General features: G+C 70.7%; 49 protein-coding genes, 1 tRNA gene and 1 pseudogene (2 of these 51 cut by a window edge). 23 read left to right on the forward strand and 28 right to left on the reverse strand.

Translation table 11 applies throughout. The annotated features are described in order from the left end of the window. Positions 1 to 5,901, forward strand: the 3' portion of a protein-coding gene (locus Actob_RS32820) for a HEAT repeat domain-containing protein (RefSeq protein WP_284915754.1). Its footprint begins 621 nt before the window's first position; 5,901 of the gene's 6,522 nt are visible here — the last part of the coding sequence; the start codon falls outside the window, past its left edge; its stop codon occupies positions 5,899 to 5,901. A gap of 45 nt (positions 5,902 to 5,946) precedes the next feature. Here Actob_RS32820 and Actob_RS32825 read toward each other — a convergent pair whose 3' ends face one another. The 3 genes and pseudogenes from Actob_RS32825 to Actob_RS44140 all read right to left on the reverse strand — a co-directional run. After that, the gene (locus tag Actob_RS32825) at positions 5,947 to 6,345 is read right to left on the reverse strand and encodes a transposase (protein ID WP_284915755.1); all 399 of its coding nucleotides are present in this window, start codon (positions 6,343 to 6,345) and stop codon (positions 5,947 to 5,949) included. 199 nt (positions 6,346 to 6,544) lie between these two features. After that, positions 6,545 to 6,742: a helix-turn-helix domain-containing protein gene (locus Actob_RS32830; protein WP_284915756.1), complete on the reverse strand. Its 198-nt coding sequence runs from the start codon at positions 6,740 to 6,742 to the stop codon at positions 6,545 to 6,547. Positions 6,743 to 6,845: 103 nt separating this feature from the next. Continuing rightward, a pseudogene (locus Actob_RS44140) lies at positions 6,846 to 7,022 on the reverse strand (helix-turn-helix domain-containing protein); the annotation flags it as partial. Positions 7,023 to 7,050: 28 nt separating this feature from the next. On the opposite strand from Actob_RS44140, the gene Actob_RS32835 reads away from it, so the two are divergent. Beyond that, a complete protein-coding gene (locus Actob_RS32835; protein ID WP_284922553.1) occupies positions 7,051 to 7,206 on the forward strand; it encodes a hypothetical protein in 156 nt (51 codons plus the stop codon). 23 nt (positions 7,207 to 7,229) lie between these two features. Here the strand turns inward: Actob_RS32835 and Actob_RS32840 are convergent, their stop codons facing one another. After that, entirely contained in the window at positions 7,230 to 7,607 is a 378-nt protein-coding gene (locus Actob_RS32840) for a hypothetical protein (protein ID WP_284915757.1), read from the reverse strand. Between the two features lie 745 nt (positions 7,608 to 8,352). Between Actob_RS32840 and Actob_RS32845 the strand changes: the two genes are divergently transcribed. Continuing rightward, positions 8,353 to 9,158, forward strand: a protein-coding gene (locus tag Actob_RS32845) for an IS5 family transposase (RefSeq protein ID WP_284915758.1) whose coding sequence is annotated in 2 segments (ribosomal slippage) — positions 8,353 to 8,683 and positions 8,683 to 9,158 — 807 coding nt in all. Because the reading frame shifts where the segments join, the coding sequence is not laid out codon by codon here. 416 nt (positions 9,159 to 9,574) lie between these two features. On the opposite strand, the gene Actob_RS32850 is transcribed toward Actob_RS32845, so the two are convergent. From Actob_RS32850 to Actob_RS32865, 4 genes are all read right to left on the reverse strand, one after another. After that, positions 9,575 to 9,648: transfer RNA gene (locus tag Actob_RS32850), tRNA-Pro, on the reverse strand. A gap of 51 nt (positions 9,649 to 9,699) precedes the next feature. Then, entirely contained in the window at positions 9,700 to 11,139 is a 1,440-nt protein-coding gene (der, locus tag Actob_RS32855; RefSeq protein WP_407653463.1) for a ribosome biogenesis GTPase Der, read from the reverse strand. Further along, positions 11,136 to 11,816 carry a (d)CMP kinase gene (gene cmk / locus Actob_RS32860; RefSeq protein ID WP_284915759.1) on the reverse strand — a complete coding sequence of 227 codons (681 nt, stop codon included), beginning with the start codon at positions 11,814 to 11,816 and terminating at the stop codon, positions 11,136 to 11,138. The genes der and cmk overlap by 4 nt, the downstream gene beginning before the upstream one ends. 255 nt (positions 11,817 to 12,071) lie before the next feature. Beyond that, a complete protein-coding gene (locus tag Actob_RS32865) occupies positions 12,072 to 14,273 on the reverse strand; it encodes a ricin-type beta-trefoil lectin domain protein (RefSeq protein WP_284915760.1) in 2,202 nt (733 codons plus the stop codon). Between the two features lie 152 nt (positions 14,274 to 14,425). Between Actob_RS32865 and Actob_RS32870 the strand changes: the two genes are divergently transcribed. The 3 genes from Actob_RS32870 (at position 14,426) to Actob_RS32880 (ending at position 19,788) form a co-directional block, all read left to right on the forward strand. Beyond that, positions 14,426 to 15,604 (forward strand): CinY protein, encoded by a 1,179-nt coding sequence (locus Actob_RS32870; RefSeq protein ID WP_284915761.1) that lies wholly within the window; start codon positions 14,426 to 14,428, stop codon positions 15,602 to 15,604. 93 nt (positions 15,605 to 15,697) lie between these two features. Beyond that, positions 15,698 to 18,031 carry a glycoside hydrolase family 9 protein gene (locus Actob_RS32875; RefSeq protein ID WP_284915762.1) on the forward strand — a complete coding sequence of 778 codons (2,334 nt, stop codon included), beginning with the start codon at positions 15,698 to 15,700 and terminating at the stop codon, positions 18,029 to 18,031. Between the two features lie 146 nt (positions 18,032 to 18,177). Continuing rightward, the gene (locus Actob_RS32880) at positions 18,178 to 19,788 is read left to right on the forward strand and encodes a glycosyltransferase family 39 protein (RefSeq protein WP_284915763.1); all 1,611 of its coding nucleotides are present in this window, start codon (positions 18,178 to 18,180) and stop codon (positions 19,786 to 19,788) included. On the opposite strand, the gene Actob_RS32885 is transcribed toward Actob_RS32880, so the two are convergent. After that, on the reverse strand, positions 19,785 to 20,777 hold the full coding sequence (locus Actob_RS32885) for a LacI family DNA-binding transcriptional regulator (protein WP_284915764.1): 993 nt from the start codon (positions 20,775 to 20,777) through the stop codon (positions 19,785 to 19,787). The genes Actob_RS32880 and Actob_RS32885 overlap by 4 nt on opposite strands. 99 nt (positions 20,778 to 20,876) lie before the next feature. Continuing rightward, positions 20,877 to 21,533, reverse strand: a complete 657-nt coding sequence (locus tag Actob_RS32890; protein WP_284915765.1) for a nucleotidyltransferase domain-containing protein — start codon at positions 21,531 to 21,533, stop codon at positions 20,877 to 20,879. A gap of 246 nt (positions 21,534 to 21,779) precedes the next feature. Between Actob_RS32890 and Actob_RS32895 the strand changes: the two genes are divergently transcribed. From Actob_RS32895 to Actob_RS32905, 3 genes are all read left to right on the forward strand, one after another. Beyond that, positions 21,780 to 22,655 (forward strand): hypothetical protein, encoded by an 876-nt coding sequence (locus tag Actob_RS32895; RefSeq protein ID WP_284915766.1) that lies wholly within the window; start codon positions 21,780 to 21,782, stop codon positions 22,653 to 22,655. 92 nt (positions 22,656 to 22,747) lie between these two features. Continuing rightward, complete coding sequence (locus Actob_RS32900) at positions 22,748 to 23,188, forward strand: RICIN domain-containing protein (protein ID WP_284915767.1); 441 nt, start codon at positions 22,748 to 22,750, stop codon at positions 23,186 to 23,188. Between the two features lie 158 nt (positions 23,189 to 23,346). Continuing rightward, positions 23,347 to 23,676, forward strand: coding sequence for a hypothetical protein (locus Actob_RS32905; protein WP_284915768.1), 330 nt, complete (start codon positions 23,347 to 23,349; stop codon positions 23,674 to 23,676). Between the two features lie 700 nt (positions 23,677 to 24,376). Here Actob_RS32905 and Actob_RS32910 read toward each other — a convergent pair. Further along, positions 24,377 to 25,609, reverse strand: coding sequence for an alpha/beta hydrolase family protein (locus tag Actob_RS32910; protein ID WP_284915769.1), 1,233 nt, complete (start codon positions 25,607 to 25,609; stop codon positions 24,377 to 24,379). An 82-nt stretch (positions 25,610 to 25,691) separates the two neighbouring features. Beyond that, positions 25,692 to 25,886: a type 2 periplasmic-binding domain-containing protein gene (locus Actob_RS32915; protein WP_284915770.1), complete on the reverse strand. Its 195-nt coding sequence runs from the start codon at positions 25,884 to 25,886 to the stop codon at positions 25,692 to 25,694. 75 nt (positions 25,887 to 25,961) lie between these two features. Between Actob_RS32915 and Actob_RS32920 the strand changes: the two genes are divergently transcribed. Both Actob_RS32920 and Actob_RS32925 read left to right on the forward strand, forming a co-directional pair. Continuing rightward, complete coding sequence (locus Actob_RS32920) at positions 25,962 to 26,705, forward strand: 3-oxoacyl-ACP reductase family protein (RefSeq protein WP_284915771.1); 744 nt, start codon at positions 25,962 to 25,964, stop codon at positions 26,703 to 26,705. Between the two features lie 25 nt (positions 26,706 to 26,730). Next, complete coding sequence (locus Actob_RS32925; RefSeq protein ID WP_284915772.1) at positions 26,731 to 26,979, forward strand: hypothetical protein; 249 nt, start codon at positions 26,731 to 26,733, stop codon at positions 26,977 to 26,979. A gap of 26 nt (positions 26,980 to 27,005) precedes the next feature. Here the strand turns inward: Actob_RS32925 and Actob_RS32930 are convergent, their stop codons facing one another. Both Actob_RS32930 and Actob_RS32935 read right to left on the reverse strand, forming a co-directional pair. Continuing rightward, the gene (locus Actob_RS32930) at positions 27,006 to 27,902 is read right to left on the reverse strand and encodes a hypothetical protein (RefSeq protein ID WP_284915773.1); all 897 of its coding nucleotides are present in this window, start codon (positions 27,900 to 27,902) and stop codon (positions 27,006 to 27,008) included. A 209-nt stretch (positions 27,903 to 28,111) separates the two neighbouring features. Continuing rightward, complete coding sequence (locus Actob_RS32935; protein WP_284915774.1) at positions 28,112 to 29,206, reverse strand: RNA ligase RtcB family protein; 1,095 nt, start codon at positions 29,204 to 29,206, stop codon at positions 28,112 to 28,114. 120 nt (positions 29,207 to 29,326) lie between these two features. On the opposite strand from Actob_RS32935, the gene Actob_RS32940 reads away from it, so the two are divergent. From Actob_RS32940 to Actob_RS32955, 4 genes are all read left to right on the forward strand, one after another. Then, entirely contained in the window at positions 29,327 to 30,673 is a 1,347-nt protein-coding gene (locus Actob_RS32940) for an AMP-binding protein (RefSeq protein WP_284915775.1), read from the forward strand. Positions 30,674 to 30,683: 10 nt separating this feature from the next. After that, complete coding sequence (locus tag Actob_RS32945) at positions 30,684 to 32,579, forward strand: purple acid phosphatase family protein (protein WP_284915776.1); 1,896 nt, start codon at positions 30,684 to 30,686, stop codon at positions 32,577 to 32,579. 71 nt (positions 32,580 to 32,650) lie between these two features. Then, positions 32,651 to 33,445, forward strand: coding sequence for an alpha/beta fold hydrolase (locus tag Actob_RS32950; RefSeq protein ID WP_284915777.1), 795 nt, complete (start codon positions 32,651 to 32,653; stop codon positions 33,443 to 33,445). A gap of 82 nt (positions 33,446 to 33,527) precedes the next feature. Further along, positions 33,528 to 34,079, forward strand: coding sequence for a permease-like cell division protein FtsX (locus tag Actob_RS32955; protein WP_284915778.1), 552 nt, complete (start codon positions 33,528 to 33,530; stop codon positions 34,077 to 34,079). A 172-nt stretch (positions 34,080 to 34,251) separates the two neighbouring features. Here Actob_RS32955 and Actob_RS32960 read toward each other — a convergent pair whose 3' ends face one another. From Actob_RS32960 to Actob_RS32970, 3 genes are read right to left on the reverse strand one after another with little or no spacing between them, the layout of a single operon-like run. After that, complete coding sequence (locus tag Actob_RS32960; RefSeq protein ID WP_284915779.1) at positions 34,252 to 35,013, reverse strand: pseudouridine synthase; 762 nt, start codon at positions 35,011 to 35,013, stop codon at positions 34,252 to 34,254. After that, positions 34,982 to 36,016: an SMC-Scp complex subunit ScpB gene (gene scpB, locus Actob_RS32965; RefSeq protein WP_284915781.1), complete on the reverse strand. Its 1,035-nt coding sequence runs from the start codon at positions 36,014 to 36,016 to the stop codon at positions 34,982 to 34,984. Before scpB ends, Actob_RS32960 begins: the two co-directional genes overlap by 32 nt. Beyond that, positions 36,013 to 36,969, reverse strand: coding sequence for a segregation and condensation protein A (locus tag Actob_RS32970; RefSeq protein WP_284922418.1), 957 nt, complete (start codon positions 36,967 to 36,969; stop codon positions 36,013 to 36,015). The genes scpB and Actob_RS32970 overlap by 4 nt, the downstream gene beginning before the upstream one ends. Before the next feature lie 580 nt (positions 36,970 to 37,549). Here Actob_RS32970 and Actob_RS32975 point away from each other — a divergent pair. After that, positions 37,550 to 37,816, forward strand: coding sequence for an acylphosphatase (locus Actob_RS32975; RefSeq protein ID WP_284915782.1), 267 nt, complete (start codon positions 37,550 to 37,552; stop codon positions 37,814 to 37,816). Positions 37,817 to 37,898: 82 nt separating this feature from the next. Here Actob_RS32975 and Actob_RS32980 read toward each other — a convergent pair whose 3' ends face one another. Further along, on the reverse strand, positions 37,899 to 39,119 hold the full coding sequence (locus Actob_RS32980; protein WP_284915783.1) for an adhesin: 1,221 nt from the start codon (positions 39,117 to 39,119) through the stop codon (positions 37,899 to 37,901). Between the two features lie 21 nt (positions 39,120 to 39,140). Next, a complete protein-coding gene (locus tag Actob_RS32985) occupies positions 39,141 to 40,301 on the reverse strand; it encodes a hypothetical protein (RefSeq protein ID WP_284915784.1) in 1,161 nt (386 codons plus the stop codon). Between the two features lie 112 nt (positions 40,302 to 40,413). Here Actob_RS32985 and Actob_RS32990 point away from each other — a divergent pair, with 112 nt between their 5' ends. Both Actob_RS32990 and Actob_RS32995 read left to right on the forward strand, forming a co-directional pair. Continuing rightward, positions 40,414 to 41,406 (forward strand): GlxA family transcriptional regulator, encoded by a 993-nt coding sequence (locus tag Actob_RS32990; protein ID WP_284915786.1) that lies wholly within the window; start codon positions 40,414 to 40,416, stop codon positions 41,404 to 41,406. 39 nt (positions 41,407 to 41,445) lie between these two features. Further along, positions 41,446 to 42,150 carry a DJ-1/PfpI family protein gene (locus Actob_RS32995; RefSeq protein ID WP_284915787.1) on the forward strand — a complete coding sequence of 235 codons (705 nt, stop codon included), beginning with the start codon at positions 41,446 to 41,448 and terminating at the stop codon, positions 42,148 to 42,150. Positions 42,151 to 42,415: 265 nt separating this feature from the next. On the opposite strand, the gene Actob_RS33000 is transcribed toward Actob_RS32995, so the two are convergent. The 4 genes from Actob_RS33000 to ald form a co-directional block, all read right to left on the reverse strand. Further along, on the reverse strand, positions 42,416 to 43,021 hold the full coding sequence (locus tag Actob_RS33000) for a zinc metalloprotease (protein ID WP_284915788.1): 606 nt from the start codon (positions 43,019 to 43,021) through the stop codon (positions 42,416 to 42,418). Positions 43,022 to 43,099: 78 nt separating this feature from the next. Beyond that, positions 43,100 to 44,032 carry a ParA family protein gene (locus Actob_RS33005; RefSeq protein ID WP_284915790.1) on the reverse strand — a complete coding sequence of 311 codons (933 nt, stop codon included), beginning with the start codon at positions 44,030 to 44,032 and terminating at the stop codon, positions 43,100 to 43,102. 100 nt (positions 44,033 to 44,132) lie between these two features. After that, positions 44,133 to 45,047 (reverse strand): site-specific tyrosine recombinase XerD, encoded by a 915-nt coding sequence (xerD, locus tag Actob_RS33010; RefSeq protein WP_284922419.1) that lies wholly within the window; start codon positions 45,045 to 45,047, stop codon positions 44,133 to 44,135. Then, positions 45,044 to 46,159 carry an alanine dehydrogenase gene (gene ald, locus Actob_RS33015; RefSeq protein WP_284915791.1) on the reverse strand — a complete coding sequence of 372 codons (1,116 nt, stop codon included), beginning with the start codon at positions 46,157 to 46,159 and terminating at the stop codon, positions 45,044 to 45,046. The genes xerD and ald overlap by 4 nt, the downstream gene beginning before the upstream one ends. 75 nt (positions 46,160 to 46,234) lie before the next feature. On the opposite strand from ald, the gene Actob_RS33020 reads away from it, so the two are divergent. Continuing rightward, a complete protein-coding gene (locus tag Actob_RS33020; protein WP_284915792.1) occupies positions 46,235 to 47,443 on the forward strand; it encodes a barstar family protein in 1,209 nt (402 codons plus the stop codon). Positions 47,444 to 47,574: 131 nt separating this feature from the next. Here the strand turns inward: Actob_RS33020 and Actob_RS33025 are convergent, their stop codons facing one another. Both Actob_RS33025 and Actob_RS33030 read right to left on the reverse strand, forming a co-directional pair. Further along, the gene (locus tag Actob_RS33025; RefSeq protein ID WP_284915793.1) at positions 47,575 to 49,098 is read right to left on the reverse strand and encodes a cellulose binding domain-containing protein; all 1,524 of its coding nucleotides are present in this window, start codon (positions 49,096 to 49,098) and stop codon (positions 47,575 to 47,577) included. Positions 49,099 to 49,172: 74 nt separating this feature from the next. Next, complete coding sequence (locus Actob_RS33030; RefSeq protein WP_284915794.1) at positions 49,173 to 49,985, reverse strand: NmrA family NAD(P)-binding protein; 813 nt, start codon at positions 49,983 to 49,985, stop codon at positions 49,173 to 49,175. 90 nt (positions 49,986 to 50,075) lie between these two features. Between Actob_RS33030 and Actob_RS33035 the strand changes: the two genes are divergently transcribed. Next, the gene (locus tag Actob_RS33035) at positions 50,076 to 50,456 is read left to right on the forward strand and encodes a winged helix-turn-helix transcriptional regulator (protein WP_284915795.1); all 381 of its coding nucleotides are present in this window, start codon (positions 50,076 to 50,078) and stop codon (positions 50,454 to 50,456) included. On the opposite strand, the gene Actob_RS33040 is transcribed toward Actob_RS33035, so the two are convergent. Next, on the reverse strand, positions 50,426 to 50,842 hold the full coding sequence (locus Actob_RS33040) for a VOC family protein (protein WP_284915797.1): 417 nt from the start codon (positions 50,840 to 50,842) through the stop codon (positions 50,426 to 50,428). The genes Actob_RS33035 and Actob_RS33040 overlap by 31 nt on opposite strands. 64 nt (positions 50,843 to 50,906) lie before the next feature. On the opposite strand from Actob_RS33040, the gene Actob_RS33045 reads away from it, so the two are divergent. Next, on the forward strand, positions 50,907 to 51,884 hold the full coding sequence (locus Actob_RS33045) for an NAD(P)-dependent alcohol dehydrogenase (protein WP_284915798.1): 978 nt from the start codon (positions 50,907 to 50,909) through the stop codon (positions 51,882 to 51,884). A gap of 873 nt (positions 51,885 to 52,757) precedes the next feature. Here Actob_RS33045 and Actob_RS33050 read toward each other — a convergent pair. Continuing rightward, positions 52,758 to 54,011, reverse strand: a complete 1,254-nt coding sequence (locus Actob_RS33050) for an MFS transporter (RefSeq protein WP_284915799.1) — start codon at positions 54,009 to 54,011, stop codon at positions 52,758 to 52,760. A 141-nt stretch (positions 54,012 to 54,152) separates the two neighbouring features. Between Actob_RS33050 and Actob_RS33055 the strand changes: the two genes are divergently transcribed. After that, positions 54,153 to 55,112: a HEAT repeat domain-containing protein gene (locus tag Actob_RS33055; protein WP_284915800.1), complete on the forward strand. Its 960-nt coding sequence runs from the start codon at positions 54,153 to 54,155 to the stop codon at positions 55,110 to 55,112. Positions 55,113 to 55,202: 90 nt separating this feature from the next. Further along, the gene (locus Actob_RS33060) at positions 55,203 to 56,594 is read left to right on the forward strand and encodes an alpha/beta hydrolase (RefSeq protein WP_284915801.1); all 1,392 of its coding nucleotides are present in this window, start codon (positions 55,203 to 55,205) and stop codon (positions 56,592 to 56,594) included. Positions 56,595 to 56,600: 6 nt separating this feature from the next. On the opposite strand, the gene Actob_RS33065 is transcribed toward Actob_RS33060, so the two are convergent. Then, on the reverse strand, positions 56,601 to 57,016 hold the 3' portion of the coding sequence (locus Actob_RS33065) for an NUDIX domain-containing protein (protein ID WP_284915802.1). 133 nt of this gene lie beyond the right edge of the window; only the last 416 of its 549 coding nucleotides appear in the window; the start codon falls outside the window, past its right edge; the stop codon is at positions 56,601 to 56,603.

The raw sequence follows: 57,016 nt of genomic DNA on the forward strand, positions 1-57,016 counted from the left end.
TGGCAGAGCCCGTATCCGAGTGCGGTCGGCGAGTGGAACGCTTACGCAGCCCGATTGATTCAGCAGTACCGCAGGCTCGATCTGGAGGCTCTGACGCCGCCGGATCGTGACGAGAATCTGCAGATCGCGCTTCGCGACGTGTTCGTCGAGCCGGATGTGCGTGAGGAGATCCCTACAGCTGAGCTGCCCAAGGAAATCCAGCGACGGCTGGAGGTCGCTGCCGAGACGGACATCCCAGATCTGCCCCGCGGACTCGACCGCGCGCTGCTCGAGCAGATGCGCGACTCCCGGCGCAAGGGCCGAGCGCGACCCGCTTTCGAGGCGCTGACTGCCCCCGTCACCCGTACCTGCGTTGTCCTGGGCGACCCAGGCGCCGGCAAGTCGACGCTTGCCCGGTATCTGGTCCTCGCCCTCGCCGAAGGCCGTACCGAGGGACCATTGCAGCATCTGGCGGGCTGGCGACCGATCCTCATCGAGCTACGCGACTACGCAGTTAACTCAGCTGAGTACGAAACCTTCCCTGCCTACCTCAACTATTTGAAGCGGACCGAGGAACTCGGACTCGACGAACGAACGATCGAATCGTATCTGCGCGACGACGGCCGGGTCCTGGTGCTCTTCGACGGGCTCGACGAAGTGTTCAATCCGCGCCTGCGGGAAGTGGTGTGCCGTCGGATCGCCGGGTTCGCGGCCCGCTTCCCCAAAGCGCGAGTCATCGTCACTTCGCGCTCGGTGGGCTACCGGCAGCGAGTGCTCACCGACGCCGGCTTCGCGCACTACTCCGTGCAGGACCTCACACCCGTAAAGATTGATACATTCCTGCAGCGCTGGTACGAACTGGTGCTCGGCGACCGGCCTGCTGTTGCCGCTTCCCGGCGTGAACGTCTTGGTCAGGCCATCACCGAGTCGGCGCCGATTCGCGAACTCGCCGGCAATCCCCTGCTTCTTACCATTCTGGCCATCATCGGCAAGCACCAAGAACTGCCCCGCGAGAGGTGGAAGGTCTACGACCACGCGGCGGGCGTCTTGGTGCAGCACTGGGACGTCAACAAACACCTGTTTGATCAGGACATTGAGGCGCTGGCCATGCGCGAGGATGACAAGAAGGATCTACTTCGTCGGCTCGCCATCCGGATGCAGGCGGGCAGCCACGGTTCCGCAGGCAACAACCTGACGGATTCGGATCTGGCAGCGGAGATTAAGGGCTACCTCCAGGACCGGTTCCTGTACGAGCCCGGCGCGGCAGACCGTATCGCCGACGCGATGATGCGTCAGCTCCGGGAGCGGAATTTCATCTTTGCCCGGTACGGTCCCCGGGTGTACGGCTTCGTCCACCGTGCCCTACTCGACTTCTTCGCGGCCAGTGAGATCGTCACCCGCTTCGAGAAATCCCGCAGCTTGTCCGAGAATGAGCTCATTGGCCAGGTCTTCGGCGAGCGCAAAGAAGATCCCGCTTGGACCGAGGTGCTCCGGCTGATAGCCGGGATGGTCGACGCAACGGTGGCTGGCCGTATCGTTGATAGTCTCCTGAACAGCCCCGGTTCATACCGTTCGTCGGCGCTTGACCGCCGACCCCCGGCCGCTGTTGCTCTCGCGGCGCAATGCATCGCCGAGATCCGCAACGTCAACGCGGCAGCCGGGCCAGCCGAGCGGACTCTGGAAGCGGTCATCGATCTGATCCGAACCCCGGACCGGTCGTTCGACGGTGATGGCCGGCTCAAACTCCTGGAAAAATCGATAGTGCCGTCCTTGAAATCGGTCGCTGGGTGGCCAGGCCGGGATCGCATACTCGACTGGTTCGTCGCACAAGGCCAGTTCACGATCGCCGCTCCAGCGGCAAAGGTCGCAGCGCGCCTAGTTTCTGCTCTCTTCCCTGAGGATCAACCGGTACGCGACCTGATGCACGCCAACGCCTACGGCAGCATTCCGGAACAGCGAGAGGCCGCACTACACGCTCTGCACGCCGCATGGGAAAACGACGACGATACGGTCCGAGCGCTCGCCGACGCCCGCTACGACCCCTCACCGTCCGTACGACGATCAAGCCTTGAGCTGCTGCTGACCCGTTGGCCTCAACGAGCCGAGACGCACATCGTCCTACAGCATGGACTCTACGATCATGACTCCACGGTGCGGCGGGCGGCGATAGAAGGCTTGGCTCAATGTGGTGAGGCGTTTCCGGAGGCCTTCTCCACTGTGGCCCGCGCCCTGCGCTCAGACGCGGCGCACAACGTGCGCGTCGCGGCAGCATCGACGATCGCCTCGACCTGGCCCGCGGAGCCTGAGGTAACCCCGCTATTGAACTCGGCCTGTGATGATCCCGCATGGCAGGTGCGGCAGAGCGCGTTGCGGCTGCTGGTGTCGTTGCCAGACCCGGACGATACCGTACTCGCCCTAGTGCACCGAGGCCTGCGTGACTTCGACGAGGATGTCCGGCGCACCGCGCTCGAACTGTTAGCCAGCCGCTGGACGGAGCTTGATGGCACTGTCACGGCGGTCCGACTCGCGGCCCGTGACGTGGATGCCTCGGTTCGTCGGTTGGCGGTCACGACGATGGCTCTCCGGTGGTCCGATCATCCGGATACGGCCGCGGTCCTTGACCTGGCGTTGCGAGATCCGGACGGCGACGTGCGAGTCACCGCGCTGACTATTCGCAGTGATCCCATCTCAGCGCCGGAAGAGTTCGCGGCCTTGCTCGGTGGTGTGGTTACGAATGATCCCACACCCGGCGTGCGACGAGCTGCTCTGCAGCGCATGGTCGCCGACGTCCCGGAAATCTGCGAGCCGGCCCTTCGGCGCGCTATGACCGATCCGCACCACACGGTCCGCCTTGCCGCAGTCACCGCGGTGAACTCCCTCGCGCATCGCATGCCCGACGTGCTGCCGCTTGCTATCCGGCTGTGCTCTGACATCGACGATGGCGTACGCCTCGAGGCGGTGAAAGTCGCCGCACGATTCGGTGAGGATCGCTCTGGAGTAAAAGAGCTGCTTGCTCGAATGGCGCGCGTCGAAGACCGGAACCTTCGCAGAGTCGCGATCGAGTCTGTGGCCGCTCGCTGGCCGGATGATCCGCTCACCAGGAGTATTCTTAGCGAAGGCAGGCTGGATGCGGACGCATCTATCCGACATACCGCCTATTCGATCTCTCTTATGATCGCCGACAGTGAGGCCCGACGTGCCGAGCTGCTCACTCAGGCCTGGACCGAACCTCACCCGGAGATCAGGGCACTCGCCGCCACCTTGAACCTTGCAATGACGTGCGCGGTCAGCAATAGAAATGCATCGGAGGCGTCACCACGCGAGGCCACCGGAGCGCATCGGCGCGCGCTGCTGGAGTCGGTTCTCTTAGCCAGTCACGGGGCGCACGACAGTGCAACCCTTGCTGGGGTCCTCCGCCAGGCCTGCACCGACCTGGACGGCAGCGTCCGGCTGCTCGCATACTCCGGGCTCGCGCTGCGCCGAGACACCATTCCGGGAGTCGTTGAGGACATCACTGCAGCCTGCCGGGACATGAGTTGGGAGATCCGTGCGGCAGCACTTGCCCAGCTGTTGGCGGCGTGGCCAGAACATCCGTTGACGGTAGCCGAGCGTGAACGAGGTGTGATCAGCATCCATGATGTCGTCCGCATGATAGCTCTGGAGTCATTGTTCGTGGATCCGACCACGGCTAGCTTTCAGAGAGCTGCCATTGCCAGCCGGACCAATGACTGGAGCATTCGCGGGCTTGGCTGGAGCACGCTATGCCGGCGACACATCAGCGACCCCGGATTGCCTCGCCACATCGCCGAGACGCTCATGCATCCGCAGCAGACGATTCGGCAGGCAGCGGCTGACGCAGTCTGCGCGAGCTGGCCAGATACGCCCGTAGCGCTCAGGGCGCTGTCCGGGTTGGCTGGGGATCAACAGACATTCGTACGGATCACTGCCCTCCAGAACCTAGCCGTAGCCTGGCCAAGCCATCGGGTGCCGGCTCAGACTGCGTTTGCCGATCTGGACGCCAGCGTCGCTAGAGTCGCCTGGGATCTGTCCCGGCCTGGACGGTGGCCAGAGCTGCGTGCGGGCCTTCCATGCGACCCATCCCGGACCCCGGATTCGCTGTACCGCCTCCTCGCACTGGAAAAGTCCGTCCTCGAAGACCCCACCTCGGCATCCGCCCACGATCTCATTATTCGCGGACTCACCGACTCTGACCCCGTCGTCCGGCAAACAGCCCATCGGGCACTTACCGTCGCCGAACTCGACCCGGCGGCACACCAGGCGATCCTCACCAAAGCGGCGCTACATCCCAACAGCGACGTCCGCTCCGCCGCTATAGAAGCACGCGCGCGCCTGCTCGACGCCAGCGAGGATGATTACCAGTTTTTTGTCAATGCATTTGCCGATACCGATGCGACCGTGCGCCTCGCTGCCTTTACTGCACTGATTGAGCTCGCACCCCACCGCCCTGAGGCCTTCACCATAGCGTCCCAGGCGGTTGCGGACCCGAGCTATCCGGTGCGCGTAGCCGCCCTCCGCCTGGTGGTTACTTATTGGGGCGGCGGTCGCCGAACTGTTCCTATCCTCGAGCGCACTTGCTGCGACCCGGATGAGGACGTGCGGCGGGCATCACTTGAGGGACTCGTTTTACTTCAACCCTCGAGCGCTGCCACCACCGTCGCGGTCCGGGCCGCCCACACGGATCCAAACGTCACCGTACATTACTTCCTGCAAGACCTCGAGAAAAAGCTGCAGGTAGACGAACAGAAAATCTCTTCGCAAAGGTCGCCAACCGCGCCCGAAAGCCGTATCTCTCGAATCTTTGAATTGAGGCGGCTATGCAACACCAGCACGAACGACGCGAAGGCCCGCGAGTTCGTTCTGGTTACATTGAATCATGCAGACTGGTTAACGAGGCGAGTCGGACTTGATGCGCTCACTTGGCTTTGGCCGGACGCCCCTGAAACAGACGAACTTCTATCTAGTGCACTATCGGACGAGGAGGCATTGATTCGCCACGTAGCCTACGCAAGAATAGTCCAACGCAATCCAGGCTCGGACACAACGCTAGAGATTCTGGGCGATGCGCTCAACGATCCCTCCGAGTGGATTCGCCGAGGCGCCATCTCATGGCTTGCCCTGTGGACAGCCCACGAACGAGTTCACGAGCTGCTGATTAGCGCCTCGAGAGATCCGGATTCATGGGCGGTAGTTCTAGCAACTAAGGCACTGGCTGCCAGGTGGCCGGATGCGGACACCACACACGCAGCGGTATCACGCTGCGGCTGCTCCGTATTTGATATAGGCCAAGAAATTTTGACACGACTGGCATCTACAGATGCCAGTCTGAAGTACTTAACGAAGGACGGGCTTGCGGCCTTAGCCGTCAGCGGTTCAGACCGAGCAACGGTCGTGCTGGCGAATCAGTGGGCAGACAATCCAGCTATAGCCCACCTTCTCCGACGCCTGTGGGACCAAAAAGATCACGCCACTCGCGCGGCGATATTGCAGGTGATGGTCCAGCGCCAGCAGGACGACCCGCAAGCTCGCAGGCTTATCGATAAAGCATTGAGCGACCCATGCTCGGGCGTCAGAAGCATCGCATTCGAATCCCTCTGGGCTTCCAAGCAATTCAGCAAGGACAAAATCCAGCTGGCTTTGCAGGACGATGAGCGGGAGATCCGCTATACTGCGCTAATCGCCAAAGCAATCTCTCAAAAATGGTCACTAACCCCGGCAGATGGCATTGCAGCAATGGCGCACGCAACTACGCCATACGAAGGCTACGATATCTTCTCATTCGTAGCACCCCAAGCTACCGCCGCCAACTGGAGCAAAAGCGAAATACTCGAAGCCTGGGACGCGGCATCGATGGTAAACTCGTTTCAACGTTCTTGGCTGGATTGGTACCTGGAAAGAGCCTGAACCCTTGCAGTCGCTACAGAGGTTGAAAGGCTGAGGTTCGCGTCGTCACGGTAGTTCCGGGTCGAGGGTCATGCCGGTGTTGGCGAAGAACCCGGCGAGGAGATCGGTTTGTTGCTGACAGGCGCGTAGGCGTTGTCTGACCAGGTCAGCGAGGTGGTCGACGCCGTGGGCGGCGATGTTGGTCAGGCCGCGTTTCATCCAGCGCCAGACGCCTTCGGTGGGGTTGAGGTCGGGCGCGTAAGACGGCAGGCGGATCACGGTGAGCCATTTCCGGGCCGCGATCAGGGCGTGCATGCGGCGGCTGACATGCGTGTTGAGGTTGTCCCAGATCAGCACGATCGGCGCCTGCAGCCGTTGGTGGGCCTGGTCGAGGAAGGCGATGTAGTCGTCCTCGCTGAAGCTGCCGCGTTCGCCTTTGCGTCCACGGTGCAGTTCGTGCGCCACATCAGCCGGCCGCGCTGTCCGGGCTGCGCAGGCATACCAGGCCGGCGGCCGAGATCCGGCCGGAGCCCTTGCCAGACACCTCGACTACCGGTGTCCGGCCGCGCCGGGCCCAGGTCTGCTCACCGGCGGCCGCAGCACCTGGCCTGCCTCGTCCTGGAAGCAGATCCACGCGCCGCGGGCCGCGGGCCGCGGGCCGCCGCTAACCCCTTACCGACGGCCACCGCCTGCGGTACCAGCCGGCGATCGCCTCCGGGTCCCGCTCGATCGACCGGCGGGTCGGGACCTGCTGGCTGTAGCCCATCCGGTGCAGCAGGTACGACACACCGCGCAGCGTGTAGGTGACCGCGAAACGGCGTTCGATGACCTCGACGATCCGCGCGAGGGTCCAGCCAGCCATGGACCAAGGGACCTTCATCGAGGATGTCCGCGAGTTGTTTCTGCTGGCCAGTAGAGAGTTTGCAGTCGGAGCCGCCCGGGCCGGCCGACGTCAGGGCAGCGGTGCCGCCCGCCGCCCATTTCCGCCGCCACTGCCGAACGGACTTCTTAGAAACCCGCAGCTCAGCCGCGATCTGCGGGGTCGGTCGGGACTCTTCGAACAAGGACGCGGCCTGAATCCGGACCTTCTCACGCCGGACCCGGGCTGCCGCGTTCATGCCACCACCAGCCGGATACGTCATATCTCCGACCTACCGAACCGTCAAAGGCGTGACCTCCGCCTTCGACGCCGTGACCGCCGGACTGAGTTTGCCGTTCAGCTCCGGACCGGTCGAGGGCAACGTCAACCGGATCAAGGTGATCGAGCGACAGATGTACGGCCGAGCCGGCTTCGACCTACTCCGCAAACGAGTCCTGCTCGCCTAATGAAACCTAGCTGATCATGTTCATCAATCGAAGGTGAGGCTCACGGACGGCTCAACAGACCGGAGGATGCCCCAGTCCCCGCTCATCTCCCAGGCGGGCTCGCCGTCCCAGACCACATGGGCTACCACGTCAACGTTCCCGAAGTCCGAATCGCCCGAGGCGTCGGTCGCGGCCGGCAGCTCAGAACGATCCAGTCGGAGTTTCCTGCTGGAAACCGAGAGCCGCGCTGGTCGGTAGCAGTGCTGCTCACCAGGCGCAGGCGGCTGATACAGAGGATGACTCGGGGTCAGGACTGCGTCCAGTTGGAAGGCGACATCGCGCTCCGTGGACGCAATTCCCAGCACCCATGAGTCCTCGAGATAGACATCGGCGAGGTCTGGGAAGGCCTCTTGGTACTCCATCACAGCAGTATGTCGCCCGGCCACCCGTTCACAGAACGCGCCTGGCGTTCATCAACTTGAAGATCGATCACTCTTCACGGGACAGAACCCGGAACTCGCGAACAAAACCACGGGGTCCACACCGCACTCGGAGACACCGGCGCCGCCCTGCAGTCCGCTGCGGCGGTCAACCCCGCCCAGCTGCCGACGGTCGAGCGGTACGGCCGGTACCTGGTCGACACCGCCCGCGCGTGGGCGGCGCACGGCCGGGCTGACAAAGCCGCGAACGCGTTGCTCGCCGCGCACCGGCACGCCCCGGAAGAGGTCAACCGGGCCAGCGTCCGAGAACTCGTCACCACTTTGCTGTACTCGCCGACCCCAACGCCGGCGCCGCTGCGGCGCCTCGCCGGGCACATCGGCATTCGCTAACCGCGCTAAGGCGTGTTTCAAAGGAACTTGGTGCAGGGGGCGGCCGCGGCCTGTCGGTTCACGCCTGCCGGCTGCGGTATCCGACTGCCCCACACCGACCGGTCACCGAGAGCGTCCAGCACCGGGCCGCTGAACCCAAGCGGCATTCAAGAGCCGGCCCGGCTCAACAGCTCGCCCAAGCGCGGCAACAGCCGGTCGAAATCATTCGGTCAGGTAGAGAACGTCAATGGGCGAAGCCTGCCGAAGTCCCTGCAAAAGGTCTTAAAGCTCCTAACACGATCTGCTGAATCGATGTTGATCAGCGTTGCGAGGTAAAGATCATTCTCGTTCGGTCGTCGTGAGCAAGGCGTGGGTCATCGGTGACGAGTTGTGGAAGCTGATCGAGCCGGTACTACCGCCGTGGCCGGCGAAGTCGCCGGGTCCGCGGCCGGTCCCGGACCGGCTGTGCCTGCAAGGCATCCTGTTCGTGCTGCACACCGGGAGCGGCTGGGAGGACCTGCCGCAGGAACTCGGCTTCGGCTCCGGAATGACCTGCTGGCGACGGCTGCAACGCTGGACTGAGGCCGGGGTGTTCGACCAGGTCCACCGCATACTGCTCGCCAAGCTGAACGCAGCGAACCGGATCGACTGGTCGAGAGCGGCGATGGACGCCAGTCACATCGACGCGAAAAAGGGGGTGCCGGGACAGGCCCGTCGCCGGTCAACCGCGGCAAACCCGGCTCGAAACACCACCTGATCTGTGACGGCAACGGCACCCCGATCTACGTGCTGACCAGCGGCGCGAACGTTCCCGACATCAAACGCGCCCTCGACCTGCTCGACTGCTACCCGCCGATCGCCGGACGCCCGGGCCGCCCTCGGCGGCGCTTCGCGACCCTGCTGGCCGACAAGGCCTACAGCAGCGCGGCATTCCGTCAGGCCTGCCGCGAACGCGGCACCGAGCCGATCATCCCGAGGCCCAAAACCCCCGGGATCAAAGGTCTGGGCAGACTGCGCTACGTCGTCGAGCAGACCTTCGCCCTGCTCCACCAGTTCCGCCGGCTCGCCGTGCGCTGGGAACGCCGACTCGACATCCACGACGGCTTCGTCAGCCTCGCCTGCGTCCTGATCTGCTGGCGCCGCCTGATCAACTGGACCCACTAAGAGATCGTGTTAGGGACTTTTAGTGACGCAACTCTGTCATGCGCTTGTTGGGCTTGCAGCGACGCTCGAAGCTGCGCCAGCGGCGAATGGCCACGTCGGCAAGCTGGCCAGCCATCACTGGGTCCCACTCCAACTCGACAACAACTGCATCACGCAGCGCCGTGCGGACGTTACTGGCCGAATGGCCGCGGATGCTGGCGCCGGAGATCGCCCGGCGGGTCGGCGGGCCAAGTTCGCTGAGCCCGTTGAAAAAGTTGCTGACCCAGATCCGGCCGGAGTGCTGGGGGCAGGCGATCTCTAATCAGGTTTCTACCGGGACCGACGAAGAACGCCGCCAGGTTCCTTGCCCCCAGCTTGCCCCCAAACGCAAAACGGCACTTGCCCCGCGACTAGCGGAATAAGTGCCGTGACCTGCGTCGGGCTGACAGGATTTGAACCTGCGACCCCTTGACCCCCAGTCAAGTGCGCTACCAAGCTGCGCTACAGCCCGATCCCGCCCCGAACCTCAGCCCGGCGCGACATCTCCTACAGACTACCAACCTCACCCGTGAGCTTTTCCGCGGCCCCCCGGCCCGGTCTTCTTCCGCGGCTTCACCGACAGCTCGATCGGCGTCCCCTCGAAGCCGAACTCCTCCCGGAGCTTGCGCTCGATGAAGCGCAGGTACCCCGCGTCGAACGGCCCGGTCGTGAAGAGGACGAAGCGCGGCGGCGCCACGCCCGCCTGGGTCACGAACAGCGCCCGGGGGGCGCGGCCGCCCCGGACCGGGTGCGGTGTGGCCTGGGTGAGGGCGGTGAGCCACTGGTTGAGGGCACCGGTCGGGATCCGCTGCTCCCACGAGGCCAGGGCGCGACGGACCGCGGGGGCGATCTTGTCCACCGCCCGGCCGGTCTTGGCCGAGATGTTGACGCGGACCGCCCAGGTCACCCGTTTGAGGTCGCGGTCGATCTCCTTGTCCAGGTAGAACCGGCGGTCGGCGTCGACCAGGTCCCACTTGTTGAAGGCGATCACCAGCGCGCGGCCCGACTCGATGACCTGGGTGATCACCCGCTGGTCCTGCTCGCTGATCACCTCGCCGGAGTCGAGCAGCACGACCGCCACCTCGGCCGCCTCGACGGCGCCGGCGGTGCGCAGCGACGCGTAGTACTCGGTGCCGGACGCCTGGTGGACGCGTTTGCGCAGGCCCGCCGTGTCGACCAGCTGCCAGATCTCGCCGTCCATCTCGACCAGGCTGTCCACCGGGTCGACGGTGGTGCCGGCGACCGAGTCGACGACCGCCCGCTCCTCGTTGGCGAGGCGGTTGAGCAGGCTGGACTTGCCCACGTTGGGGCGGCCGACCAGGGCGATCCGGCGGGGACCGCGCGGGCCGCCCTCGACCACCGGCGGGGTCGGCGGCAGCGCGTCCAGGATCAGGTCGAGCAGGTCGCCGGAGCCGCGGCCGTGCAGCGCGGAGATCGGGTGCGGTTCGCCGAGGCCGAGCGACCACAGCGACACCGCCTCGAGCTCGAGGTTCTGGTTGTCGGCCTTGTTGGCGATCAGGATGACCGGCTTGTGGCTGCGCCGCAGCATCTTCACGGCGGCCTCGTCGACGTCGGTGGCGCCGACCGTCACGTCGACGACGAAGATCACCACGTCGGCGGTCTGCACCGCGATCTCGGCCTGTGCGGCGATGGCGGCGGCGCGATCCTTGGCGTCCGGTTCCCAGCCGCCGGTGTCGACGACGGTGAACCGCCGGCCGTTCCACTGGGCGTCGTAGGGCACCCGGTCACGGGTCACCCCGGCGACGTCCTCGACCACCGCCTGGCGGCGGCCGATGATGCGGTTGACCAGCGTCGATTTGCCGACGTTGGGACGGCCCACGACGGCGACAACCGGCGCCGGGCCAGAGAGGGAGTCCTCGGCGGAGGAGTCCTCTGACGAGGGGGCGAAGTCGAACCCGCCCTCGAAGTCGTTGATGTCGAGGCCGGCGGGAAACTCAGTCACTTACTTACCTTGCTGTCGAGCAGACTCAGGAGGTGCCGCACGACCTCGTCGATGCCCATTCCGGTGGTGTCCACCTCGATGGCGTCGGAGGCCTGGCGCAGCGGGTCGGTGGCGCGGGTGCTGTCCAGCTTGTCGCGGCGGGCCAGGTCCGCCTCGGTGGCCGCCACCTCGGTGGCGTCCTCGGCGCTGCGCCGCGCGGCGCGGGCGGCGGCCGAGGCGGTCAGGTAGACCTTGAGGTCGGCGTCCGGGGCGACCACCGAGGCGATGTCGCGGCCCTCGACGATGATCCTCGGGTGCGACGCGATGATCGCCTGCTGCAGGGCGACCAGGTGCTTGCGGACCGCCGGCACCGCGGCGACGGCGGAGACCGCGCCGGTCACCTCGGGGCCGCGGATCGGCGCGTCGACATTCGTCCCGTTCGCGGCGAAATGCGGCGCGGTGGGGTCGGTGCCGATCGACAGCTCGGTCTCCAGCACGATCTTCGCGATCGCGTCCTGGTCGGCCAGATCCACACCCGCCTGCAACACCGCCCAGGTCACCGCGCGGTACATCGCGCCGGTGTCCAGGTACACCCCGTCGACAGCGGTCGCCAGCCGCCGGGAAACAGTGGATTTGCCGGAGCCCGATGGGCCGTCGACCGCCACGACGCACTTCGTGGGCCGTACCTCTAGCGCCACCGTTCCTCCAGATGTCCCCGGGCCAACAACCCTCCCATTGTGCCCGCCACCGCCCCGCCCGGCGAACCTGGGGCACCCCGGCGACCTGCGGGTGATCACCACCGATGCCAACCCTACCGCCGCCGGGTCCGCTGTCGCTTGCGACGCAGACGCTTCCGGTACGCCCCCGGCACGCCCCCGCCGAGCCGGGCGAAGCCCGCCCGGCCCGGTACCCGGCGGCCGGGCCCGGTCGAGCGGGCCCGGCCACCTCGGCGCCTACGGGAAGTTGAGCAGGTAGGAGTTGGTGTTGCCGGAGTTCGCCGCGGCACCGGTGTCGTTGATGACATGCGAGATGGTGCCCACACCACCGAGCGAGACCACCGCCATGTCGTGGAACTTCACGCCGGGAACCGCCGGCACCTCGAAGGCGCGCAGCGACGACACCGAGTTGTTGACGTTGAAGAAGCAGTAGCTGCCGAGCCCCCAGGCCTCGAACGTGCTGACACCGGACGCCACCTTGATCGCCGGGTAGCCGTTCTGCGAGCCGTTCATCCAGGCGGCCTGGTTGGGCGGGTCGTAGGGCATCTCGTTCTGGAAGAAGACGATCTTGCCGTTGGCGCCGTTCCAGACCACCTCGTTCTTCTGGTAGTGCTCGACGAACAGGCCGGTGGCCAGCACGTTGTCGCCGTTGACGGTGAGCCCGTTGTCGGCGGTGTTCACCGTCCAGCCGATCCCGGCGCCGTGGTCGGCGCGCCAGGCCCAGGTGTGGTCGACGATCGTGTTGTTGGCGTTGACGACCAGGCTGTTGGTGGCCTTGCCGGCCACCATGCCGCCGATCCGGAAGAACACGTCCTGCACGGTGACCGGGTTGGCCGCGTGCGAGACGCCCGACTTGGCGAGGCCGACCTTGAGCAGCGTGTCACTGTTCGTGGTGCCGGCGTCGAAGAGCAGGCCCTTGAGGCGTACGCCGTCGACGTCGGCGACGTCCATCGCGTTCACGCCGTTGTCCGGGATGATCGTCGGGTAGCCGATGCCGAGCACCACGGTGTTCGCCTTGGTCACGTGCAGGGTCTGTGCCACGTGGTAGATGCCCGGGGTGAAGAAGACGTTGCACCCGTTGGCGAGCGCCGTGTTGATCGTCGCCGCCGAGTCACCGGGCCGCGCGACGAAGAACGTGCTCATCGGCAGGGAGCTGCCGGGGGTGCTGCCGCCCGCCCAGCTCGGCCCGCTGGCGTTGGTCCGCAGCGCGGGCAGGAAGACACGGTACTTGCCGGCCGCGTCGAGGTAGAGGTACGGCACGTCCCGCGACACCGGCGTGCTGGCCAGGGTGGTGTAGCGGGGCCCGCTCGCCGGGTTGGTGCTGAAGTTCGTGGCGGGGGCGCCGCTGGTGCCGGAGAACACCATGTTCCAGTTGGAGCCGCTCCACGAGCCCAGCATGCTGTCCTTGGTGTACCACTGCTGCTGGGAGGCGGACTCGGCGGTCCCGTCGATCTTCGAGTCGGAGATGTATCCGCCGCTGGCCCAGCCGTAGCTGGCCGGGAACAGGTTGAGCCCGCCGATCACGTGCATCCGGCGGTACGGCGCGGCCTGCGCGACCGCCCAGCGGTTGGTCCCGCCGTTCGTGTTCACCGACAGGTTCTCGGCGGAGCGCCAGAAGTTCTGGGTCGCGTTGCCGGCGTCACTGGCGTTGAACGCGTCGACGGTGACCGCGCCGTTGATGCGTACGTCGTCGGGGTTCTGGCCGACGCCGAGGATCGACGTGTTGAACCCGATGTTCGCGCCGACGTTGTACGGCGTGCCGCTCGGCTTGAAGACCAGCGCGTCGCGCCGGGTGCCGAACTGCGCCGAGGCGGTGTCCTTCTGCGCGTTGAAGACGCTGTCCAGCGAGGCCTGGATCGCGGCGTCGGACATCGAGCGGTCGTAGATGTGCACGTTCGGCCCGAAGTCGGGATTGTCGGAGTACGCCGGGCAGGTTCCCGGGTTCGCCGGCGTGGTGACGGTGAACTTCTGCGCCGCGGTGCCGTTGCAGTCCCAGATCTGCAGCCGGGTCCCGTTGGCGGTGGCCCCGCTCGGCGAGTCCACGCACCGACCGGACTGCGGGTTCCGCAGGCTGCCGTCGCCCTGCTGCGTCCACTGCTGCGCGCCGGTGCCGTTGCAGTCCCAGAGCTGCAGCTTGGTGCCGTTGGCGGTGCCACCGCTGGTGATGTCGAGGCAGCGGCCGATGGTGGTCAGCGCGCTGCCGCTCCAGCTCCAGTGCTGGTCGGCGCTGGTCGCCTGGCAGTCCCAGAGCTGGACCGCGGTGCCGTTGACGCCGGTGTCGTCGCCGCTGACGTCCACGCACTTGCCGCCCGGACCGGCGATCGGGTTGCCGGCGACGGCGGCCGCGGCGGCGACGCCGGGCACGCCGAGCGCCGCGATCACCAGCAGTGTCAGGGCCGCGACCAGGCCGCCACGGCGGCGGCGGTGGACAACTCTCATGGGCCGTCCTACTTCCTCGTGAAGTGCAGCAATGGCGAGAGAGCGCTCTCAGGAAAGTTTCATCAATGTTTCATCGAGAAGAACGGATGTCAAGGAGCGTTCATCCCGCCCGGGTGGTCTCCGGCCACCCCCGCCCCGGGGACCCTTGCGGGATGCGATGGCTTCGAGCGCTCACCGCGGCCGCCCTCGCGAGCGCCGTGGCCCTGGCGCCGGCACCGGCCGCCGCTTCCGGGACGATCGAGGGCCGTGGCCAGTACCGGGAGGCTGCCGCTTCCGGGGCGATCGAGGGCCGTGGCCAGTACCGGGAGGCTGCCGCTTTCGGGACCATCGAGGGCGGTGGCCAGCACCGCGAGCACGAACGGATCACCCGGGCCGCGATCGCCTGCCGGACCGGCGCCGGATTCCGCGCGGACTGCTTCGCCCCGCGTTCGACGGCCCAGCTCGCCGGCCACGACCGGAAGTTCGGCGCCGTCGGGGCGCCGGACAGCACCGAGATAGCCGATCCGGCGGCACACTGCGACGACGCCGACTTCCTCGCCGGCGGCTACCCGCGGACCCGCGACCAGGCCACCGCGGCCCTGCTCCGATGCGTCGCCCACCTGCGCCGCCGCTTCGCCGAGGCGGTCACCAGCGCGGGCGGCGTGCTCGACGGCGACGGCCGGCTGGCCGGCGCGGAGGTGGCCCTCGATACCGACTGCGAGCTGGACCCGAAGAGCGAGCCGCGGGCGAAGTGCGAGGCGCTGGAGGCCTTCGGCCGGGCCCTGCACGGGGTGCAGGACTTCTACGCGCACAGCAACTGGGCCGACGACGCCGATCCCGCACTGCCGCCCGGCGCCGGCAATCCGCCGGGCCTGAACCGGCCGGCCCCGAGCCCGGTCCTCGATCTGCGGGGCACCGGCACCCCGGCGGTGCCCGGCGACCTGGCCACCGGGTGCTTCGTCCTGAAGGACAGCGTCCCGGGCACCGGGGCGTGCGCGGGGCGCGTCACCCACGCCGCGCTCAACAAGGACAACGGCCTCGTCGATCCGGACACCGGCGGCACGACGGCGCCGGCCACCCGGCGCGGCCTGGTGCTGACCAATTTCGCGAAGGCGGTGACCGGCGCGATCGTCGAGACCCGACATCAGTGGCAGGAGCTGCGGGCCGCGCTGAGGCAGACGTACGGCGCCGCGAAGGGTGAGCTCATCGCGTGCGCGCTCACCCGCGACGACCCGGCGACGGACTGCCGGCGGACGGGTTCGGGCGTGGCACCGGCGGCGCTGGTCGCCGTGCTGATCGGCTTGATCGCGGCCGGCTACCTGTGGCGTCGCCGAGCGACGCGGCGCGGTTGAACCGGCAGGCGTCTTTACAAGAAGGCGGTCGATGTATTAACTCGATGTTGCCGGACTGGGAGCGCTCCCAGCGGTGGGAAGGGAGCCGGGACGATGCCCCGAGCATGTCGCAACGCCATCCTCGTACTACTGCTCCTGGCCGGGATCACCACCCTCGCCCGGCCGTCACAGGCGGCTGAGCCGGCCTTCAACTACGGCGAGGCACTGCAGAAGTCGCTGCTCTTCTACGAGGCGCAGGTCGCCGGGAAGAAGCCCGACTGGAACCGGGTCTCCTGGCGCGGCGACTCCGCGATGGCCGACGGCGCCGACGTCGGCCTCGACCTCACCGGCGGCTGGTTCGACGCCGGTGACCACGTCAAGTTCGGCCTGCCGATGGCGTTCAGCACCACCATGCTGGCCTGGGGCGCGGTGCGGGACCGGGCCGCGTACGCCGCCTCCGGGCAGCTCACCCACCTGCTGAACAACCTGCGGGTGCCCAACGACTACTTCATCAAGGCGCACCCGAGCGCCAACGTGCTGTACGGGCAGGTCGGCAACGGCGACGCCGACCACAAGTGGTGGGGGCCGGCCGAGGTGCTGCCGATGGCGCGTCCGGCGTACAAGATCGATGCCACCTGTGGAGGCAGTGACCTGGCCGGTGAGACGGCGGCCGCGATGGCCGCCAGCTCGATGGTCTTCCGGCCGACCGACCCGGCCTATGCCGACAAGCTGCTCACCCACGCCAAGCAGCTGTACACGTTCGCGGACACGGTGCGGCGCGCCTACTCCGAGTGCATCACCGACGCGGCGGCCTACTACAAGTCGTGGAGCGGGTACGCCGACGAGCTGGTGTGGGGCGCGATCTGGCTCTACCGGGCGACCGGTGACACGTCCTACCTGACCAAGGCGGAGGCGGGGTACGACGCGCAGGGCAACGAGCCGCAGACCACCACCAAGTCCTACAAGTGGACGATCTCCTGGGACAACAAGCAGTTCGGCAACTACGTGCTGCTCGCGCAGCTGACCGGCAAGCAGAAGTACATCGACGACGCGAACCGCTGGCTCGACTGGTTCACCGTGGGCGTGGGCGGCGACAAGGTGCGCACCTCCCCGGGCGGTGAGGTCTTCGTGGACAGCTGGGGCTCGCTGCGCTACGCCGCGAACACCGCGTTCGCCGCGCTGGTCTACAGCGGGGTCACCACCGACCAGACCCGCAAGGCCCGCTACCACGACTTCGCGGTCCGGCAGATCGACTACGCGCTGGGCGACAACCCGCGCAAGGCCAGCTACGTGATCGGGTTCGGCGTGAACCCGCCGAAGAACCCGCATCACCGCACCGCGCACGGCTCCTGGTGGGACAGCCAGCAGGTGCCGGAGCAGACCCGGCACACCCTGTACGGCGCGCTGGTCGGCGGCCCGTCGGCGCCGGACGACAAGTACACCGACAGCCGCGGCGACTACGTGATGAACGAGGTCGCCGACGATTACAACGCCGGGTTCACCTCGGCGCTGGTGGCACTCTACGGCGAGTTCGGCGGCACCCCGCTGGCCGGTTTCCCGCAGGCGGAGAAGCCGGACCTGGCCGAGCTGTCGGTGGAGACCACGGTGATGCAGAACGAGACGCGCGACACCGTGGTCAAGGCGGTCGTCTACAACAAGTCGGCGTTCCCGGCGCGGGCGCTGACCCACGCGCGGTTCCGCTACTACTTCACCCGCGACGACGACTCCGCGGTGACCGTCTCGTCGCCGTACACCCAGGGTTGTCCCGGACCGACAGCGGCCAGGCAGGCGTCCGGATCGCTGTGGTTCGTCGAGGTGGACTGCACCGGCTACACCATCGCGCCGGCCGGCCAGTCCGCGCACCGGATGGAGGTCCAGCTCAAGATCGGCGTGGGTGAGGGCGGCACCTGGAACCCGGCCAACGACCCCTCCTTCCAGGCGGCGGCCGGTCCGAACAGCCACATCCCGCTCTACGAGGGAACCGCGCTGGTCTGGGGCGCCGAGCCGGGCGCGACCCCGAGCCCGACACCGAGCGTCTCGGACAGTTCCAGCCCCAGTCCCAGCCCGAGCACCAGCCCGAGCAGCAGCCCCAGCCCGAGCAGCAGCCCGAGCACCAGCCCGGCCCCGGCCGGCCCGTGCCGCGTCGGCTACAGCACCAACGACTGGGGCAGCGGGTTCACCGCCACCGTCACGATCACCAACACCAGCCAGACGACGATCAACACCTGGAAACTGCTTTTCGCGTACGACGCGGGCCAGCGTGTCTCGCAAGCCTGGTCGGCGACCGTCACCCAGTCCGGGACGCAGGTCACCGCCACTGACCTCGGCTACAACGGCACGCTGGCGCCGGGAGCGTCCACCAGCTTCGGCTTCAACGGCACCGCCACCGGCACGAACCCGCGCCCGGCGGCCTTCACCCTCAATGGAGCCGCCTGCGCGATTCTTTGATGAACACCTGGTGGCCGGCGTTCGAGGAGAACCTGAACCGCCCTGCCCACCACCCGGTTGACGTGCGGATTCGCCGCCGATCGCGGGAAATCGACGGCCGGTGCGGTCGGTTAGATTGCTCGGCGGCGATGCGTCACGGGGGATGAATGGCAACGACGAACACCGTCACCGAGCGCGCGTCCACCGAGGACGCGTCCGCCGCTGAACGGGCGAGGGAACGCCGTCCATGGCTCGGCCTGACGCTGATCATGGTGCTGGCGGCGGGCGTGCGGCTCTACCGGTTTCCGGACGTGCCGCGCGGGTTGAACCAGGACGAGGTGTCGGCGGGGTACGAGACGCTCTCGCTGCTCACCGCCGGCACCGACCGCTGGGGCACCCGGTGGCCGGTCTACTTCACCGCGTTCGGCAGCGGGCAGAACGTGCTGCTGTCGTACCTGAACATGCCGTTCGTCGCGATCCTCGGGCCCACCCCGCTGGGCCTGCGGCTGCTGCCGGCGCTGCTCGGGGTGCTCACTGTAGCGGTCACCTACGCGCTCACCGCCCGGCTGGCTGGGCGCCGGGCCGGCCTGCTGGCGGCGCTGCTGCTGGCGGCCTGCCCGTGGCACGTGATGATGTCGCGCTGGTCGCTGGAGTCCAACCTGCTGCCGCCGGTCATGGTGATCGCGGTTTGGGTGCTGGTGGTGGCCTACCAGTCGCCGCGGCGGTGGCTGCTGCCGGTGTCGCTGATGCCGATGGCGCTGGTCTTCTACGCGTACGCGGCGGCGACTCTGGTGGTGTTGCTGTTCGTCGCGGCGTTCCTGGCCACCCGGTGGCGCACGGTGCGCCGGCGGCCGGTCGCCGCGGCGGCCAGCCTCGGACTGTTCGGCCTGGTGGCTCTGCCGTACGGAATATTTCTGCTGGTCAACCAGGTGCTGCACCGGGCGCCGGGCTGGCTGTCGGCGCTGCCGTTCGGGGTGCAGCTGCTGCCCGGCAGCCGGGTGCAGGAGATCAACACGGACGGCCTGGTCGCCGGCAACCTGCGGTTCGCCGTGCAGGGCTTCAGCGACAACCTGCCGTGGAACGTGATGTCGCCCTACCTGCCGTTCGGACTGGTGATCGTGCCGCTCGCGGCGGTCGGGGGGTATTTCGCGGTGCGCGACCGGGCGTACCCTCCGGTCCTCTGGCTGGCCGCGACCCTGCCGATGTTCTTCCTGGTGCGGCTGAACGTCAACCGGATCAACGCGCTGTTCCTGCCGCTGATCATCCTGGCCGCGCTGGGCCTGGACGGGATCGCCAGGTCGATCGCCGAGGCGCGCACCGGCCGCGCGGTGATCGCGGCGTTCCTGTCGGTGGGGCTGCTCTACAACGCGGCGTTCGTCCAGGACTACTTCACCGGTTACAACGACGTGATCCGTACCCGGTTCGCCGACGGTCTCGACCGGGCGCTGACGGTCGCCGAACGGCGGTCCGCGCCGGGTGCGCCGATCTATGTCTCGGACCGGGTGCCACTCAACTACCTGTACGTGTTGTTCTACCGGAAGGTGGACCCGCGGGAGTTCCGGGCCAACGCGGCGTTCGAGGTCCGCAACACCGTCTACTTCGTCCGCGACTACCGGTCGTTCTACTTCCACCAGGACGATCCGGCGCTGGTCGCCGCGCCGGAATATCTCGGCGTGTTCCGCGTCGACGAGCCGCGGAAATGCGCCGGGACCACGCCGGCGACCCCGCGGCGGGTGGCGTCGGTGGGCGCGTTCCGGATCGTCAGCTGCCGCCGTTAACGCCTGCTGCTCTCGCGGACCTTCAGCTCGGTCCGCAGGGTGATCGTCGACGGTGGCCGGTCCGGCTCGGCGATCCGCTCGGCCAGCAGCGTCGCGGCGGTCCGGCCCAGTTCGTAGGTGGGCTGGGCGACGGTGGTGAGCGACGGGCGGAACAGGCGCGCGCCGGGGACCTCGTCGAAACCGACCACGCCGATCCGGTCCGGGATGCCGATGCCGCGGTCGACCAGGCACTCGACGGCCCCGACGGTCATCAGGTTGTTGGCGGCGAAGACCGCGTCCGGGGGGTCGGCGGCGTCGAGCAGTGACGCCATCGCGGCGTAGCCGCCCTCCTCGCGGAAGTCGGCGTGCCGGACCAGGCAGGCCGGCGCCGCGAGCCCGTTCGCCGCCAGTGCCCGCTGGTAGCCACGCAGGCGCTGCGCGGCGGTGGAGAGCTTGCGGGGGCCGGTGATGCAGGCGATCCGCCGGTAGCCGTGGGCGGCCAGGTGCGCGGTGGCCAGCTCGGCGCCGTGCTCGTTGTCGACCAGGACGCTGTCCACCCGGGTACCGCTGATCTGCCGGTCGATGGCGACCACCGGGGTGCCGGCCTCGATCAGCCGGTTGACGTTCGCCGAGCGCCCCGAGCTGGAGATGATCACGCCGGCCATCCGGTCCTCGAGGGCCGCGGTGACGTACCGCGCCTCCTTGGCCGGGTCCTCGTCGCTGTTGCAGAGCACCACCGAGTAGCCGGCGCGCTGACCGACGTCCTCGACGCCGCGGACCAGCGCGGTGAAGAACGGGTTGCCGACGTCCGAGATGATCACCGCCCACAGCGTGGTGCGGCTGCGGCGCAGGCTGCGGGCCACGCTGTTGGGGCGGTAGTTCAGGTCGCGGACCGCCGTGCGCACCCGGGCGGCCAGCCCGGGATCCACGGTGGCCTGACCGTTGAGCACGCGGGAGACGGTGGCCGGGGAGACCCGCGCGCGCTGCGCGACGTCATAGATGGTCGCCATGATCTCATCCTTCTGCACCGGCCGGGGCGACCGGCGTGCGGGCCGCCCCGGGCATCGACGGCCGGCGCCCGCCGGCCGGTACGGCGCCGGGTCCGCGTCCTACGCGCGGTAGCCGTCGAACAGCGGACCACCCGCGCCGTCCAGCACCTCGGCGGCGATCGCGGCCGGGTCGTCGCGGGACGCCAGCCAGCGTTCGGCGAAGGCCGGGTCGTACTCGCGCAGGTTCCGCAGCAGCCACTTGCCGCCGCTGAGCCAGCGCCCGGCCGCCGCGAGGTACGCCTCGGCGGCGCCGGTCCACAGCGTCGCGGCGATCACGACGCGTTCCCCGGGGTCGGTGGCGTGCCGGAGGTCGTCGAGACCGTCGGTGAGGCCGTACCGAAGCCACTCCCGCTCGGCGGCGGTCAGCGGGGCCGGGCCGTCGGCGAGCACCCTGGCGCACCGGGCCGGCAGGTCGCCGGGGTCGCCGAGCAGCACCACGCCGTCGGCGAGCATGCGGTGGGTGCTCGGCTTGCGCTGGGCCAGCTCGCTCGCCAAAAACCCGGCGAGCCGCGCCCGGGTGTGCACGAAGAACTCCACCGGCCAGCCCCGGTGGTGCAGGCTCTCCCGGTGGCCCGGGTCGGTCTCGTCGAGCACGACGATGTCCAGGTCGGAGCCGGCCGTGCGGTGCGGGCCGACCACGCTGCCGGTCAGCAGCGCCCACTCGGCATCCGGAAAACGATCGAGGACGAGTTCGCGGGCGACATCCACCGGATCCACTGATTGCTTCCCCTCTGACCGCTCTCGGTCACGCTGAGTGGAACGTTCGATCGATGATCACCCGTTCGCTGGAAATCGGCAAACTTTTTCAAAATTCCTGGAAGGCGTTACTGACCTGCGATTTCCCGGGTCTTGACGGGCCTTTCGGGACGGCTGCCGGGTGAGTGGCATTGAACCGCCCGCCGGGCGGTCCCCGTATCGCCCCCCAACCGGTGAACATCGACGCTCAACGACGAGGAGTGCTTCATGAGGTCGCGCGCGTACCGACGTATCCAGGGCAACCAGGGGAACCGGCGCAAGGCGATCGGCGCGGCGGTGATCGCCGGCGTGCTGGTGGCCACCGGCGTGGCCGGAGTTCAGCTGGCGAACGCGAGCACCCAGCCCAAGGCCGCCGATCTGGTGAGCGTGGACGGACAGCAATTCGACGTGTCTCAATGCAAGGACCTGCAGGTGAACGCGGGCAGCGTGGTCTGCGACGGCGAGGAGTTGCAGCCGGTGGCGGCGCAGGACGCGGGCGCGGCGGCGGTCGCGTCGGCGCAGGCGCTGGAGGCGGCGTGCGACCAGTTCGCGACGGACGCCGCCGCGGCGTCCGGTGAGCAGGCCGGGCAGGCGGCGGACCAGAGCGCGGCGGAGAACAAGGCGGCGAACAAGAAGCTGGCCAAGAAGTACGTGAAGTCGCTGAAGCGGAAGAAGGCGAACGGCAAGGGCGCGGAGAACGGTAAGGGCGCGGAGAAGGGCAAGGGCGCCGCGAACGGCAAGGGCGCGGAGAACGGCAAGGGCGCGGCTGGGGAGCAGGGCGGCGCCGCTGACAACCAGGGTGCGGCCGGCGAGCAGGGCGCTGCGGGTAACGGCGCGGCGGCTCAGGCGGTCACCTCGGCGCAGGCCACGCTGCTGCAGGCCTGCCTGGCGCTCGCCGACGCCAAGGCGGTGGCCGGTGCGGGTGCCGGTGACGCCGGTGCCGGTGACGCGGGCGCCGGTGACGCGGGCGCGGGCGACGCGGGCGCGGGCGACGCCGGTGCCGCTGATGACCAGGGCGCCGCTGGGGATCAGGGTGCCGCCGGCGACCAGGGTGCGGCGGACGACGCCGGGGACGCGAGTGCGGCGCCGGCCGCGAAGAAGTGACCTTCTGAACGTACCGAAAACGGGGTGGGCTCTGATGCCCACCCCGTCCGTTCTCCTGCGGCCTCGCACCGGGATTCCTACAGTGAATGCCTATGCGCCGCATCACCCGGGCAATCGCCACGCTCACCGCCGGCTTCGCGGCCGCCGCGCCCCTGCCGGCGCCACCGCCGCTGCATCAGGGCTGGATCATGACGAGGGCGGACGGCACGCGATGCCTGACCGGCGGCGCCGTCGGCAGCATCCTGAGCACGCGGCCCTGTTCTCCGGAGACGCCCGGCCAGGACTGGTTCCAGGCGAGCACCGGCGCGTTCTACAACGGGCCGAACTGCATCCGGGCGGAGGGCACCGTGGTACGCGTCGCGGCCTGCGACGGAGCCGATCCGGCGCAGGACTGGTGGTTCGTCTCGGTGATCCGCAGCGGGCGATACGGTCCCTGCCTCACCGAGGAGACCATCGATCGGTCCGGCACCGGCGTCGTCCGCCTCCGGACCTGCACCTGGCGGCGCGACCAGAAGTGGCGGTCCGCCTCCTAGGGGCGTGTCGACCAGCAGGACGTTCCGGTTCCCGGTTCGGGGTCACCGGGCCGGCACGATCTGCGGCAGCCGTCACCACGGAAGGGTTCTCCGGCACGAAGACCGACGCGGCGGCGTGGATAGCATCGGCGGGCACCGAACCACCGGAGAGGACGACCGTGAGCGAGTACGGATATCTGCTCTGCGTGGACTGCCGCATCTACATCTGGCTCGGCAAGGCGATCAAGCACGACGACGATCGGATCGCCTATTTCGCGGTGGGAAGCCAGGAGCCGAACTGGCGCCAGCCGGGTCTGGCCCGCTCGATCTGGAAGTTCCTGGCCGAGCACGTCGGCCACCACCTGGAGTCCGTCCGGGAGTTCAGCGAACGGTACGGCCAGATGGTCGCCGACGACCCGCCGGAGGGCGACTATGTCGAAATTGGCGATTTGTCGAATACGGGCCCCACCTTCGACGAGTATCTGAGCGGATGGCCGGGCGCCGGCTGAACCGCCGGTGACCACGGGACCCGGCAGTACTGGACGTGACCCCGATCGTGCCGTTCCCCTTGTCACCGCCGCCACTCGACCTCTCTTGGTTGTCATCCGGGCATGCTGAGTGTTCGGCGGCTTTGGCGGGTGGCGGGCCGGCCGCGGTCGAGGCGGCGAACCATGGTCTTGACAGCGGCCCAGCGGATCGCCGGTGCGCGGTCAGCCAGGCGAGGCCGCGTTCAACCACCCATCGCGGCTCACGAAACGGCAGACCGGCCGGAGCCGCCGGCAGGACCTGTGCGAAGCCGCCGCTTGTCACATCGCGACCAACCGGGCCCGCGACCTGGCTCGCCCGTCCTGACCCAGGCACATGCAACGGGTGGCCGCGCTGCTCGCCGTCCTCGCCCTGGCCACCACCATGCACATCCCGGAGGCGCTGTCCAGCCTGCTCAGCGCGTTCAGCACGGCCCTGGGGACCCGGCTGGCCGGGCCGCGGGGTAGGCCTCGTCGGGGACGAGATCGTCGTCCGGGGCCGGCGGATGCGGAAGGGCTGGACCTGGAAGAGCGCCGGCGAGAACGACCGCCGGCTGGTGCTCGCCGGCGTCTCCGAGGATGTCGACTCCGACATGAACACCACGTTGTGCCTCAATAGGAAGTAGGCCGGCCCGGATCGGCGGGCCGCTCCGCCGATCCGCATCCGTCCCCGCGACGGATCACCTCAGCGGGACCCGGCGAGCTGGCTGAACCACGCCGCGATCCGGGGCACGGCCAGCAGTTCGGATCCCTCGTGGACCAGGCCGCTGTAGGACCGGTCGACACCGACGTCGACGGCCGGCACCCGGACGCCACGGGCGGCGAACGACGACCGGCACGCCGTGGTGTTGGCGTTGACCGCCTGCTCGTCGCCGGGGCTGAAGTAGAGCCGCACCGGCACCGCGGGCGTCCACTCGCAGACGCTGTCCGCCTCCCGCAAAGCCGCGGCGAACCGCGCGTTCGGGTGCAACAGCAACTTCCGGCCGCGGGCGGTGAGCAGACCGTCGATCGAGTCCGGCAGGGCGGCGAGGACCTCCGGGCCGGGGTGACTGGCGTCGAACAGCTCGCCCATCCCGGTGTATCCGGGCGCGAACACGTCGCTCGGGTCCCGGTAGATGTCGTGCGAACGGTCGTACGCCGTCAGCAGGTACGCCATGTACGCCGCCCCCAGCCTCGGCGTCACCTCGGGTGTGAACGCGGCCGGGATCTCCACCCTCCGCATCGCGTAGGCCCCGCTGATCGGGGCGACCGCGGCCGGGCGGAACCACGGGTCGGCTCCGTCCCGCAGGGCGCGGGACAGACCGAGCGCCGCCGACGCGCCCTGCGAGAACCCGGCCGCGTACACCTCGCGGTCCAGCGCGCGGCCCCGCTCGGCGACGAACGTGCGGGCGGCCCGGAGCAGGTCGAGCGAGGCGCTGGTCTCGGTCGGTACGTCCATCCACGGGTGCGGGCCGGTGCCGGCGCCCAGCCCCAGGTAGTCGGGGGCGACAGCGGCGAACCCGGCGGAGGCGAAAGTGATCGCGGGACCGGTCAGGAAGGTGTCGTCCGGGGCGACCGACGGGGCGTCGCCGCGGTACACCGAGGTGCCATGGCCGAACGAGACCGTCCGCAGGTGCCGGCCGCCGTCGCGGGGCAGGGCGAGCAGGCCGCTGGCCGTGGTCGGGCGGCCGTGCCCGTCGACGGTGCGGTAGACGAGTTGGTGCAGGCTGACGCCGTACCGGGAAGTGGTGGGGTGGAAACCCGCGGCCGTGAGCAACGAGTCGACCTCGGCCCGGGAATCGTAGGTGGCGATCGGGTGCCGCGCGAGCAGCGCGCCCCGATCGGCGCCGGGTGGGGCGGCGGCGGCCGGTGTGCCGACGGCGGCCGCCGCGACGGCCGTGAGCAGGAGCGCCGCGCTGATGCGTCGAAGTTTTCGCATGTCCTCGACGCTAGGCAGCGCGCCGGCCCGGATCGATCCTGCTGGCCGCAGTCCCGGGGTAGGGAAAAGTCCCCGGCCGGACTCAGCCAGGAGCCGGCAGCAGGGTGATCAGGGCGCGGGTGGCGGCGCCCGGCGCGCGGTCGGCGGCTATCGCCAGCGACAGCGGCCAGCACAGGTCCGCGCCGGTCACCGGCAGCACCGTGACCCCGGTGACGCCGTCCAGCACGAACCGGGGCAGCAGCGCGACCCCGGGCTGCACGGTCGGCTCGCTGAGCATCCGGCGGTGAACCCGCCGAATGCCAGGTCCGATCACCGCCAGACCGGAAAGCGTTCTTTCGGCACGCTCATCGGCATGGGAAACACTATCGAGGGCAAGGTGGCATTCGTCAGCGGCGGCAGCCGGGGAATCGGCGCCGCCGTCGCCTCGCGGCTCGCCGCGGACGGCGCCGATGTGGCCATCACCTTCCAGCAGGACAAATCACGGGCCGACGACATCGTCGAGCGGATCCGATGGCAGGGCCGGCGTGCCATCGCCATTCAGGCCGACAGCGCCGACCCGGACGCGGTAATGGACGCGCTGAACGGCACGGTCGCCGAATTCGGCCGCCTCGACATTCTGGTGAACAATGCCGCGGCGTTCCAGGCCGGTCCGATCGAGCAGGTCAGCCCGGCGGAGCTGGAGCGGGTCATCGCCGTCAACATCCAGGCCCCGTTCGTCGCGTCGCAGGCCGCGCTGCGGCACCTGACCGCCGGTGGGCGCATCATCAACATCGGCAGCAACGTGGCGGTGCGGGCCGCCTTCCCGGGCTTCGCGCTCTACTCGATGAGCAAGACCGCCCTGATCGGCCTGACCAAGGCCCTCGGCCGCGAACTCGGCCCCCGCGCCATCACCGTCAACCTGGTCCACCCCGGCGCCACCAACACCGAGATGAACCCGGCGGACGGCCCGATGGCGTCGGCCATCAAGGATCTCACCGCCCTGGGTCACTATGCGGAACCGTCCGACATCGCCGCGGTGGTCGCCTTTCTGGCATCCCCGGAAGCCCGATACCTGACCGGCGCCAGCATCAACGCCGACGGCGGTTTCACCGCCTGAGGTTCTCGTCGGCGGGGTCCGCCCCATGAACGCCGTTCCGGAATTCACCTCCCTGGAGGCGAAGAACCGGTCCGCCGGTATCTTCCGGAACGGCGAACATGCCTTCCCGACGATCAGACAAGGCTTTCCGGTACGCCGGTCGGCTCCGATCATCGGCGCCGGCGTGAACACGCGAATATCGGCAACCCTCGCCAAAGGGGTGGTGATTCCGCCACAGGGCCTGCCGAAGGGAGTCGTCGTTCTCGGTCACTCCGGGTTCGCGAGGGCCCGCTGAATCGGTGGGTGCGGCCGGCTGGGCGGTCAGGAGTCCGGGCCGGACGGGGTGAGGATCATCAGGCTGGCCGACGGGTTGACGGTGACCAGGCCGAAGAGGCCGAGCAGGGCGGCCCGCTGGTCGGTGAGGCCGTCGGCGTACCCCAGCAGGTTTTCGCCGGTGGTGCCGGCGGCGAAGGCGATCAGGTCGCCGAGGAAGCCGGCCAGCGCCGCCGGGTCGTCCGGGGCCCCGGAGACCAGCTCGACATACTGCCGGGCCAGTTCCTCGTCGTCGGCGAGCAGGGCGCCGGCCGGCAGGACGGTGCGCTCCAGGACGAAGCGGGAGTCGAGCCGGGTCAGGGCGTCGTCGCCGAGCATCACCATCTCGGCCTGGTGAACCGAGGTGGCGCAGGTGGCGGCGGCGTCGCTGTCGACCTGGTCGGCCAGGGCGGCACGCAGGACCCGGACGACGCCGGAGTTGTCCTGGCCGAGTTTGGCCCAGCCGATGATCTGCCGGATCCGGTCCGAGCGCAGCGGATCGTCCCAGGACAGCTCGGCCCGGCGCAGGTGCACGTGGTCGGCGCTGGTGAGCGGGCAGTCGTCGCCGGCCGAGGTCGAGTCGGGGGCGTGCACGGTGTGCGGCGGGAACATCAGGCCCAGCCCGGAGGCCTGGAGCCGGGGCTGGAGCCGGCCGGCGGTGGCCTGCACGACGGTGTGGTACTCCGGCCGGATCGAGCCGGCGCTGGAATGCCGCAGCGGGTAGGAGCGCAGCGGCCGGGCCTCGACCTCGAAGCCCCAGCGTTCCAGGTCGTCCTGCCGCAGCGGCTGGGGCAGTCCGAAGAGCCGCAGGTCGGGCACGAGTGGCTGGTCGATCGGCTCCCGGGCGCGGGGGATCGTCGCGGGTTCGGCGGCGGTCGGGTAGATCAAGAATTCAATCGAGGACATGGACGCTTCCTCCCGACGACCCCGGCTCGGCGTGGCGAACTGATCGGCCGGCGTCGTCCCTGACGCCTCCGGTCCCTCTCCCGGGCGAGGGAACTCGACCAACGGGCACCCCCAGGCTCCGCGAACCCATCGAGCCTGACAGATCGGCGGCGGCACCGACAGGGGCGGCGCCACGCCACTTGGCCGGAATGTGATCAGCCGGACGGCGGTCATCGCCGCCCCCGGGCCCGGTCGGCGGTCTTGTAGGTGACCACCGGCACCGTGCTCGCCACCCTGGTCGCGAGGCCGTGCTCGACCAGGTCACCGACCACCTGCTCGATCCGCTTGTACGCGGTGGGCGCCTCCTCGAACAGCAGCTGCCGGTCACCGCAGACGACGAGCGAGCCGACCGGCGTACGCCGAAGCTCCTCGACGGTGTGCTTGGCCTTGCCGCGCCGCAGGGCGTCGGCCCGCGACATCTTGCGTCCCGCGCCGTGCGCGACGGACCAGCCGGCGTCCGCGCCGGCGTGCCCGGCCACCAGGAACGACGGCGTGCCGCGGGTCCCGGCGATCAGCACGTCCCGGCCGTCGCCGTTGGCCGCGCCCTTGCGATGCAGGTAGAACCCGTCGCGCGGCTCCACCGCGTTGTGGCACTCGTCGACGATCGGCGGCTGGTACGAGGCGCCGAGCGCCTCGGCGACCCGGGCCGCCATCACCCGCCGGTTGAGCGAAGCCCAGCGCACCGCCTCGTCGTGCGCGGCGAGGTAGGCCGCCGGGTCGGCGGCCGGGCCCGCGCCGTGCACCTCGGTGTGCGCCCGCAGGATCCGCTCGCCGAGCCCGCGCGAGCCGCTGTGCACGATCAGCACCAGGTCGCCGGCGGCGAGACCGAGCCGGGTGGCGTGCTCAGCGTCGGCAACGGTACCGACGCGGGCCAATTCGACGAAGTGGTTGCCGCGGCCGACGGTACCCAGGCTCTCGGTGTCGCCGCCCGGGACGTCGGCCGCGTGGAAAAAAGAGTGGTCCGGCACGTCCAGGTCGGGGAACCGGGCGGCGAGCCGCTCCGGCACCACCCGTTTGAGCGTGATCGGGAAGACCGCGATGCCGCAGCCGATGTCCGAGCCGACCAGGAACGGGTAGAGCACCGACGAGGTCATCGCGGCGCCGATCGGGGCGCCCTTGCCGGGGTGCAGATCCGGCATGCCGGCGACGTGCCGCATGCCGGGCAGCGCGGCGACCTGGTGGCACTGGTCGAGCGCGCTGGACTCGATCCAGCTGGACGGGGACGCGAAAATGGAGACGCTAGCTGACAAAACAGACACAACCATTCCAGGGAAGGGTGAGAAGAGGACCCGGGGTGGAGGCGTCAGTACGTCATGCGCGACAGCCTTCCGGACGGCGAAATGCCGGGCAACCGAATATCCCCGGCCGGCTGGCATGATCACGTCATGCCTCTGCTCGCCGCACTGCTGCAGGACGCCGACGTCGCCGATTTCGTCGTCACCCCGGATCAGCGGGTCAGCAGCCACGAGCTGCTCGCCCGGGCGGCCGGGCTGGCCCGGGAGATCGCCGGGCGGCGCATCGTCGCGGTGAACGCGACGCCGGGGCTGGACACGATCGTCGCGGTCACCGCCGCGCTGCTGGCCGGGGTGCCGATCGTGCCGATCCCGCCGGATGCCGGCGACGTCGAGCGGGCGCACATCCTGACCGACTCCGGCGCCGAGCTGATCGACGTCGTACCGACAAGAGCCGGCAGCGTGCCGCCGGAACCCGACCCGGACCGGCCCGGCCTCGTCCTCTACACCAGTGGCACGACCGGCGCCCCGAAGGGCGTCGTGCTCTCCCGCGCCGCGATCGCCGCCGACCTGGACGCGCTCGCCGCCGCGTGGCAGTGGACCGCCGGCGACACCCTGGTGCACGGCCTGCCGCTCTACCACGTGCACGGCCTGGTCCTCGGCGTGCTCGGCCCGCTGCGGATCGGCTCGAAACTGCGGCACACCGGACGACCAACCCCTTCGGCGTACGCCGAAACGCCCGGTTCCATGTACTTCGGCGTCCCGACGGTCTGGTCCCGGATCGCGAACGCCCCGGCGGCGGCGCGTGCGCTGAGCGAGGCCCGGCTGCTCGTCTCCGGCAGCGCTCCCCTGCCCGTCCCGGTCTTCGACGCGCTCGCCGGGCTGACCGGCCAGGCCCCTGTCGAGCGGTACGGCATGACCGAGACCCTGATCACGGTCAGCGCCCGCGCCGACGGGGAACGCCGCCCCGGCCACGTCGGCCTGCCGCTGACCGGCGTGCACACCCGGCTGGTCGACGAGGCCGGCAACCCGCTGCCGGACGACGGGGTGAGCATCGGCCACCTGCAGGTCTGCGGGCCCACCCTGCTCGACGGGTACCTGCGCGGCGACGGCGTACGCCCGGCCGAGCTGGTCGACGGCTGGTTCCCGACCGGTGACGTGGCCACCATCGGCCCGGACGGCTGGCACCGCATCGTCGGCCGCGCCTCCACCGACCTGATCAAGAGCGGCGGCTACCGGATCGGCGCCGGCGAGGTCGAGGACGCGTTGCTGCTGCACCCGGCGGTGCACGAGGCGGCCGTGGTGGGCACCCCGCACCTCGATCTGGGCGAGCAGGTGACCGCGTTCGTGGTGGCCGACCCGGTCACCCCGGAGGAGTTGATCGCGTTCGTCGCCGAGCGCCTGGCCGCCCACAAGCGGCCGCGGGCGGTGCACCTGGTGCCGAGCTTGCCGCGGAACGCGATGGGCAAGGTCCAGAAAAAGCAGCTCGTCGCCGGTTAGCGTGGGGCATGTGAGTCTCACGGTCGACGAGTTCAGCGAGTGGAACCAGCAGCAGCTCGACCGGCAGCCGGTGACCCGGCGGTCGCTGCTGCTGGCGGCGATGGCAGCCGGGCTGGGCGGGTGCGCCCACGACCAGTTCCACCTGGCCGCGCGGGCGTTCGCGGCCGGCGGCGGCACCACCGGCGCGGCCGGGGTGGTGATCTCCGGCCGGCACCTGTCCTTCGTGCCGGGCGCCGGTGACATACCCCGCGACGCGATGGCGGTGACGGCGCAGCTGGTCAGCAAGACCGGCTCGCTGCCCGGCAAGCTGCGCGCCTTCGTCGACGTCGGCGACGCGCCCGGCGTGTACGGCACCCGGGTCGAGGCCGGGATCAAGCACCTGGTCGGGCAGTACGCCATCCCCGGCGGCCCGATCGGCAGCCAGTTCTACGCCAAGGCGCGGATCGGCGGGCTCAAGCCGAACACCGTCTACCACTACCGGGTGCGGCTCTCCGACGGCACGGTCAGCGGCGACGCGCACTTCACCACCGCGCCGGAGTCGGCGGTGCCGTTCACCTTCACCGCGTTCGCCGACGTCGGCACGAACACCGCGCCGAAGGACCCGGCGTACGCCTGGAAGAAGAGCCACCCCGGCTGGCCGAAGGGCATCTTCGACGACAACGCGTACGGGGCGGTCGACCCGATCGCCGGCAAGTACCCCACCGACAAGACGCCGGCCGCCACGATCACCAAGCTGATGGGCACCCAGAAGCCCGCGTTCACCCTGCTGGCCGGGGACATCTGCTACGCCAACCCGTCCGGGACCGGGCTGCCGGCCGACGACACCACGGCGCTGACCGGCAAGGCCCCGGCCGGGAAGAACCTGTTCGACCCGTACGTCTGGGATGTCTTCCTGAACCAGATCGAACCGCAGGCCGCCTACACGCCGTGGATGTTCGCCACCGGCAACCACGACATGGAACCGGTCTACGGCAACACCACCTACCTGGGCGGCAGCCCGACGCACGGGTACGGGGGGCACGTGCAGCGCCTGGACATGCCGGCCACCGGGCCGAAGGGCTGCCCGTCGGTCTACCGGTTCGTCTACGGCAACGTCGGGGTGATCTCGCTGGACGCCAACGAGCTGTCCTGGGAGTTGCAGTCGAACACCGGCTACTCCGGCGGCGACCAGGTGAAGTGGCTGACCGCGACGCTCCAGGCGTGGCGGGCGGCCGGGTCCGGGGTGGACTTCATCGTCGCGTTCTTCCACCACTGCGCGTTCTCCACGGCGCACAACCACGCCTCGGACGGCGGGGTGCGCGCCGTGGTCGACCCGCTGTTCACGAAATACCAGGTGGACCTGGCCGTGCAGGGGCACAACCACCTGTTCGAGCGGACCGACCCGATCCGGCACGGCAAGCGGACCAAGGCCGCCCCGGACGGCGCGACGGTGCATCCGGCGCAGGACGGGGTGACGTACGTCTGTGTCGGCTCCGGCGGCCGGCCGCGCTACCCGTTCCGCCCGGCGCCGGGCCCGGACGCGCCGCCGCCGGCCGGGGTCACCCCGAAGGACGAGCGGAAACTGCCCGAGGGGCAGCGCTATCGCGGGCACCGGCCGAGCGGCCGGGAGAACACCTCCTCGACGGTGGACAACAGCTACTTCTGGACCAAGGAGAAGGGCAAGCCGAAGAAGGGCAAGGGCGCGCCGACCGGGGCCCGGGTGCCGGAGTCGGTGGACTGGTCGCAGGTCCGCTACGACGGTTACGCCTTCATCGCCGTCGACGTGGCACCGCCCGCGGCGACCGGCGGCAGCACCACGATGACGGTGCGCACCCTCGCGGACGCCCTGCCCGGCAGCGGGAAGCCGTACACCGAAATCGATCGGATCGTGCTGAAGCGGACGTCCGGGCTGGTCATCGCCCGGTGACCCGTCCGCCACAGCCACCGCGCCGATATTGGATCTTCCCAAGGCGGGGTGCGGATTCCTAGCGTGTGGCCATGACACGCACGGCAGAGGTCAACGGGATCACGGTCAGCTTCGGCGAGGCGGGCATCGGCCCCGCGTTCGTCCTGGTCCACGGGCACCCGTTCGACCGCTCGATGTGGCGGCCGCAGGTGGCCTCCCTGACCGCCGCCGGCTACCGGGTGATCACCGCCGACCTGCGCGGATACGGCCGATCCACAGTGGTGCCCGGGCTGACCACGCTGGAGACGTTCGCCCGGGACACCTTCGCGCTGGTCGACCACCTCGGCGTCGACGAGGTGGTGCTGGCCGGCCTGTCGATGGGCGGGCAGATCGCGATGGAGTGCTACCGGCTCTTCCCGGAACGCATCCGCGGCCTGGTACTGGCCGACACGTTCGCGCAGGGCGAGACGCCGGAGGGGCACGCGTACCGCAACCGGGTTGCCGACCGGCTGCTGGCCGAGGGGATGGCCGGCTACGTCGCCGAGAACCTGTCGAAGATGCTTGCCGCCTACAACGTCGAGGCGATGCCCGACGTCGCGGCCCACGTCCGCACCATGATGCTGAACGCCCCACCGGCCGGCGCCGCCGCGGCGCTGCGCGGCCGCGCCGAACGCCGGGACTACCAGGAGCTGCTCACCAAGGTGTCGGTCCCGGCCCTGGTCGTGGTCGGCCGCGACGACGAGTTCACCCCGGTCGCCGACGCCGAGCTCATGCACCGGCTCATCCCGGACGCGACCCTGGCCGTCATCGACGGCGCCGGCCACCTGCCCAACCTGGAACAGCCGGCCGCCTTCAACGCCGCCCTGCACCACTTCCTCGACCGGTAGCGTCCCGGCCGGTGCCCGGGACACCACCGAAATGCGCTCCCGGCTCCCGCGGGACCGGCCGGGCCGGTAAGGTTCCGCGATCGTGAGTGATGTTTCCGCGCAGCCGGGCGAACCGGTCGAGACGCCAGCGCCGAAGACCCCGTCCGGCCGCTTCGCGGCACCGGTTCCGGAGCCGCGACCGAGCCGCGGGTGGCTGGTGCCGGCGTTGATCGCGCTGGTCGTCGGGGCCGGGGCGACCTTCGGCGGGCTGTGGCTGGCCGGGTGGCGGCCGGCCGGCGACCAGCCGGCTGCCGAGCGCGAGTACAGCGTGCTCGTCGTGCTGAAGCAGGACGCCACCCCGGAGCAGAAGGACGCCGTCAAGGCGACCCTGACCGGGCTGCCCGGCCGCGACGGCGACGCCCGGCTGGTCAGCAAGGCCGAGGCGTACGCCGAGGCGCAGAAGGCCTACCAGGGCACCGACATGCTCAAGGACATCACCGAGGCGAAGATGCCGGAGTCGTTCCGGGTGGTCAGCAAGAGCGTGTCGTTCTCCTGCACGCCGCTCAAGCCGCTGGCCGACAACAAGGGCGTCTCCAAGCTGTCGGTCGTCGTGCGCGCCACCGAGGACCAGCCCGGCGCGACGATCAACTGCTGACCGGCGCTCCCTGAGGCGCGCCGGTCAGCGCACGAACCACGCCGGCCACCCCGAGCGGGTGACGCCGCGCCGGTCGGCGGCGGCCACCCCGGGCGGGGTGACACCGCGCCGATCGGCGCCGGCCACTGCGGGCGGGGTTACACCGCGCCGATCGGCGGCCGGCGCATGCCGGTCAGGCTTCGTCGCCGACGGCCTTGAACAGGGCGGCGACCTCGGCGTTCGACAGGTGGCGGAAACCGCCCGGACGCAGGTCACCGAGCCGGATCGGGCCGACAGCGGTCCGGATCAGTCGGGTCACCGGGTGACCGACCTCGTCCATCATCCGCCGGACGATGTGCTTGCGGCCCTCGTGCAGCGTCAGCTCCACCTGCGCGGTCTTGCCGATCGCGTCGACCAGCCGGAACGCGTCGACCTTGGCCGGGCCGTCCTCGAGCACCACGCCGGCCTGCAGCGCGCGGCCGACGCTGCGCGGCAGCGGACCCATCACCTCGGCCAGGTAGGTCTTGGACACCCCGAACGACGGGTGCATCAGCTTGTGCGCCAGCCCGCCGTCGTTGGTGAGCAGCAGCAGGCCCTCCGAGTCGGCGTCGAGCCGGCCGACGTGGAACAACCGCTGCTCGAAGTTGCCCTGCAGGAAGTCGGCGAGCTCGGTGCGGCCCTTCTCGTCGTCCAGGCTGGCCACCACGCCGCGCGGCTTGTTCAGCGCGACGTAGACCAGCTTGGTGTTGGTGATCACGCGAGCGCCGTCGACGTAGATCTCGGCGGTGGCCGCATCGACCTTGTCGCCGAGCTTGGCGACCCGGCCGTTGACCGTGACGCGGCGCCGGAAGATCAGGTCTTCGCAGGCGCGGCGGGATCCAACACCGGCCGCGGCCAGGACTTTCTGAAGGCGTTCGGCGGTGTCAGCCTGAGGCATCGAGCACTTCTTCCACATCGTCGGGCAGGAACGGAGCGAGCGGCGGCAGCTGATCGACCGAGTTCAGGCCGAGCTTCTCCAGGAACAGAGCGGTCGTCCGGTACAGGTATGCCCCGGTTTCCGGCTCGGTGCCGCACTCCTCGATCAGGCCGCGAGTGACCAGCGTACGCATCACCCCGTCACAGTTCACACCGCGGATGGCCGAGATGCGCGACCTGGTCACCGGCTGTTTGTAGGCGACCACGGCGAGTGTCTCCAGGGCCGCCTGGGTCAGCCGCACGGACTGACCGTCCAGCACGAACCGCTCCACGTACGGGGCGTACTCCGGACGGGTGTACAGCCGCCAGCCGCCGGCCACCCGGCGCAGGTCGAACCCGTGCCCGGCCGCGGTGTAACGCGCCGAGATGTCGTCGAGCGCCCGCGCGACCCGCTCGACCGGCTGCTCCAGGACCTCGGCCAGCTTCAGCTCACCGGTCGGCTCGTCGACCACGAGCAGGATCGCTTCCAGGGTCGCGGCCAGCTCGGCGTCATCCAGGACCCGTTCGGTACGGTCGTCGCCGCCCGTGACGGCCACGTCCTCCCGGGGTCCGGTCGCCTGCGCCGGCACGGCGGGAACCGGAGCCGTGACGTCGGCGACATCCCCGGCGAGGCGCTCCGCGGTGTCGTGATATCCGGCCAGATATCCGATAGCGGCGGCCTGGTCGGCCGGCGCGCTCTCCGGCTCGTCGTCCGGTCCCTCGACGGTCTCCGGGCGGGCGGGCGCGTCAACCGGCACGCTCTCCTCCGGCTCGTCGTCCGCCTGCTCGGCCGCCTCCTCCACCGAGTCGGGCAGCGGGAGCTCCGGCCCCACCTCGACCTCGGTGGGCTCGGGTCCGTCGTCGTCCGGCACCATCTGCGGTGCGTCGACAGCCTCCGGCCGGCCGGCCTGGAACTCCCGGTCCGGCTCATCCTGCTTGCGCTCCCACGGTGGCACCCACGCGCCCATCTGCGCGGCCAGGGAGTCGGGACGCTCGTCGCTCACTGTTGTTTCTCCTCCAGGACCGCCTCGCCGCCCCCGCCAAGATCGCTAGCCGGGGCCGTCACGTCAAGTGCGCTCGCGGGCGAATCGTCCGAACCGGTGTCGTTGTCACTGCCAGCATCGGACCTGGCACCCTCCGGACGGTCCGGTTTGTCAGTAATCTTTTCCGGGCTGCCCTCGTAGTCGTCGACGGTCAGCTCGGCCTCCTGGTCACCACCGATCCAGCGAACGGTCAACTCGTCCAGCGACACCGGCTGCTCGAAGTCGATGAGATTCTGCCGGTACAGCTCCAGCAGGGCGAGGAAGCGGGCCACCACCTCGAGCGTGGTGTCACAGTCGGCCACGAGCAGGCCGAAGGTGGCCACGCCGGCCCGGCGCAGCCGGTCACGCAGCAGCTCGGCGTGCTCCCGGACGCTGACCCGGACCTGATGGATGTGCGCGATCGACACCTGCGGCGGCCCGGGTTTCGGGGTGAACTGCTTGAGCGCCAGCTTGAACAGCCGCTGCGCGCCGATGCCGAGAACCAGCTCGGGCAGCGCCTCCGCGTAGCGCGGCTCCAGGGTGACCAGCCGGGGCCAGCGCTTGGCACCGGCCGCCTCCAGCTCGGCGAGGTGGGCGGCGGCCTCCTTGTACGCCTTGTACTGCAGGAGCCGGGCGAAGAGCAGGTCGCGCGCCTCCAGCAGCGCCAGGTCCTCCTCGTCCTCGACCTCGGCGGAGGGCAGCAGGCGAGCCGCCTTCAGATCCAGCAGGGTCGCCGCCACCAGCAGGAACTCGCTCGCCTCGTCGAGATCCCAGTCGTCGCCCATGCCCCTGATGTAGGCGATGAACTCGTCGGTCACCCGGTGCAGCGCCACCTCGGTGACGTCCAGCTTGTGCTTGCCGATCAGCTGGAGCAGCAGGTCGAACGGCCCCTCGAAGTTCGCCAGCCGCACCCGGAACTTGCCGTCGTCGGGCACCTCGCCGCCCGTGGCGGCCTCTCCCCCGGTGACCTCGCCGTCCGTGATGGTCTCGCCCGCGGTCGCCCCGCCGCCCGCAATCGCCTCGCCACCCGTGATGGTCTCGCCCGCAGTCGCTCCGGCACCCGCGATGGCCTCGCCCGCGATGGCCGCGTCGGACCCGCCGGGCGCTCCCGGGGCGGGCCGCTCGGCGGAGTTTCCGCGATCGGCCTCCGTGGCCACGGCGAACGCCGCATCATCGGATGCGGTGGGCTCCAGGTCGGGCTGGAGGGCGGCGCCGGACAGCGGCTGGGCAGGCTCTTCAAGCACGTGCCGACCGTAGACCATGCCTGTGACAACGTGCTCCGGGCTCACGCCGGTACCAACGCCACAACCGGTGCCCGGTTGCTGGCCAGCCGATCTTCGCAATCACCCGGACCGGCTGCGCGCTCACCCATCGCCACCGGACAACGCCATCACCGGCCCGCCGAAGCACCTCCCGGCCCGCACCTGACAATGTCGCAACCGGCCCGCCGAAGCACCTCCCGGCCCGCACCCGGCAACGCCGCGCCGAAGCGTCGAGGCGCCGTAGAGTGAACCGATGATCCGCACCCGGGTTCTTGCCTCCGGCACGGTGCAGGGCGTCTTCTTCCGCGACAGCTGCCGCCGGGTCGCCCGCGAGCACGGCGTGGCCGGCTGGGTCAGGAATCTGCCGGACGGCCGCGTCGAAGCGGTGTTCGAGGGCCCGGCCGACGCGGTCGCCCACCTGGTGACCTGGGCGCAGTCAGGCCCCTCCGGCGCCGAAGTCACCGGGCTGGAAGCCCGCGACGAGCCGCTCGAAGGCCTCACCACCTTCGAAATCCACTGATTCGTGGCCCCATCCGCTCCAGCTCACCGCCTGGAGCATCCTAGGAGGATAGGTAACCCGCCGTGGCGGCATCGGGTACTCCTCAGACCGGAGGTGTGGAGTCGCCCCGCTTGTCAGCCGGTGATGCTTGCTCCGCGGCGGACCCGGTATGAACCTCACCGGAGGCAGGTCCGTCCGGGTCAGGAGAGCCGGAAGCAGGAACGCCGGACACTGGGGAGCCGATGGAAACAGCGCTGAAAGCAGGCGTGCCGGACGTTGGAGAGCCGCTGACATCAGGCGTGCCGGACTCCGGGGAACCGGCCGGAGGGGCGACAGAAGCAGGAACGCCGGGCCCTGGAGAGCCGCTGAAAGCGGGCGTGCCGGAAGCGGGCGCGGTGGGCGGCGGGGTCGGTGAGGTGGCCGGCGGGGCGAAGGCGTCCGGCGGGTAGGTGCCCGGGGCGTACCCCGAAGGCATCGGCCCCGACTGGGGCGGCCCGTAAGCGGACGGCGGGCCGTAAGCCGGCGGTGTGGCCCGGGTCCGCAGGTCGCACACCGGGACCTCGGCCCCGAAGGCCGGCGCCAGCGGCACCACCGCGCCCTGCGCCGCCGCCTCCGCGCCCTCCCGGACCGCCGCGTGGACCGCCTCGCGCAGCGCCCGCGCCCGCTCGGTGCGCAGCATCCGGCCGATCGGCACGCACCTGCCGAACATGCCGCCGGCCAGGTCTTTCAGGAAGTGCCCGAGCAGCGTGGCGCCGCGCCCGCCGCGCCACGTGGTCCAGCCGAGATAGAGGCTGCTGCCGTAGGGGAAGACCGTGACGTTCACCCGGTAGGCGCGATCGGTGATCTCCAGGCGGTTGTTCAGCACCTCCGGGGCGAGCAGGTCGCTGCGGACCCGGACCGCGTTCGCCGCCACCGGGATACCGCGCCGGCGCAGGGTGCCGTAGATCGCCGCGTACGCCGAGTCGGCACCCTGCCACCGGTCCTCAAGCAGCGTCTTCCACTCGGCGATCGGCTCGTCGACCCGGGCCGCCAGCAGCACCGTCCAGAAGAGGAGGAAGGCGAGCATCGACCCGGCCGAGAACAATCCGTCCCCCGGCGTGCCGGAATCGAACACGCTCGGCTCGGAGGCGGCGAAGACCAGCAGCGCCAGGAAGGAGAAGACCGCCCAGACGACGAACGCCGGTACGGCCGCCAGCAGCCAGAGCCGGAGCAGCGTCCCGGCCGGCACCGACTCGTCCAGCGCGATCTCCACCGGGGTGTGCCGCAGCCCCTGCATCCGATAGGCGACGTCACCGTTGCCCGGGCCGAGAGCCGGCATGCTCATAACTCCTCCATGAGTCGGGAATCAGGTGAGGGCGACCTGGATGCCGTTCGGTGTCGCCTGGGCGCTCCCGTAGATCCGGAAGGTGCTGTCGCCGCTCTGGGACTTGTGGGCGCCCTGGTAATCGGTGTAGGTCGCGCTCCAGTGCACCCGGCCGGTGCCGTCGTCGGCCAGCTGCACCGACGACGTGGCGTACCAGAACGCGCTGTCGCCGCGCACGCTGACCGCCGGGTACGCGGTGATCGACCACCGTACGGTCGCGCCGGTGCCGGGGATGTTCAGTCCGAACGGGCATCCGGCCGGCTGCGCCAGGGTGCTGGTCGCGCACTCGTCGAGCGTGGCCCTGACCTGAGCCTGGATGCTCTCCCGCGCACCGGCGGCGAGCTCCGGCACGTCGAATCGGGCCGCTGCCAGGTAGACCGCCCGCCCGGTGGCCGCGACGCCGGCGCGCCGCGGGACCGTGGTCACCCTGCTCCCGGCCAGCAGCGTGTTGCCGGCCGCGACCACCTCGTACGCCCCGGGGAAGACGTAGGCCTCGCGGGTCCCGCCGAGCGCCACCCCGTTCACCGTCACCGCGCGGCCCCGCTCGCCGTCGACGCCGAGCAGGACCAGCGGGGACTCCAGCCGGTAGCCGGCCGCCGAGTCGACCACCGTCAGGTTCTGGCTGATCGTCCGGTCGGCGGCCCGGTAGGTGACCGGGACCTGCCAGCCCCGGCCGGTGAGCGGGAGGTCCGACGCGGTGGCGTCACCCACCTCGGCGTCCCGGGGCCGGTAGCGGTCCTCGGCCAGGGCGGCGCCGGTGAGCAGCGGGTACCTGGTGGTGTCCTGGAACGAGTCGGCGGCCGCCAGCAGGTTCAGCGCCGCGCCGGCGTCACCGTCGGCGAGGGCGTCGAAGTAGTCGGCGGCGACGTCCTCCGGGCCGTTCCGGGCCAGCCGGACCGCCCCGAGCGCCAGCCCGCCGGCCACCAGCAGCAGGACGGCCACCGCCGCGACGATCGGGACGGCCCGCCGTGGGCGTACCGGAAGAGGACCGGGACCGAGGGTGAGCGACGGACCCGGGAGATGCGCGGCGGGCGCCGCGGGCGCCGGGGCGGGGACGGCGACAACCGGCGCGGCGCAGTAGCCACACCACTGCTGGTCCACCGGCACGTCACCGCCGCAGCGGAAGCAGAGGACGCTCTCCATGTCCGCACTCCTCGGACAGTCACCGCAAGTCACCGGAACCGTACACGAACCACCGCGTATCGGATACCTGGTTGGAGAACGGTCAGCCGACCGGCTTCCTAGACTGGCCGGCATGCCGGAACGCGTGGTCGTGGTCGTCGCCTACGACGGGGCGGAACTGCTCGACATCGCCTGCGTCACGTCCGCCCTCGACATCGCCAACCGGATCGGCGCCGACCCGCCGTACCGGACGGTGCTGGCCACCCTCGGCCGCCGCCCGGTCGCCTGTGACTCCGGCCTGCGCCTGGACGCCGGCGCCGCGCTGGAGCGGATCAACGAGCCGCTCGACACGCTGCTGGTCACCGGCGGCAACGGACATGAGCGTGCCGCCGCCAGTCCACTGCTGGTCGGGCACGTACGCCGGCTGGCAGCGCTGTCCCGCCGGGTCGCCTCGGTCTGCACCGGCTCCACCGTGCTGGCCGAGGCCGGCCTGCTCGACGGCCGCCGCGCGACCACCCACTGGCGGTACGCCGCGACGCTGGCCGCCCGCTACCCGGACGTGCTGGTCGACGCCGAGCCGGTGTGGATCCGGGACGGGCGGGTGGCCACCTCGGGCGGGGTGACCAGCGCGCTCGACCTGACCCTCGCCTTCATCGAGGAGGACCACGGGCCGGCCGTCGCGCGCGGCGTGGCCCTGGGCACCGTCGCCTACCTGCAACGGCCGGGCGGGCAGGCGCAGATCAGCATGTTCCTGGCCCGGCGCGGCACCGACGACTACGTGGTCCGCCGCGCCACCGACCACATCGCCGGGCATCTCACCGACGACCTGAGCGGCGGCGCCCTGGCCCACCGGTTCGGCGTCAGTGAGCGGCACCTGGCCCGGCTCTTCCAGGCCTACGTGCAGCTCACCCCGGCCCAGTACGTGCGCCGGGCCCGCACCGAGGCGGCCGCGCACCTGCTCACCGCGACCGCGCTGCCGCTGTCGGCGGTGGCCAGGCGCTGCGGTTTCGGCTCCACGGAGTCGCTGCGGCAGGCCTTCGCCGACCGGTACGGCATGCCGCCGTCCCGCTATCGGTCGCAGAAATCCGGCACAGGTGCCCACGGATCCGGACCGCACCCGGCCTGATCGCGGTGCCCGGCGCGGGCGCCCAGCAGCATCGGTCCCATGCAGATCGCCATCGTGCTCTATCCCGGGATGACCGCCCTGGACGCCATCGGTCCCTACGAGATCCTGCGCTTTTTGCCGGACGCCGAGCTCCGCCTGGTCGGCACCGAGACCGGCCCGCTGATGACCGACAGCGGCGTGCTGGCCCTCGGCGTCACACACAGCTTCGCCGAGACGCCCCGCCCGGACCTGGTCCTGGTGCCCGGTTCCGGCCCGAACACCGCCACCGCGATGGCCGACAAGCAGCTCACCGACTGGCTGCGCCGGGTGCACGAGACCACCACCTGGACCACGTCGGTCTGCTCCGGGGCGCTGATCCTGGCCGCCGCCGGCCTGCTCGACGGCCGCCCGGCCACCACCCACTGGATCGCCCAGAGCGCCCTGCCGGCCTTCGGCGCCGAGCCGCGCCGCGACGACCGCATCGTCCGCTCCGGCAAGATCGTCACCGCTGCCGGTGTCTCGGCCGGCCTCGACCTCGCTCTCTGGCTCACCGGTGAGATCGCCGGCCGCGACCACGCCGAGCTGGTCCAGCTCTACATCGAGTACGACCCGCGGCCCCCGTTCGACGCCGGCCACCCGAGCAAGGCCCGCAAGGAGATCTTCGACCGCGCCAACCGCCTGGGCCGCCAGATCGCCCTGAGCCCCGGTGAGTTCAAGGCCGCCGCCACCGTGGCCTGGCGCCGCGTCCTGACCCGACGGTCCTGAGAAAGGGTCACACACCGGCCGCCGAAGACACCCACCTGAACCCCGATGCGATCGGGAGCCGAGACGTCCCCGGCAGTCCCGCACGGGGTTTCGGTGACCACCCGCGGACAATGAAGAGTGGGCTGATCGTCCTGGACGCGCAGCGGCCAGATCAGCCCACTCGGCCCGCGCGGGAGCATGCGATCCGCACCACAGCGGACGCGCGTACCTGAAGAATTTGATCTTGATCTTCTACCGCAGACACGCGGCGGCGGTCGTCGAAGCGCTATCCCCAGACGCGCAGGAACAGGTTGCCGAGGATGTCCAGGATGCGCAGGACCAGTGGGTAGCCGCCGGGGAAGAGGCTGAAGATCAGCAGCAGCAGGATGCCGATGTTCTTGTCCTCCAGCCACAGGCGCATCCACTGCATGCTGTGGCCGGGGTGCGGCAGCGCGTAATACAGGATGCCGAAACCGTCCAGCGGCGGGATCGGGATCAGCGCCAGCAGGCCGAAGGCGAGCAGGCCACCGCCCAGGGAGAGCATGATCTGCTCGGTCCAGGTGCTGCCGGCGCCGTGCAGGACCGCCGCGACGCTGAGGTCGTGGAAGGTGCTCGCGTCCGGAGTGGCGAGGGCGAAACCAGCCAGGACCAGCTCCCCGGCGAGGATGCAGGCGACCGGGCCGGCGGCGAAGACGGCGGCGGCCCGGCCCCGGCCGCGCCAGCGGGGCACGTCGTCGACGGTGAGCTGGCGGCCCCAGCCCATCCCGCCGAGGGCCGCGCCGACGGCGCCGAACGGGTCGATGTCGCGGCGCGGGCTGGGGGTCATCGTGTCACCGCGCTCGGCCAGGCCGACGGTACGCGCGGTGAACCGGATGGCGAATGCGCGCAGCATCAAGCCACAGAGAAACGAGACGACCAGTGCGGCGAACGCGACCGGTGTCCCGAGCGCGAAAAGCACGGGGCCTGGACCCTACCCTCGTTCTGCCTTGGCGGCGATGACCTCACGAGCGAGCTGACGATAGTTGCGGGCGCCCGAGGACGCCGGATCCAGACTAGTGATCGGAGCGCCGGCCACGGTCGACTCCGGGAACTTCACCGTCTTGGTGATCACCGTCTGGTACACCTTGTCGCCGAACGCCTCGACCACCCGCTGCAGCACCTGCCGGCAGTGCGTGGTGCGGGAGTCGTACATGGTGGCGAGGATGCCCTCGAGCTCCAGGTCGAAGTTGAGCCGCTCGCGGACCTTGTCGATCGTGTCGAGCAGCAGGGCGACACCGCGCAGCGAGAAGAACTCGCACTCCAGCGGGATGAGCACGCCGTGCGCGATGGTCAGCGCGTTGATCGCCAGCAGGCCCAGGGAGGGCTGGCAGTCGATCAGGATGAAGTCGTACTCCTTGCGGACCGAGCGCAGCGCCCGGGCCAGGGCCATCTCCCGGGCCACCTCGTTGACCAGCTGGATCTCGGCCGCGGAGAGGTCGATGTTGGCCGGGAGCAGGTGCAGCCCGGCGACATCGGTCTTGATGATGACGTCCTCGGTGGTGACGTCGTCCTGCATGAGCAGGTTGTAGATGCTCAGGTCGAGGTTGTGCGGGTTGACGCCGAGACCGACCGAGCAGGCGCCCTGCGGGTCGAAGTCGACGAGCAGCACCTTGCGGCCGTACTCCGCGAGCGCGGCACCCAGGTTGATGGTGGTCGTCGTCTTTCCGACGCCACCCTTCTGGTTCGCCAGCGCGATGATCCGGGCCGGACCGTGCCGATCGGTGGGCATCGGCTCCGGGATCGGCCGGCGCATCGTGTACGCCGTGGGGTCGGCAGGACCGAGGTCGGCACCCAGATCCAGGGAATTCTGCTGATCGCGGAGCGCGGTGGTCCAGGCCTCCGCACGGTCGCCGCTCCCTGACATCGCCCTCGCCCCCTCCCGACTCGATGCCCGACTGTACGCCACGCGAGCCGCCCCATCGGGGTCAGCCGTTCGGCGTGTCGCACCTATGGGTGCGTAGCTTCTAACGAGCGCGAGGGTGAGAGGTCGCGTAGACCTCCCGCAAGCGTTCGACGGTCACCAGGGTATACACCTGCGTCGTGGTGACCGAGGCGTGTCCCAGCAGTTCCTGAACGACGCGCACATCGGCGCCGCCGTCGAGCAGATGTGTGGCGTAGGAATGGCGCAGGGTGTGCGGGCTCACCGCGTACGGGCCGTCGACCGGGAGGCCGGCCGCGGTGGCGCAGCGGTGCAGCACGGTCCAGGCGCTCTGCCGGGAGAGCCGGCCGCCGCGGGCGTTCAGGAAGACCGCCGGGGTGCCCCGACCGGCGTCGGCCAGCGTGGGGCGGGCCCGGACGAGATAGGCCTGCAGCGCGTTCTTGGCGTAGCCGCCGACCGGGACGAGCCGGGTGCGCCCGCCCTTGCCGCGCAGGACCGCCGCGTTGTCGTTGGTCAGATCGAGGTCGTCGATGTCCGCGCCGACCGCCTCGGAGATCCGCGCCCCGGTGCCGTAGAGGAACTCCAGCAGGGCCCGGTCGCGCAGCCCCAGCGGGGTGTCGGCGGCCGGCACCGCGAGCAGCCGGTTCACCTGGTCGACGTCGAGGGCCTTGGGCAGGCGTTTCGGCGGGGCCGGCGGGTGCACGCCGGCGGCCACGTCGTGCCCGACCAGGCGTTCGCGGACCGCGAACCGGTGCAGGCCACGGACCGCGCTGATCGCCCGCGCCGCCGACGACGAGGCCAGCCCGCCCTCCCGGAGCGTCGCCAGGTGCCTGGTGACGTCGGCCGGGCGGACCTGGTCGAGATCCTCGATGCCGGCGGCGGTCAGCTGCTCGGCGTACCGGTGCAGGTCGCGGCGGTAGGAGGCGAGCGTGTTGCGGGACAGTCCGCGCTCCACGCCGAGGTGGTCGAGGTATGCCGCGATCGCCCGGTCGGGAGTCAGCTCAGCACCTCCGTGAGCGGTGTGGTCGCCATGCCGTGCGCCTCGGCCACCGGGCCGTAGACCACGTGACCGTCGTGGGTGTTCAGGCCGGCCGCGAGCGCCGGATCGCGCCGCAGGGCGTCGCGCCAGCCACGGTTGGCCAGTTCCAGAGCGTACGGGAGGGTCACGTTGGTCAGTGCGTAGGTGCTGGTGTGCGGCACCGCCCCGGGCATGTTCGCCACGCAGTAGAACATCGAGCCGTGCACCCGGTAGGTCGGCTCGTCGTGCGTGGTCGGCCGGGACGCCTCGAAACACCCGCCCTGGTCGATCGAGATGTCGACCAGCACGCTGCCCGGCTTCATCCGTTCCACCAGGTCGTTGGAGATCAGCGTGGGCGCCTTCGCGCCCGGGACCAGGACCGCGCCGACGACCAGGTCCGCGTCGAGGACGGCGCGTTCGATCTCGTACGCGTTGGAGGCGATCGTCTGCAGATGGCCCCGGTAGTCGGCGTCGGCGGCGCGCAACCGGGCGATGTTGCGGTCCAGCAGCATCACCTCGGCCTGCATCCCGAGCGCTATCGCCGCCGCGTTCATCCCGGACACGCCGGCGCCGATCACCACCACCTTGGCCGCGTAGACGCCGGGCACCCCGCCCATCAGCACCCCGCGGCCGCCGCCCTGCCGCATCAGGTGGTACGCGCCGACCTGCGGGGCGAGCCGCCCGGCCACCTCGGACATCGGGGCGAGCAGCGGCAGCGACCGGTCCGGCAGTTCCACCGTCTCGTACGCGATCCCGGTCACCCCCCGGTCGATCAGCGCGTCGGTGCACTCCTTGGACGCCGCCAGGTGCAGGTAGGTGAAGAGCACCTGGCCCGGCCGCATCCGGTGGTACTCGCTGGCCACCGGCTCCTTGACCTTGAGGATCAGCTCGCCCTGCTCCCACACCGCGTCGGCGTCCGGCAGGATCGTGGCGCCGGCGTCCCGGTAGTCGGCGTCGGTGATCGACGAGCCGAGCCCGGCGGCGCTCTGCACGAACACCTCGTGCCCGGCCCGGCTGAACTCGAACACCCCGGCCGGGGTGATCGCCACCCGGAACTCGTTGTTCTTGACCTCGCTGGGAATACCTACCTTCACCGTGATTACCCCCTCTATCCGGCACGCTACCCACTCGGTATCCCCGCAAGAGAGACTTACCGGTACGGTCGCCCGATGAGTGGCGGCTTTCCCTGGCTTCTCGTCGACCAGAACATCGACGACGGCGACGCGGTGGTGGCGGCCTGCGCCGACATCGACGGTCTCTTCGCCGACCCCGCGGAGCCGCCGGTCGAGAGATACACGCTGCTGGGCTGCGCGCCGGCCGGCCGGCTGCGCGCGGCGTGCGACGGCTACGGCCCCGCCTGGCTGGGCAATATCGGTCTCGAAACTATCCACAGGCCCGATTCGAAGCACCCTCGCGAGTGCTGGGAGTGCACCGAGGAACTGCTCGACCTGACAGTGGTGTCGGCCCACCCGGCCGGTTTCGGAGTGTTCGACGTGGTCCTGGAGGGCCGTCTGCGGATCGACCCGGAGCAGCGCAAGCGGCGGCGCGGGCCGGACCGGGCACCGGAGGCCGACGGGTACGTGCTGACCGGCATCACCGGCGAGGGCGAGGAGAAGTTCGGCACCTGCCAGGACGTGTCCGGGGTGTTCCGGCCGAGGCCCGAGCCGCTGCCGAAACCGGCGACGCTGATCGGCTGCCGGCCCGAGCCGCGGCTGCGACGGGCCATCGAGGCACAGCAGCGGGGCGCCGCCCGGCACCGCCGGATGATCATCGCGTCGATCTACAGCGTGGCCGACGACGGGACCGCCACGCACATGCTGGACAGTGGACTGGGCGCCGAGGTGGCCGGGACACGCCCGTCGGTGCTGGGCGACGGCCTGGTCGACGTGACGTTCGAGAGCTCGTACGGGGATGCGATCAAAGGCGGTCGCCCCACCGGCGCCCGGGAGATCTGGGAGCTGTGGCGGCGCGGGCGGCCGGAGAAACCGGGGCTGTGGGCCGGGTTCCCGTCGGCGCTGCGCCACGAGTGGGCCGGCGCGGCACTCGCCCATCACCGGCCGGCGCCCGACAAGCGGTCCGGCCGGACGTACCACCTGGACGGCCGGCACATCACCGACGAGGACGGGTTCTACTGCGCGATCGGCGAGGCGATCAACGGGCCGGGCGGCTACTTCGGGTGGAACGCCGGGGCGCTGCACGACTGCCTGCTCGGCGACTGGGGCGCGTCGCCCGGGTTCCGGCTGATCTGGCACGACGCGGACGTGGCGCGGCGGCACCTGGTGCCGGGGTACGACCGGCGGGACTGGTGCCCGGCGGTGACCATGGACCACCTGCTGGCCTGGCTGGCCGAGGACGGCGTCGAGGTCGAGCTGCGCTGACGTGTCCGGCACCGGGAGGCGGGGATCCGCCGGCTTCTCGCGAGGTGCGCCGGTGACCGCACCATGGCACAGCCGTGAGAACCGGCCGCGGGGGTGCCGTCTCCCCCGCGGCCGGTCGCTTCTCCCCCTACCTAGTTGGACACCTTCGCCAGCCGGTCCTTGAGGCCCTGGCCGAACGCGGTGGCCGTCCCGTTGTGGTTGCTGATCAGCGACGGCCCGGTCGAGCAGTCCCAGGTGTTCCAGGTCCAGCCGAGGTAGCCGACCCTGTTCGCGTCGGCCCAGTCCATCAGGCCGTCGATGAAGCCGTGCGCGCAGTCGTTCTCGCCGATCTCGCTGAGCGTGAGCGGCACCTGCGCGGCCACCGGGGCCAGCTGGCTGTTCCAGCAGCTGGTGTTCGCGCAGGAGTTGAAGTTGTAGATGTGCGCGAACGCGGCCAGGTTGTTCAGCGGGTCACTCGGCTTGTAGGTCAGCCACTGGCTCAGGTCGTTCGAGTAGGCCAGGCCGCCGATCAGGATGACGTTGGTGGCGCCGGTGGCCCGGACCGTGTTCACCAGGCTCTGGAAGCCGGCCACCTGGTAACCGATGCCGGCGCAGGTGCCGCCGTCGCGCCAGCACTTCCAGCCGCTGGTGGCGTCGCCGGTGGCCCGCTCCGGGTACGGCTCGTTGAACAGGTCGAGGACCACCGCGTCGTTGCCCTTGAACGCGGTGGCCACGCCGGTCCAGAACGCCGGGGCGTACTGGGCGTCGGGCATCGGCTTCTGGCAGGTGGCCTTGACGTCGGAGCAGCCGGACGAGGTGCCGGTGTACAGGCCGTAGTTCCAGTGCATCTCGACGATCGGCGTGATGCCGTTCTGGACCAGCAGGTTCACGTAGTTCTTGACGGCGGTCTGGTAGGTGGCGCCGCCGTACCCGGCCGGGACGTCCGGGGTGCCCAGCCAGCATTCCTCGTTGAGCGGCACCCGGACGGTACGGATCTTCCAGGACCGCATGGCGTCGATCGAGGACTGGTCCATCGGGCCGTCCCAGATGCCGTTGCCCTGGATGCAGGCGAACTCGCCGCCGGAACGGTTGACGCCGTAGAGCCGGTGCTCGGCGCCGGCGCCGGTGACGAACTTGTTGCCGCTCACCTTGAGGGCGGGAGCGGCGCCGGTGGGCGACGGCGGGCTGGTGGACGGGCTGACCGACGGACTGACCGACGGGCTGGTGGACGGGCTGATCGACGGGCTGGTGGACGGCGTCACCACGCCGCCGGTGCAGGCCACGCCGTTCACCGTGAAGGCGGTGGGTACCGGGTTGCCGCCGGTCCAGGTGCCGGTGAAGCCGAGGCCGACCGAGGCACCGGTGCCGAGCGAGCCGTTCCAGCCCATGCTCGCGGCGGTGACGTGCGCGCCGGACTGGCTCCAGGTGGCGCTCCAGCCCTGGGTCACCTTCTGCCCGGGATCCGGGAAGTCGAAGCCCAGGGACCAGGAGCTGAGCGGGTCGCCGAGGTTCTTGACGGTGACGTCGCCCTGGAAGCCGCCCGGCCACGAGCTGGCGATCTTGTAGGTGACGGCGCAGCCGGCGCCCGCCGCGGACGCCGGGGGCAGCGCCGCGACCAGCGTGCCCGCGGTGACCAGGGCGCCGGCCGCGAGCAACGCCAACGTACGGATCTTCATGGGGATGCCGATCTATCATGGGGACGTGTTGGGAGCGCTCCCATTGTGTCGATCCGCAACATCGCTGTAAAGACTTACCGGAACGCGTGCCCGTTGCGGTCCAGCCAGTCCGCGAACCCGCGGGCCGGCCGCCCCAGCACGCGCTCGACGTCCGGGCTGATCCGCAGCTCCGCCGGGATCGGCGAGCCGAGAATCCGCAGGGTGCCATCGGCCACCGGCGCCGGCATGAAGGTCAGCATCTGCTCGCGGGCCTCCTCCGGCGTCTGCTCGGTGAACGTCACCGGCTCGCCCAGCATCCGGGCGATCTCCGCGGCCCGCTGCCGCGGCGTGCTCAGCTCCGGCCCGGTCAGCTCGTAGACGCGCCCGGCGTGCGCCGGATCGCGCAGCGCCGCCGCTGCCACGCCGGCGATGTCCGCCGGGTCGACCAGCGGCAGCCCGACGTCGCCGAACGGGGCGGCCACCGCCCGGTGCGCCCGGACCGGCTCGGCCCAGGCGAACGTGTTGGACATGAACCCGCCCGGCCGCAGCACCGTCCAGTCCATGCCGGACTCGCGCACGGTGCGCTCCCACTCCCGCAACGGCGCGTGCGACGCCGCGTCCGGCCGGGTACCGGCGGCCTGCGAGGAGAGCAGCACCACCCGCCGCACCCCGCCGGCCTTCACCACGTCCACGATCGCCGGGCCGTCCAGGTGCGCGCCCGCCCCCGAGACCAGCAGGAAGAACGCCTCGGCGCCGGCCACCACCGGGCGCAGGCTCTCCGGATCGGCCAGGTCGGCGCGCCACCGCGCGGCGTTGCGGGACACCGCCCGCACCTCGGCGCCGGCTTCGGTCAAGGCCGCCACCAGCGGAGTTCCGACGTTGCCGGTCGCACCCGTCACCACGTACATGTCGACTCCCTCACGGGTCCGTTGTGGACCACTCGGGACGTACGCTAATTTCCTGATGACAGTAGGTACCTAGAGGAAAGTAATGGGTTTGTGAGGAGCACCACGAGAACCGGGCCCGAGCAGGCCTGCCCGATCGCGCCGGTGGTCGACATCGTGTTCAGCAGGTGGACGACGCCGATCCTCTGGGCGCTGCACGAGTTCGGCAGGCAGCGGTTCGTCGAGCTGGAGCGCCGGCTGCCCAGCATCACGCCCAAGGTGCTCACCCAGCGGCTGCGCCAGCTGGAGCGCGACGGGCTGCTGACCCGCACGTACCACCCGGAGGTCCCGCCCCGGGTGGAGTACGAGATCAGCGACCTGGGCCGCAGCCTGTCCCCGGTCTTCGCCCAGCTGGCCACCTGGGCCGGCGACCACCTGGGCGACGTGGCGACCGCGCGCGAGGCCTACGACGCGACGAAGACGCAGAACATGTGACCGGCCGGGTCGGCGTAAACCCGCAGCGGCTCCTCCGGGTCGTCACTGCGGTCGAACCGCAGCGTGGCGCCCAGGCTCAGGGCCCGCTCGTGCTGCCGGTTCAGCTCCTCGACCGACGGCACCGAGGTGTCCAGGTGCATCTGCTGCGGGACCGCCTGGTCCGGCCAGGTGGTCGGCTTCAGGTCCGGCTCCTGCTGGAACGCCAGCCGCACCCCGCCGTCCCCGACCAGCACCAGCCAGTCACGGCCCTTCTCGTCGTCCTCGCCCGGTGCCGGCGGCTCGTCGCCGGGCCGGTACGTCATCCCGAGCAGGCGCCGATAGAACTCGGCGAGCCCGCGCGCATCCGGAGTGTCCAGCACTATCGATCGCAGTCGCGGAAAACCCATGGCCCCCTTCTACCCCGGCCCGGCCGGATGACGCCGGTTGCGAGCCGTCCATACCGTCGGCCACATGAGAGCTGTCCTTCAGGACGTCTACGGCGATGCCGGCGTGCTCCAGGTTCGCGACGTCGACCGCCCCGTACCCAAGCCCGGTGAGGTGCTCGTCCGGGTGGTCGCGGCCGGGGTCGACCCCGGCGTGTGGCACATGATGACCGGCCGGCCGTGGGCGATGCGCCCGGTCACCGGCATCCGCACCCCGAAAATCCAGATCCGCGGCCGGGACCTGGCCGGCGTCGTCGAGGCCGTCGGCAGCGACGGCACCGGCTTCCACCCCGGCGACGAGGTCTACGGCACCACCTCGACCGGCTCGTTCGCCGAGTTCGCCACCGCGTCCGCCGACCGGCTCGCCGCCAAACCGGCGAACCTCTCCTTCGAGCAGGCAGCCGTCGTCCCGGTCTCCGGCACCACGGCGCTGCAGGCGATCCGGGACACCGCGCGGGTCCGGGCCGGCCAGCGGGTCCTGGTGGTCGGCGCCGGCGGTGGCATCGGCAGCTTCGCGGTCCAGCTCGCCTTCGCGGCCGGCGCCGACGTCACCGGCGTCTGCAGCGCCGGCAAGGCGGAGCTGGTCCGCTCGTTCGGCGCCACCGACGTGCTCGACTACCGCACCGAGGAGGTGGACGCCCGCGGCCCGGTCTTCGACGTGATCATCGACATCGCCGGCAACCGCCCGCTGTCCCTGCTGCGCCGCGCCCTCACCCCGCGCGGCACCCTGGTCCTGATCGGCGGCGAGGCGCGCGGCACCGCCCTGCTCGGCGGGATGAGCCGCCCGTGGATCGCCGCCCCGCTCAACTCCCTGGTCAGCCGCCAGCGCCTGGTCGGCATGATCACCAAGGAGAACGCCGACGACCTGCGCGCCCTAGCCGAACTCCTGGAGAACGGGACACTCCGCGCGGCAGTGGAGCGCGCCTTCCCGCTGTCCCACGCGGCGGACGCCATCCGGCTGATCGGTTCCGGCCACAGCCGCGGCAAGCTGGTGATCACCGTCTGACCCGCCACCCCGCACGGTCCGCCGACAAGCTGCTGGTCACCGTCCGACCCCGCACGGTCCGCCGGCAAGCTGCTGGTCACCGTCTGACCCCGCCACCCCGCACGGTCCGTCGATCCGCGACGGTCCGCTCCGGCTTGCGGTCACCGCTTTCCGGTACGCCCGAAGCACCCGCCCGCCCCTCGCTCTCCCGCCCTGCCCGACGCCTCGCCCGGCGCCCGCCCCGGCTGGCACTCACGGCCCTATCCCGGCCCCCGACACCACCACCACAACCAGCCCAGCACCACCGGCTGGCACCCACGACCCCATCCCAGCCCCCGACACCACCACCACAACCAGCCCAGCACCACCGACTGGCACCCACGACCCCATCCCAGCCCCCGACACCACCACCACAACCAGCCCAGCACCACCGGCTGGCACCCATGGCCCTCTCCCTGGTCCGGACAGGCCCATGAGGATCAGCCGGGCGGTGTGCGGCGGGACAGGCCGCGGTGACCGAGGCGGGCGTACCGGAAATGTCGGACGGGATCGGTAAGTGGGCCACGGACCGCAAGCCGTTGCGTATCAGGTATGACCAGGTCATGCAGGGGCGGCAAGGGGCGGCCGAGACCGCGACCAGCGGCCCCCCGGCCTGGCAACCAGACCGCGACCAACCACGGACCGCAAACGGCGGCCGCAACCGCGACCAGCAGTCCCCCGGCCTGGCAACCAGACCGCAACCAATCACGGACCACAACCGGCGGCCGCAACCGCGACCAGCAGCCCCCGGCCTGGCAACCAAACCGCAACGGGCGGCCGCGACCGTGACCACACCGCGGACCGCGCCGGGTAGTGACCGGGCCCGGCGAGACGACGGTGCGGGACGAGACGGTGTCAGGGGCTGGCGACCGGAGCCGGATCGCGGGCGGTGGCGGTGACCCAGGCGAGCACCGGCCGCACCCCGATCCCGCAGCCGGCGAAGAGGCCGGCGATGACCCACCAGCCCCACCCGCCGGTCTGGATGGCCAGGTAGGTCAGGCCGGCCGGACCCAGCATCCGCCCGAGGCCCTGCACGGACTTGTCGAGGCCGATGTACACCCCGCGCTGGGCGGCCGGCGGGATCTCCGTCTGGACGAACCACTGGGCGGCGGAGACCCAGAGTTCGGCACCGGTGAAGAGGGCGACGATCAGGGTCAGCAGGGCGATGGTGAGCCAGCCGTGGGTACGGCCGGTGAGGGCGGCGAGGGGGCTGCCGACGGCGGCGGCCCAGGCGGCCCAGCGGGCCAGGCGGATGACGCCGGGCAGGGTGTCGGCACCCCGGGTGGCGCGGACCTGCAGGGTGACGGCCAGGACGGTGTTCAGGGCGACCAGGCCGCCGAGGACCGGCTTCGGCACGTCGGTGAAGGTGATCGCCCAGAGCGGCAGGACCTCGGCCCAGACGAGGCTGTGCAGCCACAGGACACCGAAGAGCAGGGACATCGCGGCGTACGGGCGGTCGCGCAGGACGGTCCACGGACTGGGGTGCCCGGCGTCGCCGGTGGTCGGCCCGGCCGGGGTGGCGGGTGGCATCCGGAGCACCGCCACGCCGTTGAGGCCGATGCCGGCGGCCGCGGTGTACACCAGGACGAGCAGGCCGGCGCGGGAGTCGAGGGCGAGGGCAGCGGCGCCCAGCCCGGCGCCGACGGTCCAGCCGGCGTTGAGGTAGGCGCGACTGAACGCCATCGCCCGGACCCGGGACTCGGCCGGAAGCGCGGCGGCCATGTAGACCACCCGGCCCGCGGTGGCCAGCGTGTCGGCCGTCGTCTGCACGCAGATCACCAGCAGGAACAGCCAGAAGGTGCGGGCCAGTGGGTAGGTGGCGAAGGCGGCCGCCTGCACCAGCGCGCCGGTCGCCCAGGCGCGTTGCCCGCCGATCCGGTCGGCGAGGTGGCCGAACGGCATCGAGCCGAGCACGGCGAGCAGCCCGCCGAGGGAGAGGCCGATGCCGATCTGTACCGGGGTGAGGCCGACGTACCGGGTGAAGAAGACCACACTGCCGGTCAGGAAGGTGCCGATGCCGAGGCCCCACAGGGCGTTCTGGAAGGACATCTTCCGCGGCAGGCCGGGCGGCGGCAGGATCTTCTGGAGCGGAGCCGGTAAATCGATCATCGTGGGACATCGGATCATTTACCGGTGGGAAACCACAAGGTCATATCCTCGCGGCGAGGATCACCCCCGGCGGGGCGGCGCGGCGGCCCGGGACCGGTGTATCCGGCCGTTCCGTCATATCCGCCTTGTACCTTCATTCCTGTGTTGGACGATCTTGCAGCAGTGGACTGGGCGGCGCTGACCCACCGGCACGGCCCGGCGGCGGACGTGCCCGATCTGCTGCGGGCGGTCGCCGAGGGTGACTCCGACGCGCTCGACGCCCTGGAGGAGGACCTGGTCTGTGCCGCCGACGGGGTCTACCCGGCCACCACCCAGGCGGTGCCGTTCCTGATCCGGATCCTGGACGTGGCGGCCGCCGAGACCGGGGCGGTGCTCGGGACGCTGTCCCGGATGCTGAGCGGCGGCCGGCACGCGCACGAGCCGGACGCCGCGCCGGCCACCCGGGCCGCCGTCGTCGCCGGCCTGCCCAGCTACCTGCGACTGCTCGCCGCGCACCCGGACGAGCAGGTGCGCAGCGCCGCGGCGTACCTGATCGGCGAGCTCGGCCCGGACGTGGCCGGCGGCGCGTCGGCGACGCTGCGGCAGGCCTCCGTGGTGGACCGCGCCGAGGTGGTCCGGGCCGCTGCCGTGCGGGCGCTCGCCAGTCGGGGGGAGACCGCCGACGACCGGCTCGCCGACCCGTCGCCGATGGTCCGGCTGGTCGCCGCGATGGCGCTGTCCGGCGCGGACCCGGCCGCGCCGCTGCCCGGCCCGGTGGTGCAGATCCTGGAGCGGGACGCGCTTGCCGCGCGCGACGTGATCGCGCGCACGCAGGATGCCGACCGGCCGCTCACCTGGGTGCTGGAGGAGCTGGCCCCCCGCTACGACCTGCAGGTCCGGTTGGTCACCGGGTGGCTGCGGCACCCGTCGGCGGAGGTCCGCCGGGCGGCCGGGTCGGCGGTGTCCACGCCGTTGCGGGCCTGGCCACCGGCCGCGGCCCTGCTGGCCGGCCCGCTCGCCGAGGCGCTCGACGACCCGGACGAGCAGGTCCGCGCGGAGGCAGCGGACCGGCTGGCGTCGGCCGGCGCGGCAGCCGGACTGACGGCCGAGCCCTCCCCGTAGGGGATCAGATGGGTCCGATTCCGGATATGTCGGTGGCCACGGCGACGAAACGATGTATCGGCCACCGTCGCTGAGCCCCGAGGAGGCGTCATGCGCCTGGTCCCGCTCATCACCGCCGTGCTGGTCGCGGCGGCACCGGCAGTCGCGCACGCCGAGCCCGCCCGGCCGGCCCTGGACTGGGGCGAGTGCACCGAGGTCATCCCGGACATCACGCCTGACAAGTCGGTCACCTGCGGATGGCTGACGCTGCCGGTGGACTGGGCGCGCCCGCACGGGGCGACGTTCCGGATGGCGGTGGCCAAGCGGGCCGCGCCGGATCCGGAGCGCCGGGTGGGAACGCTGGTGTTCGGGCCGGGCGGGCCGGGGGACTCGGGCGTCTACCGGGTCCGGCAGGGCACCCGGTTCAGCCCGGAGCAGCTGGCCCGGTTCGACATCGTGAGCTTCGACCCGCGTACCGTCGCCCGGTCGGCCGCCCCCACCTGCGCGCCGGAAGCGGACCGCCCACCGGTGATCCTCAGCGGTCAGGCCGCCTTCGACCGGGCGGTAGCGACCAACCGCGCCTACTGGGCGCGGTGCCGGGCGAGCAGCCCGGCCTTCGGCAACGCGGACTCGGTGACCGTCGCGCGGGACCTGGACGCGCTGCGCCGGGCGCTGGGCGAGCCGCGGCTGACCTTCCACGGCAGCTCCTACGGCACGCTGCTGGGCCAGATGTACGCCGAGCGGTTCCCCGGCCGGGTGCGCGCCATCGTGCTGGAGAGCCCGTTCGACCACGATCTGCCGCTGACCGAGTTCGTCCGGTCCGAGGCGGCCGCCTCGCAGGACGCCTTCGACCAGTTCGTGGCCTGGTGCGACCGGGTCACCACGGCCGAGTGCGTGCTGCACGGCACCGACATCCGAGCCACCTGGCACGCGATCCTCGAGCGCGCCGGCAACGACGGTTACCGGCCGCTGACCACGTTCGAGATCGCGGCCTTCCCGATGGCGCTGACCCCGCAGTGGCCCCGGCTGGCCGACCTGATCAGCAAGCTCGCCGGGGGCTACGTGCCGCCGCGGCCGCCACTGGACGTGGCGCCCGGGGTGTTCTGCGCGGACTTCCCGGCGAACGTGCGGGATTTCCGGGCGTACCGAAAATTGGTGGAGATCGCGGCGAAGGCCGCGCCGGACGTGCCCTACGGCGCCGGGATGCTCGCGATCCGGACCTGTCTGGGCTGGCCGCGGCCGCTGGCGAATCCGCCGCACCGGCTGAGCGTGCGCACCCGCACCCCGCTGCTGGTGTTCGACGCGGTGCACGACCCGCGGACGCCCTACGGGTGGGCCCGGCACGTGACGGCCGAGCTCGGCACCAGCGGGCGGCTGGTCACCTACCTGGGCGCCGGGCACGGGCAGTACCGGGCGACCGCGTGCACCACCGCCGTGATCGACAGGTACCTGATCGACCTGACGGTCCCGCCGCCGGGCACCACGTGCCCGGCGGCGGACTGAAACCGATCAGCGGACCCGGGCTGCGGCCAGCAGCCCGGCCACCGCTGCCGCATTGGTGATCTCGCCGCGCAGCACCATGGCGACCGCCTCGTCCAGGTCGACCCGGACCACCTCCAGGTCGGCCTCCTCCTCGGCGCGCGCGTGCCGCTCCCCCGCCGGCACCTCGGCCAGGTCCCGGGCCAGGAAGACCAGCACGTGCTCGTTGCTGAACCCGGGCGAGGTGTGCAGCTCGACCAACCGGTCGAACCGGCCGGCCGTCAGGTCCACCTCCTCGGCCAGCTCGCGGGCCGCGGTCAGCTCCGGCTCCTCGCCGTCGACGTCGCGCAGCCCGGCCGGCAGCTCCCAGATCCGGGCGCCGAGCGCGTGCCGGTACTGCTTGATCAGCACCACCCGGTCCTGCTCGTCGAGGGCGACCACGACGA

The sequence above is a fragment of the Actinoplanes oblitus genome (genome assembly GCF_030252345.1).
GTDB lineage: Bacteria > Actinomycetota > Actinomycetes > Mycobacteriales > Micromonosporaceae > Actinoplanes > Actinoplanes oblitus.

What these genes read in the sequence shown, in the direction of transcription:
- Actob_RS32830 (WP_284915756.1), bottom strand. Translation starts at nt 6,742, where the DNA reads ATGGCTGGCTGGACCCTCGCGCGGATCGTCGAGGTCATCGAACGCCGT.
- Actob_RS32840 (WP_284915757.1), bottom strand. Translation starts at nt 7,607, where the DNA reads ATGGAGTACCAAGAGGCCTTCCCAGACCTCGCCGATGTCTATCTCGAG.
- Actob_RS32865 (WP_284915760.1), bottom strand. Translation starts at nt 14,273, where the DNA reads ATGAGAGTTGTCCACCGCCGCCGCCGTGGCGGCCTGGTCGCGGCCCTG.
- Actob_RS32870 (WP_284915761.1), top strand. Translation starts at nt 14,426, where the DNA reads ATGCGATGGCTTCGAGCGCTCACCGCGGCCGCCCTCGCGAGCGCCGTG.
- Actob_RS32875 (WP_284915762.1), top strand. Translation starts at nt 15,698, where the DNA reads ATGCCCCGAGCATGTCGCAACGCCATCCTCGTACTACTGCTCCTGGCC.
- Actob_RS32880 (WP_284915763.1), top strand. Translation starts at nt 18,178, where the DNA reads ATGGCAACGACGAACACCGTCACCGAGCGCGCGTCCACCGAGGACGCG.
- Actob_RS32885 (WP_284915764.1), bottom strand. Translation starts at nt 20,777, where the DNA reads ATGGCGACCATCTATGACGTCGCGCAGCGCGCGCGGGTCTCCCCGGCC.
- Actob_RS32895 (WP_284915766.1), top strand. Translation starts at nt 21,780, where the DNA reads ATGAGGTCGCGCGCGTACCGACGTATCCAGGGCAACCAGGGGAACCGG.
- Actob_RS32900 (WP_284915767.1), top strand. Translation starts at nt 22,748, where the DNA reads ATGCGCCGCATCACCCGGGCAATCGCCACGCTCACCGCCGGCTTCGCG.
- Actob_RS32910 (WP_284915769.1), bottom strand. Translation starts at nt 25,609, where the DNA reads ATGCGAAAACTTCGACGCATCAGCGCGGCGCTCCTGCTCACGGCCGTC.
- Actob_RS32915 (WP_284915770.1), bottom strand. Translation starts at nt 25,886, where the DNA reads ATGCTCAGCGAGCCGACCGTGCAGCCCGGGGTCGCGCTGCTGCCCCGG.
- Actob_RS32920 (WP_284915771.1), top strand. Translation starts at nt 25,962, where the DNA reads ATGGGAAACACTATCGAGGGCAAGGTGGCATTCGTCAGCGGCGGCAGC.
- Actob_RS32925 (WP_284915772.1), top strand. Translation starts at nt 26,731, where the DNA reads ATGAACGCCGTTCCGGAATTCACCTCCCTGGAGGCGAAGAACCGGTCC.
- Actob_RS32930 (WP_284915773.1), bottom strand. Translation starts at nt 27,902, where the DNA reads ATGTCCTCGATTGAATTCTTGATCTACCCGACCGCCGCCGAACCCGCG.
- Actob_RS32935 (WP_284915774.1), bottom strand. Translation starts at nt 29,206, where the DNA reads ATGGTTGTGTCTGTTTTGTCAGCTAGCGTCTCCATTTTCGCGTCCCCG.
- Actob_RS32940 (WP_284915775.1), top strand. Translation starts at nt 29,327, where the DNA reads ATGCCTCTGCTCGCCGCACTGCTGCAGGACGCCGACGTCGCCGATTTC.
- Actob_RS32950 (WP_284915777.1), top strand. Translation starts at nt 32,651, where the DNA reads ATGACACGCACGGCAGAGGTCAACGGGATCACGGTCAGCTTCGGCGAG.
- Actob_RS32960 (WP_284915779.1), bottom strand. Translation starts at nt 35,013, where the DNA reads ATGTGGAAGAAGTGCTCGATGCCTCAGGCTGACACCGCCGAACGCCTT.
- Actob_RS32975 (WP_284915782.1), top strand. Translation starts at nt 37,550, where the DNA reads ATGATCCGCACCCGGGTTCTTGCCTCCGGCACGGTGCAGGGCGTCTTC.
- Actob_RS32980 (WP_284915783.1), bottom strand. Translation starts at nt 39,119, where the DNA reads ATGAGCATGCCGGCTCTCGGCCCGGGCAACGGTGACGTCGCCTATCGG.
- Actob_RS32985 (WP_284915784.1), bottom strand. Translation starts at nt 40,301, where the DNA reads ATGGAGAGCGTCCTCTGCTTCCGCTGCGGCGGTGACGTGCCGGTGGAC.
- Actob_RS32990 (WP_284915786.1), top strand. Translation starts at nt 40,414, where the DNA reads ATGCCGGAACGCGTGGTCGTGGTCGTCGCCTACGACGGGGCGGAACTG.
- Actob_RS32995 (WP_284915787.1), top strand. Translation starts at nt 41,446, where the DNA reads ATGCAGATCGCCATCGTGCTCTATCCCGGGATGACCGCCCTGGACGCC.
- Actob_RS33000 (WP_284915788.1), bottom strand. Translation starts at nt 43,021, where the DNA reads ATGCTGCGCGCATTCGCCATCCGGTTCACCGCGCGTACCGTCGGCCTG.
- Actob_RS33005 (WP_284915790.1), bottom strand. Translation starts at nt 44,032, where the DNA reads ATGTCAGGGAGCGGCGACCGTGCGGAGGCCTGGACCACCGCGCTCCGC.
- Actob_RS33020 (WP_284915792.1), top strand. Translation starts at nt 46,235, where the DNA reads ATGAGTGGCGGCTTTCCCTGGCTTCTCGTCGACCAGAACATCGACGAC.
- Actob_RS33025 (WP_284915793.1), bottom strand. Translation starts at nt 49,098, where the DNA reads ATGAAGATCCGTACGTTGGCGTTGCTCGCGGCCGGCGCCCTGGTCACC.
- Actob_RS33030 (WP_284915794.1), bottom strand. Translation starts at nt 49,985, where the DNA reads ATGTACGTGGTGACGGGTGCGACCGGCAACGTCGGAACTCCGCTGGTG.
- Actob_RS33040 (WP_284915797.1), bottom strand. Translation starts at nt 50,842, where the DNA reads ATGGGTTTTCCGCGACTGCGATCGATAGTGCTGGACACTCCGGATGCG.
- Actob_RS33045 (WP_284915798.1), top strand. Translation starts at nt 50,907, where the DNA reads ATGAGAGCTGTCCTTCAGGACGTCTACGGCGATGCCGGCGTGCTCCAG.
- Actob_RS33050 (WP_284915799.1), bottom strand. Translation starts at nt 54,011, where the DNA reads ATGATCGATTTACCGGCTCCGCTCCAGAAGATCCTGCCGCCGCCCGGC.
- Actob_RS33060 (WP_284915801.1), top strand. Translation starts at nt 55,203, where the DNA reads ATGCGCCTGGTCCCGCTCATCACCGCCGTGCTGGTCGCGGCGGCACCG.